Genomic DNA, 54,913 nt, shown 5'->3' on the forward strand with positions numbered 1-54,913 from the left:
CCGTGGTCTGGGTGCCCGTGGTCTGGGTGCCCGTGGTCTGGGTGCCCGTGGTCTGGGTGCCCGTGGTCTGGGTGCCCGTGGTCTGGGTGCCCGTGGTCTGGGTGCCCGTGGTGTCGGTGAGTCCGGTGCCGGAGGTGCTCTGGGTGGCCGGGTTCGTGGTGCCGGGCAGCGGCTGGCCGGTCCCCGTCTGCTGTCCCGTGCCCGGCTGCTCCCCTGTCCCCGGCTGATCCGTCCCGGGCTGTCCCGTGCCCGGCTGTCCCGTGCTCGGCTGGCCCGTGCCCGGCTGGCCCGTGCCCGGCTGGCCCGATGACGGCTGACCGGTCGCGGGCGGGGTGCCCAGCAGGCGGGTGGCCAGGGCCTCGGCCTCCTCCTTGGTGAAGCCCGCGATGCTCAGGCTGTCGCCGTCCATGCTCTGGGTGACGATGGGCGCGGCCACGACGGTCCTGGGCACCAGCACGACGGCGATCTGCCGCTGGTCGGGCACCATCTCGTCGATGAGCGCGACCACCTTCTCCTTGTACTTCGGGGCGATCGCCACGCGCACGGAGTACGTGCCGTCCTTCTCCCGCACCGGCTCGATCCGCTGCACGGCCTCGACCGTGACGCCGTCCTCCAGCAGGTAGCACGTGGTCTGCCGCTCGTCGAGCGCGGCCTCCGCGCCGGGGCACGGCGCGGGCTTCTGCTCGCGGATCGGGGCGAAGTGGATGGGCGTCGGCAGACGCTGGGGCGGCACGCCGCCGAGCAGCGGCGCGTCCGGGCTCCTCGTCATGAGGACGGCCACGGTGCCGAGCACGCCCGCGATCACCACCACGAGGACGAGCGAGACGATCAACACGATGGTGGTGAGCCTGCTGGCCTGCGGCTCCTCCGGGGCCGCTGGTGGCGGCTCCTCCGGCTTGTCCATCCTCGACGACCCCATCCTGACGTACGGGCTGCCGGTGAGCTTAGCGAGGAGGAGCGGCACCAAGGTAATCAACCGGATATTCCTCCACGCCGTCCTGAGAGAAGCGGAGAAATGGAGGAATAAGGAGGGGATGGCAGCGATTCAGCCCGGCTGACGAAACGAGGGTGGGGTCATGAAGGTCGGCGTTCCCCGCGAGGTCAAGGACAACGAGTACCGCGTGGCGCTCACCCCGGCGGGCGTCCACGAGCTGGTGCGCAACGGCCATCAGGTCTTCGTCGAGCGGGAGGCGGGCGTCGGCTCGTCCATCCCGGACATGTACTTCAAGGCGGCGGGGGCCGTGATCCTCGACACGGCGGACGAGGTGTGGGCCGAGGGCGACCTCGTGCTCAAGGTGAAGGAGCCGGTGGCCGAGGAGTACCACCGGATGCGCAAGGGGCAGGTGCTGTTCACGTACCTGCACCTGGCGGCCTCGAACGACTGCACCACGGCGATGCTCGACTCGGGCGTCACCGGGGTGGCGTACGAGACCGTGCAGACGACGGGCGGGGCGCTGCCGCTGCTGGCGCCCATGTCGGAGGTGGCGGGCCGGCTCGCGCCGCAGGTGGGCGCCTACCACCTGATGCGCAGCGGCGGCGGGCGGGGCGTGCTCATGGGTGGCGTGTCCGGCGTGCGCGCCGCGAACGTCGTCGTGATCGGCGCCGGGGTGTCCGGCATGAACGCGGCGGCCATCGCGCTCGGCATGCAGGCCGAGGTGGTGCTGCTCGACCGCAACATCGACAAGCTGCGCCAGGCGGACCTCATCTACCAGGGTCACTGCCAGACGATCGCCTCCAACACGCTGGAGGTCGAGCGCGCGGTCCTGGAGGCGGACCTCGTCATCGGCGCGGTGCTGGTGCCGGGGGCACGGGCGCCCAAGCTGGTGACCAACGACCTGGTCAGCCGTATGAAGCCGGGCTCGGTGCTGGTGGACGTCTCCATCGACCAGGGCGGCTGCTTCGAGGACTCCCGCCCCACCACGCACGCCGATCCGACCTACCGGGTCCACGAGTCGGTGTTCTACTGCGTGGCCAACATGCCCGGCGCCGTCCCGCACACCTCGACGTACGCGCTGACGAACGTGACGCTGCCGTACGCGCTGGCCATCGCCGACGTGGGCTGGCGGCAGGCCATGCGCCTGGACCCGGAGCTGGGGCGCGGGCTGAGCACCCACGAGGGTCACCTGACGAGCCGCCCGGTCGCCGAGGCCCACGGCCTGGCGTGGACGCCGCCGGAGGACGTCCTCGGCCCTCCCGCCTAACCCGCCCGGGGACTCAGATGTGCTCCATGAGGAAGACCGCGCTGGTGTCCGGGGCGAGGGCGTCGAAGATGTGGGGCACGTCGCCCGGGTAGGTCAGGTAGTCGCCCGGCCGCAGCTCCACCGGCTCCTCCGCCGGGCCGGCGAGGGCCCGGCCGGCGGCCAGGACCACGTGCTCGACCGTGCCGGGCGGGTGTGGCGTGGACAGGCGGGGCTCCCCCGGCCGGGCCACGACCCGGTACAGGTCACGGCGGGCGTTCGGGGGGCAGGAGGCGAGCAGGGTGGCCGTGTAGCCGGCGACCTCGGAGTGGGTGGCGGGCCCCTCCCCCGCCCGGACCACGCGGGTGGCGGGCCGGGGCGGGTCGACGAGCCGGCTGAACGGCACGCCGAGCGCGGTGGCCAGCGCCCAGAGCGTCTCGACGCCGGGGTTGCCCGCGCCGGACTCGATCTGCGACAGGGTGGACTTGGCGACGCCGGCCCGCTTGGCCAGCTCGCTCAGGGACAGGCCGGCGCGCTCGCGCTCGCGGCGGAGCGAGGCGGCGATCACCGCGATCAGGCCGGGCTCACCGGTGGTGCCGCTTCCCAAGGTCGTTCGCTCCTCCGGGACGAGTGTTCGGTTTGACGAACGCCAGACCGCTGGTCCACTCTGACGATACAACCGTTCGACACACCGAACACCGGAGGGATCAGCATGCCCCATGCCGGCATCCTCGCGCACAGCACGGAGGGCGCGGCGCTCTGCTTCCTGGAGTACTGCCAGGAGGGCTTCCGCCGCACCGGGCGCAACGAGCATCCGGACGTGACCCTCGACTACATCGCCATGGGTCGCAGCATGCCCGCCTGGGACGCCGGCGACCACGCGGCCGTCCGGGAGACCCTGGCCGTGAGCGTGGAGCGGCTCGCCAGGGCGGGCGCCGCCTTCTTCGCCTGCCCGGACAACACCGCCCATCTGGCGCTCGAACACCCGGGCCCGGACCTGGCGCTGCCCGGCCTGCACATCGCCGAGATCGTGGCGGACCGGGCCGCCGCGGAAGGGCGGCGACGCGTGGGCGTGCTCGGCACCAGGTACACCATGGACGGGGCCGTCTACCCGCGGGCGCTGGCCGCGCGCGGCGTCACCGCCGAGGTCCCCGGTCCCGCCGACCGCGAGACGGTGAACCGGATCATCTTCGAGGAGCTGGTCAACGGCATCTTCACGGACGCCTCCCGCCAGGAGTACGTCCGGGTCATCGAGCGGCTCGCGGCGAGAGGCTGTGACGCGGTCGCGCTGGTCTGCACGGAGATCCCGCTGCTCGTGACGCCTGAGGTCTCCCCGCTGCCGACGCTCGACTCCACCCGCCTGCTCGCGCGGGCCGCCTACGAGGTGGCCGTGGGCGAGCGGCCGCTGCCGTCGTGGCGCGGCGGCCCGCTCACGCCGTGAGCGGGCGCCGGGCCACTACTTGTTGCTCTGGGTCGGGCTGGCGGTCGGGGCGAGGGTCTCCATCGGCTGCTGCTGGTCGCCCTTCGGCTCCGGCGGCAGCGGCGCCTGGTCGGCCGTCGAGGTGATCGCGTCAGGACCGCCGCAGATGGCGCCCGGCTCCGGGGTGTCCTTGCCGTTCTGGAACTTCTTGATGAACGCGGGCAGCTTCGGGTCGTCGGGGTTGTCCAGCTTGAGCTGGTGGCCCCAGGAGGACGCCACGATCGGCGACGGCAGGTTGGGGTACGGGCTCACCAGCATGAAGTCCTTCTGGCCCGTGCTGGAGGCCACGCTGCGGAGCTTGTCCACCTGCTGCTTGGGCAGGTCCTGCCGATAGGTGATCCACACGGCGCCGTGCTCCATCGAGTGGACGGCGTGCTCGTTGTGGATGGGCTTGTCGTAGATGTCGCACGCCTGCCAGTAGTTGTTGTGCTGGCCACCGACGGGCGGGGTCTCCTTGTACGTCACCGGGGTCCACACGTGCTGGCCCGCCTCGTAGGAGTAGTTGGACACCGCGTCGAGCGAGGTCTCCTTGGCCTGCTTGACCAGGTAGAAGCCGACGACGCCCACGAGCAGCACGACCACGAGCCCGCCCGCGCCCCACATGAGGAACGCCGCGCGCCGCTCCTTGCGCTTCTGCTCGGCGCGCATCTTCTCCAGATGCTCGCGCCGGGCCTGCGCCTTCTCCTTCATCCGTCCTCCATCGGCGTGCCAACTCCGGGCCACCCTATGCCCTGGAATCGTATGAGGAGAATAAGGCGGGCTTAAGCCGCCTAACGCCCGGTTCACGGCGGCCGGAAGGCGGGGATCGGGCCGCCGGGATGGGTACGCTGGACACGCCATGGACAACCCCGAAACCCCAGCAAGGCCCGCCCGGTCCGCGCGGAGCACCCTGCTCGCCGGCTGCGCCGTCCTGATCGTCGCCGCCGCGGCGCTCTTCCTCCTGTTCGGCCGGGGCGGCGCTCCGGCCGACGCCTCCCCCGAGGCCGGGTTCGCCCGCGACATGGCCGCCCACCACGCGCAGGCCGTCGACATGGCCTTCACGATCAGGGACGAGAGCCGGTCGCGGGAGATCCGCAACCTGGCCTACGACATCATCACCACCCAGTCCAACCAGCGGGGGATGTTCCTCGGCTGGCTCCAGCAGTGGGGGCTCGACCAGGCCACCGACCTGCGGCCGATGGCGTGGATGAACGGCCACGGCCATGGCGGCGGCACGGCGGCCCAGCCCGGAGTGATGCCCGGGATGGCCACCCCCGAGGAGCTGACCCGGCTCAAGTCCCTCCAGGGCAAGGAGGCCGAGGTGCAGTTCCTCCAGCTCATGATCCGCCACCACGAGGGCGGCGTGCAGATGGCCCAGGGGCTGCTGCGGCTGTCCGACCGGGAGGAGGTCGCCGGTATGGCCGAGAAGATCGTCAAGGGTCAGACGGGCGAGATCAAGCTCATGACCGACCTGCTCAGGGCGCGCGGCGCCCAGCCTCTCCCCAGCATCCTCAAGTGATCCCCCCGTCGGCCGGCGCGGGTCCCGGATGCCGCGAAGTGAGCGGGCTCGGGTGAGCGGCCGGGCGGTCGTCGTCGGGTCGGGTCCCAACGGGCTCGTCGCGGCCGTCATGCTCGCCGCGGCCGGGCGCGAGGTGGTGCTGCTGGAGGCGGCCGAGCGGTTCGGCGGCGGTCTGCGCTCCGAGGAGCTGACGCTGCCGGGCCGCGTCCACGACGTGGGGGCGACGGTCATGGCGCTGGCCCTGGCCTCGCCCGCGTTCCGGGAGCTGGGCGTGGAGCGGATGGTGGAGTTCGCGCACCCGCCCGTGGCCGCCGCCCACCCTCTCGACGACCGGCCCGCGGTGCTGGTGCACCGCGACGCCCGCCGTACCTCCGAAGGGCTGGGCGTGGACGGCACGGCCTGGCGGGCGAGCGTGGGCGCGGCGGCGCGCGCCGGCCTGCCGCTCACGGACCTGCTGCTGAGGCCGCTCGGGCCGTGGCGCGGCGGCCCCCGGACGTTCGCGTCGGCGGCGGGGTTCGGGCTCGCTGGCCTGACGCCCGCCACGGCGTTCGCACGGCGGGTGTTCCGCACCACCGAGGGCCGGGCCGTGTTCGCCGGGATGGCCGCGCACTCGCTGCTGGACCTGCGCGCGCCGCTCAGCAGCGCGTACGGCCTGATGCTCGGCGCGCTGGCGCACCTGGTGGGCTGGCCGCTGGTCAGGGGCGGGTCGCAGGCGCTGGCCGACGCCCTGGTGGCCAGGCTGCGCGAGCTGGGCGGGGAGGCGGTCGCCGGGCACCGGGTACGCCACCTGCGCGAGCTCGCGGAGCTCGACGCCGAGACGGTCGTGCTCGACGTGACGCCCCGGCAGTTCCTGGAGATGGCGGAGCTGCCCCCGGCCTACCGGCGGCGGCTGCGGCGCTACCGCTACGGGCCGGGGGTGTTCAAGCTGGACTGGGCGCTCGACGGACCGGTGCCGTGGCGCGACCCGGCCGTCGCCTCGGCCGGCACCGTCCACCTGGGCGGCACGCTGGAGGAGATCGCGCTGAGCGAGGCCGAGACGGCGCGCGGACGCCACTCGCCGCGCCCGTACGTGCTGCTCGTCCAGCCGTACGCGGCCGACCCCACGCGCGGCGGCCACACGCTGTGGGGCTACTGCCACGTGCCCAACGGCTCGGCCGTGGACATGACGGCCGCGATCGAGGCGCAGATCGAGAGGTACGCCCCGGGGTTCCGGGACCGGGTGCTGGCCCGGCACGCCATGGGGCCGGCGGCGCTGGAGTCGTTCGACGCCAACCTGGTGGGCGGCGACATCGGCGGCGGGCTGGCGAGCCTCGGCCAGTTCGCCCGGCGGCCGGTCTGGTCGCCGGCGCCGTGGCGCACACCGCTGCCCGGGGTGTTCCTGTGCTCGGCGGCGACCCCGCCGGGGGCGGGCACGCACGGGATGGGCGGCTGGCAGGCCGCCCGCCTCGCACTCCGCGCGCGCTAACCCTTGCCGGGCTCCTCGCCGAGCTCCTCGGCGAGGGCCGCCGCGAAGGCGTCCACGTCGGCCTCGGTGGTGTCGAAGGCGCACATCCAGCGCACCTCGCCCGTCGCCTCGTTCCAGGTGTAGAAGCGGAAGCGCTTCTGCAGGCGCTCGGTGACGTCGCGGGGCAGGATCGCGAAGACGGCGTTGGCCTCGACGGGCCGGGGCACCTCCACGCCCGGCAGGCCACGGACCGCCTCGGCCAGCCGCCGGCCCATGGCGTTGGCCTGGCGGGCGTTGCGCAGCCACAGGTCGCCCGACAGCAGCGCCTCGAACTGGGCGGAGACGAACCGCATCTTCGACGACAGCTGCATGAGCGTCTTGCGCAGGTAGTCGACGCCCCGGGCCGCCTCGGGGTCGAGCACCACGACGGCCTCGCCGTACAGCATGCCGATCTTGGTGCCGCCGAAGGAGAGCACGTCGACGCCCGCGTCGGTGGTCAGCGCCCGCATGGACACGTCGAGCGCGGCAGCGGCGTTCGTCAGGCGCGAGCCGTCGAGGTGGACGAGCAGGCCACGCTCGTGGGCGTGGGCGCATATCGCGGCGATCTCCTGCGGCGTGTAGACGGTGCCCAGCTCCGTGGTGTTGGAGATGGACACCACGCGCGGCTGGGCGCGGTGGACGTCGCCGAAGCCCCACGCCTGCCGGTCGATCAGCTCGGGCGTGAGCTTGCCGTCGGGCGTGGGGACCGTGAGCAGCTTGATGCCGGCGACCACCTCGGGGGCGCCGCCCTCGTCGGTGTTGATGTGGGCGGTCTCGGCGCAGACGACCGCCTCCCAGGGGGCGAGCATGGAGCGCAGCGAGACGACGTTGGCGGCGGTGCCGTTGAACACGGGCCACGCGCGGGCCGTCTCGCCGAAGTGCCGGCGGAAGACCTGGCCCAGCGCCTCGGTGTAGACGTCGTCGCCGTAGGCGATCTGGTGACCGCCGTTGGCCTCGGCGATGGCCTGGAGGATCTCGGGGTGGACGCCGGCGTAGTTGTCGCTGGCGAAGCCCTTGAGCGAGGGGTCGTGCCGTGGTGTCACGTCGTGAGGTCCTGTCGGGTGCCGTTGATCTCCGTGGCGGGTCGGTCGTAGAGCCCGTCGACGGCCTGGGCGAGGTCGCGCACGTCGGTGAACCCGGCGAAGCGCGCCTCGGGCTTGGCCGCGCGCATGGCGTCGTTGACCAGCGCCTTGACGACGAGGATGACGGCCGCGGAGTGGGTGTCGCGCAGCGCGTCGGCCAGGGAGAGGGTCCACGCCTCGGCGGCGGCCTTGGCGGCGGCGTAGGCGGCGCCGCCCGCGGTGGGCCGCTGCGCCGCCTGGGCGGAGACGACCACGAACCGGCCGTTGGCGCTCCTGCGCAGCAGCGGCTCGAACGCCAGCGAGACGTGCTGGAGCGTGCGGATCAGCAGGTCGTGCAGGGCATCCCAGTCACCGAGATCGGTCTCGGCGAAGCTCTTGGAGCCGCGCCAGCCGCCGACGAGGTGGACGACGCCGTCGACGAGGCCGTGCTCCTTCTCCACACGCGCCGCGAAGGACTGGACGGCGTCACGGTCGAGCAGGTCGACCTCGTCGCGGTCCACGGCGATCACGGTGTGCCCGCCGGCGCGGAAGTGGCCGGCCACGGCCTGCCCGGTGGGGCCGCCGGCCCCGGTCACCACGACGATCATCCCCGGATCCCCTTCGTCGACTCGACCACGTCGGCCAGCCTACGGCGCAGCGCCTCGTAGAACATGCTCAGGGGGAACTCGTCGGGCAGCACCGCGTCCACCTTGGCCTTCTGCTCCTCGGGCAGGGCCTGGACACCCTTGGCCCAGGTCGAGGCGGGGTGCGGCTCGACGTAGGCGCTGACCAGCTCGTAGGCGGCCAGCCAGTGGGCCAGCTTGGAGCGGTCGATGCTGTCGCGGTAGAGCTTCTCCACCTCGCCGCGCAGGTCGGCGACGCCGTCGGCGACCCGGTCCCAGTCGATGGTGAGCCGGTTGTCGGTCCAGCGGACGATGTCGTTGCGGTGCAGGTAGGCGAACAGGAGCTGGCCGCCGAGCCCGTCGTAGTTGCGCACCCGCTCGCCGGTGATCGGGAAGCGGAAGAGCCGGTCGAACAGGATGGCGTGCTGGACGTAGCGGGCGTGCGGCACGCCTCGCGCCTCCAGCTTGACCGCCTCGCCGAACGCGGTCAGGTCGCAGCGCAGCTCCTCCAGCGAGTACAGCCAGTACGGCATGCGCTGCTTGATCATGAACGGGTCGAACGGCAGGTCGCCGTGGCTGTGGGTGCGGTCGTGGATGAGGTCCCACAGCACGAACGTGTCCTGGGCGAGCTGCTGCGAGCCGAGCAGCCGGGCGGCGTCCGGCGGCAGGTCGAGCCTGAGTGTGGTGGTCGCCGCGCCCGACACGCGCCGGAACCGGGCGGCCTCGCGGTCGGCGAAGATGCCGCCCCAGGTGAAGCGGGCCGGGGCCTGCCGCACGGCGACGGTCTCGGGGAAGAGCACGGCCGAGTGGGTGTCGTAGCCGGAGGTGAAGTCCTCGAAGGCGATGGGCACGAACATCGGGTTGTCGTAGCCGCCGGCCTCCAGCTCGGCCAGCCAGCCGGGCCAGATGGTGCGCAGCCAGACCGCTTCGAGGTTGCGGTTCGGGTTGCCGTTCTGGGTGTACATGGGGAACACCACGAGGTGCTCCAGCCCGTCGGTCCGCTGGGTGTCGGGGTGGAAGAGCTCCAGCGAGGCGAGGAAGTCGGGGACGCCGAGGTCCTGGCGGGACCAGGCGGCCAGGTCGTCCTGGACGGCCTGGAGGTAGGCGGCGTCGTGCGGGAAGTGCGGGGCGAGCTCGGCCACGCGGGCGGCGATGACGCCGACCAGCTCCTTGGCCCGTTCCTTGTGCTCCGGGACCGAGCCGTCCTTCACCTGGAGGGGCCGCAGCTCCTCGACGGCGGCCTTGAGCCGGGCGAACAGCCCTGCCTTGGCCTCGTCGCGGCCGGCGGCCGAGGGGGCGCCGTCAGGGACGCGGGCCGCCCAGGTGACGACGTTGCTCCAGAGCCGCCGGTGGTCGTGGTCGTCGAAGGAGTCGTCGCCGAACAGGTCGGAGTCGGCGAAGACGACCACGCGGCCCGCACCGTGGGTCAGGGCGACGGCGAGCGGGGCTCCGGCGGGGGCGGCGTCCGGCGAGGTGGCGAACAGGACGGTGGCGTCCTGCCCGGCGGTGAGGACACCGGAGCGGTAGAAGCAGGCGCTCTTCACGCCGGCGAGCAGACCGTCCCCGGTGGCCGGGGCGGCGACGACCCAGGTGGCCACGCCGCTGTGGGCGTTCCTCGGGTCGCGCACGGTGGCGTGGCCGACCCCGACGCCGAAGCGGGCGAGCAGGTCGGTGAGGTTGCTGCCGTACTTGTCCTGCTCCTCCTCGGCGAGCACGACGAGCCCGCCGCCGCCTGCGACGAAGTCACGCACGGCGTCGATCTCGGCCTCGGCGAACACGGGGGCGCCGAGGCCAGTGGTGCGCTCCCACCGCTCGTCCGCCGGATGGGCGATGACCAGCACGTCCTGGTCCTGGAGCGCTCCAGCCGTGAGCGGGCCGCCGGTGTGGGCCGTCACCGTGTGCCCGAGGTGCCGCAGCAGGTCGGCCGCGCGGGCGTAGCTGCTGTCGTCGGGATGGGCGGGGTTGATGGCCTCGGCCACGTCACGGCGGATGGTCCACGACTCGCTGTGGGCCTCGTCGAACAGCACCCTGGGGAAAGCCTGCATGAAAGATCTCCTGTAACTCCCGCTTTCAAACGGAAAATATACACACAGACCCCCGAAGCATCACAAAAGGCTTCCGGATGCTGAGACTCACACGGCTCCCGGACGCACCACCCCCGACTCGTACGCGAAGACGACCGCCTGCGCCCGGTCGCGCAGGTCCAGCTTCATGAGCACCCGCGCCACGTGCGTCTTGACCGTGGCCTCGCCGACGAACAACTCCCTGGCGATCTCGGCGTTGGTGATGCCGCGGGCCAGCAGCCGCAGCACCTCCAGCTCGCGCGGGGTCAGCTCGCCCAGCCGCGGCGAGGGCGTCGGCTCGCGGCGGCCGGCGAAGGAGGCGATCACCCGGCTCGTCACCGCGGGGTCGAGCAGCGCGTCGCCGGCGTGGACGACGCGGATGGCCTCCAGGAGCTGCTCGGGAGGGGAGACCTTCAGCAGGAAACCGCTGGTGCCGGCCTGCAGCGCGGCGTACAGGTTCTCGTCGCTGTCGAAGGTGGTCAGCGTGATGATCTTGGGGGGCGACGGTGTCTCGAGCAGCTCCCTGGCCGCCGACAGCCCGTCGAGGCGGGGCATGGAGATGTCCATCAGGACGATGTCGGGACGGGTGCGCCGGGCCACGGCGACGGCCTCCCGGCCGTCGGCGGCCTCGCCCACGACGTCCATGCCGGGCTCGGCCTCCAGGATCATGCGGAGGCCGGCCCTGATCATCGCCTGGTCGTCCGCGATGACGATGCGTATGCTCACACGCGGGACACTAGACGGCCACGGGCGGCTCGGACACCCAGGTCAAGCCGGGTGCAAGTGACTTCCAAGATCACAGGTTCGGCGCGGGGTCAGGAGAGGCGGACGCTCTGGCGGACGCGCGCCTGCACGGCGTCGTCACAGGTGTTGCGGGCGCAGAAGTACAGCAGGAGCATCGGCTTGGGCCTGCGGTCGACGACGTAGCCGACGAAGCCGAGCCGGGCGCCGCTGTCGCGGTCGGTCAGCGACCCCGTGTAGCGGGTGGCGGGGCTGGTGCCGGCCTGCTCGGTGACCGGCCCGCTCACCTCGATCTTCCCGGGCAGCAGCCCTTCGAGCATGGCCTTCATCTGCGCGTCGGTGGCCGTGGTGCTGAGGGTGTCGGAGACCTGGACGTACACGCCGGCGACGCTGTCGGGCTCCTCGGTGATGAGCGGGGTGACCGGCGCCCAGTCCGCCCCGGCTCCCGAGACGAACATCGACTCGAACTCCGTCGCGTGCGGCGAGACCACCGCGAACAGGTCCTCGTGGGTTCGGACCGTCCAGTCGGCCGGGTACTCGAAGCTCACCGGCGCGGCCGGGGTGGGCCGGTAGCGGGCCCACGACTCGCCCCGCTGGCTCACCACGACCAGCACGACGAGGACGAGCGCCGCGACGGCCGCCGTGAGCGTGGCCGCGATGATCGGCAGCCGGCCCGGCCTCCCGATCCGGCCCGTCCCGCCCCGGGCGGCCGGCTCTCTCCGCCGTACCGGGACGGGGCCGGCCGGTGACCGGTCGAGCGGCTGGGCGTCCAGGTGACCGCTCATCGCGTCGCGCAGCGCGGCCACGAACTCCCCGCACGACGGGTAGCGCTGCTCGGGCGACTTGGCCAGCGCCCGCGCCATCACGGCGTCGACCTCGGGCGGCAGTTCGGGCCGCACCTGGGCCAGCGGCGTGGGCTGCTCGGCCAGGTGCGCCCACAGCAGCGCGATGTCGTTGTCGCGCTGGAACGGCAGCCGTCCCGACAGCGCCTCGTACACGACGCAGGCCAGCGCGTACTGGTCGCACCTGCCGTCGATGTGCTCCTTGTTGATCTGCTCGGGCGACATGTACCGGGGGGTGCCGATGAACTGGTCGGTCTGCGTCAGCCCGGAGATCGACGTGCGGTGCTTGGTGATGCCGAAGTCGGTCAGGTAGACGTGGTCGCCGGCCAGCAGGATGTTGGCCGGCTTGACGTCGCGGTGGATGAGGTCGTGGGCGTGCGCGGCGTCGAGCGCGGCTGCCACCTGCGCGAAGATCTGGCTGGCCTGGGCGAGCGGCAGCGGTCCCCGGTCGTAGATGAGGCGGCGCAGGTCGAGCCCGTCGACGTAGCGCATCGAGATGTACAGCACGCCGTCGGCGTCGGCGTTGGCCTCGTAGATGGGGATGATGTTGGGGTGCTCGATGCTGGCGACCGTCCTGGACTCCAGGATGAACCGCTGGCGGAAGCGGTCGTCGACGCTCAGCACCGGGTTGAGGATCTTGAGCGCCACGCGCCGGCTCAGCCGGGGGTCCAGGGCCAGGTAGACCACGGCCATGCCGCCCTTGCCGACTATGTCCTCGATGTAGTACCCGGCCACCTCCTGGCCGATGAGTGATCTGTCGTTCACCTGCATCACGTCTCGATGGGGTGACCGCAGTAGCCGCAGAACCGGTGGGCGGCGCCCAGCCGCATCCCGCAGGCCGTGCAGTACTTGACGGACGGCTCCTGGGCGGTGAGCACCTGCTTCTGCTGCGGGATCACCGCGAACGGCTGCGAGCGCCGGACGACCACGGTCTGGCCGGCGCTGTCGTCCAGCGGCTGCGCGGGCGCGGTGACCAGCGGCGGCGGCTCGGGTTTCGGCTCGGGCGCGCGCCGGCGCCGCCACAGCAGGAACGCCCCGGTCGCCGCGGCCAGGAACAGCACCGCGGCGGCCAGGATGAACGGCCACAGCGGGGTGGAGGCGCGCGGCGGCACGGCGACCGGCCGGACGCCGCGGTCCTGCGGGCCGCCCCGTTTGGCCAGGGAGTCCTTGAGCAGCGCGGCGGCCACCACGTTGCCCGGGTAGAGCTCCAGCACGCGCTGGAAGCCGGGCGCGGCCTCCGTGTAGTACTTGGTGTGGTAGCGGGTCAGCGCCGCCTCGAACGTCGAGTCGATCGCACCCCGGCGCGGGGCGACCCCCGCCTTGGCCAGGGCCGCCGTGACCTCCCTGACGCCGATCATCCGGGCCGCGTTGCCGCCGCCGATGAGCAGGCCGACGACGTGGCCGTCCTTGTCGCCGATGACGGGCGCGCCGCGCAGCCCGCGGTCGGCCAGGCCGGCCAGCTTCACCGGCTCGTCCACCTTCTTCTCCGGGTCGGCGAACGGCCTGCCGTTCTCGCCCGCGCCGCCGCCCTTGGCCAGGTGGGCGATCTCGACGGTGTTCTGCACGGTGGGGCCGGGGCGACCGAGGAAGCCGGCCACGCTGGTGGGCGAGCCCGCCGACTCGGGCACCCGGTCGGCGAGCGGCGCGGTGGGCAGGCCGACGCTGCCCACCACCCGGCTGGACGTCTGGAGCACGGCCGGGGTGTCGGGGCCGGAGCCCGCCCTGACCAGGTCCGCCTTGAGCCCCTTGGGGTCGGCCGGGGAGACGTTAGGGAAGACCGTGATGTCGGTCCTGATGGCGAAGATGCAGGTGGCCCTGGAGGTCAGCGGCGGGTAGCACTGCTGGAGGTGGTGGTCGAGCACGTCGTCCTTGAGCTTGTGGCGCTCGAAGTCGGCCGGGATCTTCACCTTGTGGTGCTCGGCGAAGATCTTGTTGGCCGCGTAGACCGCGAGGTCCTGCTCGCTCGTGACCACGCGGGTGAGCGTGACGATGGCCCCCTCGGGGTTGACCACGGTTCCGGTGCCCACGCCGATGGGGACCTTGTAGGACCGTTCCACGTGGACCAGGTCCCGTAGGTGGTCGAGGAGCGTTATGTCGATGTGCGCGGTGGCCTCGACGCGGACCACGGCGGGCGTGACGAGGTCGGTGATGCCGCTGGGGTGCTCGTGCGCCGCGGCCGGGAGGGAGAGAGGAGAAAGCGGGAGGAACAGCACCGTCAGCGCCACAGCGGCGCCGCCGGCCAGAGCTGTGAGACGAGCCATCGCCGCTCCGTTTCGCAGGATTGTAAACAGCGTCCCAATCACCTGCCGTAAGTCAAGAGAGCCGCCTGTAGACAAGCGCTTGCTTGTTGTCTACCGTACCGGGATGGGCTTCGCGATCGGCGTGGACGTCGGTGGCACCTTCACCGACGTGGTGCTGCGCCGTCCTTCGGGCACGGTCACGGTGGCCAAGTGTTTGAGCACCCACGACGACCCCATCGCGGGGATCGTCACCGGCGTTACGCGCGTGCTCTCCGGCTTCGACCCGGCGCTCGTGACGCGGGTGGTCCACGCCACCACCCTGGCCACCAACGCGGTGCTGGAGCGCAAGGGTGTGCGGGTCGCCTTCGTCACCACCCGGGGGTTCCGCTCGGTCGTGCCGCTCGGCCGCTACGCCCGGGTCGAGGAGGACCGGTACGACCTGCGGTTCACGCCCCCTCCGCCGCCCGTCGAGCCCGGCGACTGCTTCGAGGTGACCGAGCGGATCTCCGCGCGGGGTGAGGTGCTGACCCCGCTCGACGAGGAGTCCGCGCGGCTGGCCGCCGCGGAGATCGCCCGCCGGGGCATCACCTCGGCCGCCGTGTGCCTGCTGCACTCCTACGCCGAGCCCGCCCACGAGCGGCGCGTGGCGGCGATCCTGCGCGAGCTGGTGCCGAACGTGGTGGCCTCCTCGGAGGTGTGGCCGGAGATCCGCGAGTACGAGAGGGCCACGACGACCATCATGTCGGCCTATGTCGGGCCGCTGATGGCGTCGTACCTGTCCCGGCTGGAGGACGCCCTGGCCGCCCTGGGCGTGCGCGCGCCCGTCCACGTCATGGAGTCGGGCGGCGGCGTCATGTCGGCCCGCCTGGCCGCCCGGCGGGCCGTGGCCACCATCGAGTCCGGCCCCGCGGCCGGGGTGCTCGCCGCCGCCGCCACGGGCATGTCCACCGGCATCGCCGACGTGATCTCGTTCGACATGGGCGGCACCACCGCCAAGGCGTGCGTCGTGCGCGGCGGCCGGCCGGAGATCACCCACGAGTTCCACGTCGGCGGCAAGGGCAGCTTCGGCGGGCGGCGCGCCGGGACCGGCGTGCCGGTCAGGACGCCCGCCATCGACCTGGCCGAGGTCGGGGCGGGCGGCGGCAGCGTCGCCTGGATCGACACCGCCGGAGCGCTGCGCGTCGGCCCCCACTCGGCGGGCTCCTCCCCCGGCCCCGCCTGCTACGGCCTCGGCGGCGGCGAGCCGACCGTCACCGACGCGAACCTCGTCCTCGGCTACCTGGCCTCCGCCTCCATCCCGCTGTCGCCGCCGCTCGCCGGCAAGGCCCTCGACCGGCTCGCCGAGCCCCTCGGGGTGTCGCGGGCCGAGGCCGCCGACGCCGTGCACGCGATCGTCAGCGCCGCCATGGCCGCGGCCGTGCACGTGGTGACCGTGCAGAGGGGGATCGACCCGCGCGGGTTCGTCCTGGTGGCCTTCGGCGGGGCCGGGCCGATGCACGCGGCGCGGGTGGCCGGGCGGTTCGGGATCGGGCGGGTCGTGGTGCCCGAGCACTGCGGGGTCGCCTCGGCCGCGGGACTGCTGCGGGGCGAGCTGTCGACCGACCGGGTGCTGACGCGGCTCGGCGCCGGGGACCCGGAGGCGGTCCTCGCCGCGCTGGCGTCCGCGGCGGCGGCCGACCTCGGCGTGTCGCCGGGCGAGCCGGGCGTGCGGGTCGAGCGGTCGGTGGACGCGCGCTTCGTCGGGCAGTCGCACGACCTGACGGTCGCGTGGGAGCCGTCGCGGGAGGCGGTGGAGGCCCGGTTCTTCTCCCGGTACGCCCAGGTGTACGGGATCGAGCAGCGCGGGGAGGTCGAGCTGGTCGGCTACCGGGTCCGCGTCACGCTCGCGGCCCCGCCGGAGCCTCCCACGGAGCCGCCGGCCGAGCCCCCGCCCGGGGGATCGCCGGGCAGCAGGCTCGCGTACTTCGCCGAGCTGGGCGGCTACGCCGGCACGCCCGTGCACACGCGCGCCACCCTCGGCCTCCTCCCCCGCCTGCCCGGCCCGGCGATCGTCGAGGACGCCTCGTCCACCATCGTCGTGCCGCCCGGCTGGACCGCCCTGCTCGGCCCCGGCCGGGCCGTCCACCTCCTCGCCGCGGCCCCGTCACCCGCTCCGGAGGAGGCGCCGGATGCCTGACACGCTCACCGCGGACGTCCTGCGCAACGCCCTCGTGGTGGCCGCCGAGGAGGCGAGCATCGTCGTGGTCCGCTCGGCCTACTCGACGTTCATCGTCGAGGGGTCCGACGCCTCCGCCGCCCTCCTCGACGCCGGCGGGCGGCTGATCGCCCAGTCCATGGCCACGACCCTCATGAACAGCATGGCGCTCAAGGTCGCCCTGCCCGAGCTGGTCGCGGACGTCCCGCTCGCCGCGATGCGGCCCGGCGACGTGTACGTGCTCAACGACGCCTACCGGGGCGGCGTCCACACCAACGACCTGCTGGTCTACCGGCCCGTCTTCGTCGGCGGCCGGCCCGCGTACTTCACCGCCACCATGATCCACGTCTCGGACCTGGGCGGGCTGTCGGCGGGCGGCATGGCGCCGCTGGCCACCGACATCTTCCTCGAAGGGCTCCAGCTCCCGCCCGTCCGCCTGGCGACCGCCGCCGGCATCGAGCCCACGGTGGAGGCCGTCCTGCGCGCCAACAGCCGTACCCCGGACAAGGTCATGGGCGACGTGCGGGCGCTGATCGCCGGCACGGCGGTGGCCGCCGCCCGGCTCGGCGCGCTCGTCGAGGAGTACGGCGAGACGGGCCTGGCCGAGGGCGTCGACGCCTACCTCGACCATACCGAGGCCCGCACCCGCGCGGCGCTGGCCGAGCTGCCGGCGGGCCGGTTCGCGGCCTCGTACCCGATCGACGACGACGGCATCGACACCCTCACCCCGCACCACATCCGGGTCGCGCTCATCCTCCACCCGTCAGCGGGGGCCGGGGCGGGCGCGGTGGTGGACTTCGCGGGGACGGACCCGCAGGTGCCGGCCGCGATCAACGCCTCCGCCTCGCAGTCGCTCGCCGCCGCCGTCTTCGCGGTGCGCTGCTTCCTCGACCCGGCCATCCCCATGAACGACGGCTGCCTGCGCGCCGTCGACGTGCGGCTGCCGCCCAGCTCGCTGCTCAACGCCGGCGCCCCGTACCCGTGCGGCGGCCGGTACGTGCCGATCTACGCCGCCATGGAGGCCGTCTTCCAGGCGCTGTCCGACGCGGTGCCGGAGCGGGCGATCGCGGCGAGCGGCATCCTGCAGCCGTTCTCGATCGCGGCCGTGGGGGCGCCGTACTGGATCCATCTGGCCTACGACTTCGGCGGGGTCGGCGCGCGGCGGGGGCTCGACGGGCCGGACGCGACGGGCGTGCACTTCGGGATCGGCCGCAACTCGGTGCCGCAGGTGGAGCCGGTGGAGAGCCGCTGCCCGCTGGTGGTGGAGTCGATCGAGACCATCCCCGACTCGGGCGGGCCCGGCCGGTTCAGGGGCGGGCTGGGGTCGCGCACGGTGTACCGGTTCCTGGCGGACTGCCACGTGACGACCCGGGGTGACCGGCTCCGCCTCGCCCCGCCGGGCCGGGACGGCGGGCTGCCGGGGCGCGTCGGGGGCTTCTACAAGCGCCACCTGGACGGGACGCTGGAGCGGCTGGCGTCGAAGGTGAACAACGTCCGGTTCGGGGCCGGGGAGGCGTTCGTGGTGGAGACGACGGGGGGCGGCGGGATCGGCTCACCCGGGGAGCGGGAGCTCGCCGCCGTGGAGGAGGACCTGAGGGCGGGCCGCGTCACCTCGCGCGGCGCGGCCGAGGACTACGGCGTGCGGGTCTGCGCGGACGGCACGCTCAGCCGCTACTCCTCGAACAGCTCGGCGGGGTCGAAGCTGATGGGGTAAGGACTCTGCAGCGTGACCATGGTCCCAGCCTTGTAGACGGCAGGCGGCCCGTAGGTCTCGCCGTCCAACTCGTGGACGTAGACGGCAGGTTCTCCCCCGACCTCGACTCTCCAGTACATCGGGATCCCCGCCGCCGCATAGGCCGCGGTCTTCCAGATCCGGTCGCGATCCTTGGTGCTCGGACTCACCACCTCCACGGCGAGCTTGACGTCGCGAGGCGCGAGCATCAGCTCGCCCGACCGCACCGAGCGGATATCCGCGACGGCAAGGTCCGGAATGTAATAGTCGGAGTCGCTCACCCTTAGGTTCACGGTTGTCAGCGGGACCAGACCCGCGATCTTCGTCTTCCGCAATATCCAGATGATCTGCGTGATGACGAGCTGGTGCAGCGGGAGGGGGGCAGGACTCACCAGAAGGCTCCCATTGGAGAGCTCATAGCGGTTCCCGTCGTCCGGGAACTTGAGCAGGTCGTCGACAGTGAACGGTGGCACGCCTGGAAGGACCGTGCGCCCGGTGGTCGGTTCGGTCGTCGCCATCGCGGTCACCCACTCATTGTCGCGGATCTCGCCCTCGGTCACATGCTACTTCCCCGATTTCCATCACTCTTTGTCATTAGGTCGCCACGCCTCGGCACCAGCGCGGACCGCCTGGTGGACGGCGCGGGCGAGGCGGGCGCCCCAGGTGGAGCGGGGGCCGCCGAAGGGCTCCGCCGGGCCCTCCTCCCGTACGGCGACGCACACCGCGTCCGAGGCCGTGCCCGTGCCCGCGAAGCCCGCCTCCACGAGGGCCTGCGTCTTCGCCTCCGTGACCGTCATGACGGCGTTGACCAGGGCCCCGTCCGTCATGGCCACCGGTAACGCGGCCACGATGTTGATCGTCCCGACCGGCGGCCGCGTGAGCATGGGGGCCAGCTCGGGGTCCGCGGCGCCCTCCGGGGCGGCGGCCCAGGTGGGGACGCGCAGCCCGACCGTGGCCACCGCCAGGACGCCGCCGTCCGAGGCCGTGACGCGGCGGTCCACCGAGGCGGCCGTCATCATGCCCACCCCCGGCCCCGGCGGCGCGAGGGAGGCCAGGTGGCCGGCGGGGTCCATGCCGGAGTAGCCCGCCACCACCTGGGCGTTCAGCACCCAGGCGCACGGGCCGATGCCCCCGCCGAGCACCGCCGAGGAGATCATCCGCCAGCCCTGCCCGAACTCCCACAGCAGCGTCCCCAGCCGCGCCCCGTCCTCGTCACGGTAGGTGAGGTTCACGTCGTCTCCCGGTCTCCTCGGACGAGGTGGACGACGGGCCGCCCGCCGGGGCCCGGCCGGATCTGCACGGTCGCGCCGAAGTGCCGGCCGACGAGGTCCTCGGTGAGCACCTCGGCCGGCCCGCCGGCCGCCGCGACCCGGCCGCCGGCGAGCAGGAGCAGGGTGTCGGCGTACTGCCCGGCGAGGGTCAGGTCGTGCAGCGTGGTGACGACGGTGAGGCCGTCGGCGAGCCGGAGCCGGTCCACCAGCTCCAGCACCTGCTGCTGGTGGCCGAGGTCGAGCGCGGTGGTGGGCTCGTCGAGCAGGAGGACGGGCGCCTGTTGGGCGAGCGCGCGGGCCAGCACGACGCGCTGCCGCTCGCCGCCCGACAGCTCGCCGGCGCGGCGGCCGGCGAAGTCCGCCAGGTCCAGCCGGTCGAGCACCGACGCGGTGACCTCCCTGTCGTGGCGGCTCTCGCGGCCCAGGTACGGGATGTACGGGGTGCGGCCCAGCAGGGCGTAGTCGAACACGGTCATGTCGGAGGGCAGGGCCGGGGTCTGGGGGGCGTAGGCCACCAGACGGGCCCGGTCCCGGGGGCGGAGCGCGCGCGACGGCCTGCCGCCGAGCGTGATGTCGCCCTCGTGCGGCAGCAGGCCCATGACGGCCTTGAGCAGGGTGGACTTGCCGGCCCCGTTCGGGCCGACGACGGCCAGCCACTCGCCCGGCCGTACGGACAGGTCCACGTGGTCAAGGACCGGCCGGCCGCCGAGCCGCACCGAAACCCCGGCCGTGCCGATCACCGGGCCCGTCGCCGGACCTGTCGCCGGGCCGGCCGCCGGGATGAGCGCCGGGCCGGTGGCCGGGGTGGGCTCCATGCGGGTCATGTGGTGGTCCGCCGGGTCAGGCGCAGCACGCCGACGAAGAACGGCGCGCCCACGAACATCGTGACCACCCCGATGGGCAGCTCGGCCGGGGCGATGACGGTGCGCGCGACCACGTCGGCGAGCACGAGGAACGCGGCGCCGCCCAGCAGCGACAGGGGCAGCACGATCCGGTAGGAGCCGCCCGCGAGCCGCCGGGCCACGTGCGGGATGACGATCCCGACGAACCCGATCAGCCCGCTGACCGCGACGGCCGCCGCCGTGGCCAGGGAGGCGGCCAGCAGCACCGCGAGCCGTACCCGTCCGGCCCGCACCCCGAGGCTGGTCGCCTCCTCGTCGCCGACGGACAGCACGTCGAGCATCCGCCCGTGCAGGAGCAGCAGGACGGAGGAGACGGCGGCGTACGGCAGGACGAGGCGGACCTGCTCCCATCCGCCGCCCACGTCGCCCATGATCCAGGAGTAGATCCGCTGGAGCTCCTCGACCTTGAACTGCTGGACGAACGTCTGGATCGCGGTCAGGAACGACGTGACCGCCACCCCGGCCAGCACGAGCGTCGCCGTGCCGCCGGAGCGCCCGGCGGTGTTGCCCAGCGCGTACGCCAGGACCACGCCGCCGACGGCTCCGGCGAAGGCCGCCACCGGCACGGCGCCGGCGCCGGTGGGGAAGAGCACGATCACGACCGTCGCCGTCAGCCCGGCGCCGGCGGCGGCGCCGAGCAGGTACGGGTCGGCCAGGGGGTTGCGGAAGACGCCCTGGTAGCCGGCGCCGGCCACGGCCAGCAGCGCGCCCACGACGCCCGCCAGCAGGACGCGGGGCAGCCGGATCTCGTACAGCAGGCCCTGCTCGACGGGGGCGAGGCCGGAGTCCACGTGGACCAGCGGCAGCCAGTCGAGCGCCTGGAGCGCCACCTGTCCGGGCGAGATGTCGGCGGCCCCGCCTAGCAGCCCGGCGATCATGGACGCGGCCAGCACCGCCGCCGCCCCGGCCAGCCACAGCGGTCTGGCGCGGGACGGGGCGGCCGGGCCGGGTGGCCGCGGCCGGTCGGCGGGCGGGCGGGGCGGCGCTGGCCGGGACACTACGAGCCGGCCGCCTTGGACACCGCGGCGCCGATCGTCTCGGCGAGGTCCACGATGCGCGGTCCCCACCGGGAGGCCACGTCGTCGTCGAGCGGGACGACCTGGTCGTTCTTGATGGCCGACAGGTTCTTCCAGCCGGGCCTCTTGGCCAGGGCGTCCTTGCTCTGCCCGCAGCACTTCACGTCCGCCAGGAAGATCAGGTCCGGGTCGGCCTGGGCGACGAACTCCTTCGACAGCTTGGGGTAGCCGCCGGCCGCGCCGGGTGCCTTGTCGGCGATGTTGACCAGGCCGAACAGGCTGTAGATCTGGCCGATGAACGTGCTGGACGTCGCCGCGTAGGGGGTCTGGTCGAGCTCGTGGTAGTAGGTGAGCTTGCGGTCCTTGGGGGCGTTCGCGGCGAGCTTGTCCAGCGACGCCTTGATCCCGGTGACCACCTCGCCGGCCTTGTCCTGGTTGCCGGTGGCGGCGCCGAGGTCGGCGATCTCGTCGTACGCCTCGTCCAGCTTGGTGGCGGCGGGCTCCAGCAGGACGGGGACGTTCAGCTTGCCCAGCTCGGAGACGACCTTGTCGATGTCGTTGGAGACGATGACGAGGTCGGGCTTCTGCGCGGCGATCGCCTCGACGTTCGGCTTGAACCCGGACAGGTCGGTGCGGGGCGCCTGCTCCGGGAAGGTGGACTGGTCGTCGACCGCGACCACCTGCGGGCCCGCGCCGATGGCGTACAGGGTCTCGGTGTGCGCGGCGGAGAGGGAGACGATGCGCTCGGGCCTCTTGGCGAGGGTGACCTTGCCGTTGGCCGCTTCCACGGTGACCGGGAAGGAGGCGGCCGCGGTGGTGGCTGTGGTGCTCCCGGTGGTTGGGGGCGCAGCGGTGGGAGGCGTGGACGAGGGGGCGTTGGGGGCGGTCTGGCCGCAGGCGGCCAGGACGAGCGTTCCCAGCAGCGCGCCCGCGAAGGCCGTGCGTACGGGCCTCACGAGTAGTCCTTTCACACTGTCGGAACCGAGAGACCCGTGATGTGCGACGGATCACCCTTTTCCACGAGGGTTGATGACGTCAGCGCAGAGGCAGGCGACCTGGCTATGACAGTTGCGGGACAGCGCCGGACTCGCACCGGACTTCGCTGCAACACTGCGCGTCGGACAAACGCTATCAATGCTCCGGATGAAGCCGAAGTCAAGGGTCTGACTCAGGGCGCGGCCAGTTGCGCCTCCGCCTCGGCGATGATCCGCTGGAGCCGCAGGCCGCGGGCGGCGTCGAGCGGGTGGCCGCCGCCCTGCCGCACGGTACGGGCGAACTCCTCGGCGACCACGGCCAGGGCGTCGCCGCCGTCCGGCGCCAGGACGGCGCTGCCCCGGCGGCCGTAGACGGCGACGGAGGAGGGCGGGGTGTCGCCGGGGGCGGCCATGCACAGCGACGCCTCGCTGACGGCGCCGCCCTCGTGCTCCAGCAGCAGGCCGGTCCAGCGGAGCGGGTCCCCGTGGGCGCGCACGCCGGCGACGGGGCCGAGCGCGGCGTCGAGCAGGTCCACCATGTGCGGGCCCACGTCGAGCAGCGCCCCGCGCTCCAGCCGCCAGGGGGTCGCGAACGGGTGGTCGCCGAGCAGGACGCCGGAGATGTTCGCGGCGTGCCCGCCGAACGGCTCGATCTCGGCGCAGCGGGCCAGGAACTCCCGGGTACGGGCGGCGTAGCGCAGGGTCAGCACCATCTGGGAGGCCACGCCGGTCTCGGCGACGGCCGCGGCCAGCCGCTCGGCGGCGTCGAGGGAGTCGGCGAGCGGCTTCTCCAGCAGCAGCGCCTTGCCCGCCCTGGCGGCCCTGATCCCCAGCTCGGCCTGTACGGCGGGCGGCACGCAGAACGCCACGGCCTCGCAGGCGTCGAACAGCTCCTCGACCCCCTCGAACACGGGCGCGCCGAGCCGGGCGGCGGCCTCCGGGCGGCGGGCCCAGACGCCCGCCAGCCGGGTGTGCGGGCCGCGGGCCAGCATGGGGGCGTGCGCCCGCTCCGCCCAGGGCCCGGCCCCGATGAGTCCCACCGCCACCGGCTCCATCAATCCTCCCAAGGTCACCTATTTCACGACCTTATGGGATTTTTCAGTACTTCACGGGGCGCCCAGTCGCCACTGGTGGACGGCGTGCTCCGGCCGGTGGGCCAGGGTCCCGCAGTCGATCACGACCGTCTGGCCCGTGACGCACCGCGCCTCGTCCGAGGCGAGGAACGCCACCAGGTCGGCCACGTCCCCCGGCGTGCAGGCCCACGGCAGCAGCCGCTCCGCCGCCTTGTCGGCCATCCGGTCCGGGCCGAGGGCGAGCCGGGCGGCGTCCGTGAGCACCAGCGCCGGGGCGACCGCGTTGCAGCGGATGCCGCGCGGCCCGTACGTCGTGGCCACGTAGCGGACGAACCCGTTGAGCGCCGCCTTCGACGTCCCGTACGCGGCGTGGTCCAGGTCGCCCGTCAGCCCCGACACCGACGAGGTGAGGACGAAGGCGCCCCCGTCGGCCATGCGCGGCGCGGCGTGCTTGACCAGCAGCATCGGACCGCGCAGGTTCACCGCCATGGTCCGGTCCCACACGTCCGCGTCGAGGGTCTCCAGGTGCTGGTCGCGCCCGTACACGTCGCGGCCGAGCGCCGCCGCGTTGGAGTGGACGACGTCCAGCCGCCCGTACGAGGCGAGCAGCTCGGCCAGGGCGGCGGCGACCTGCTTCTCCTCCGACACGTCGCAGGTCAGAGCCGTGGCCGTGCCGCCACCGCCGCGGATGGCGGCGGCCGTGGCCCTGGCCCCGGCGGCCCGTACGTCGAGGACGCCGACGCACGCCCCCTCGGCGGCCAGGCGCGCGGCGCACGCCGCGCCGATGCCGGAGCCCGCGCCGGTCACCAGCGCCACCCGCCCGTCGAAGCGCCCGCGCGGCCCGCCGAGGGGCCGGCCCGCCGTCACCACTCCACCAGCAGCGACGGCAGTCCCCGCCCGACGATGGAGCGGCGGTAGGCGATCTCCTGGCCCGCGGCGAGCCGGAGCCCCGGCAGACGCCGCCCGAGCACCTCCAGCGCCGTGCGGAGCTGGAGCCGGCCGAGCGCCGCCCCGACGCAGAAGTGGATCCCGTACCCGAACACCATGTGGGCGTCCGCGTTGGGCCGGTCGATCACGAAGCGCTCCGGGTCGGCGAAGACGGTCTCGTCGTGGGCCGCCGAGTCGGTCGACAGCAGCACCAGCGACCCGGCCGGGATCGTCTCCCCGTGCAGGGAGACGTCGGCGGTGGCGTACCGGAACGAGCCGAGGGAGGCGCCGTCGATCCGCATGCACTCCTCGGCCGCGTTCGGGATCAGGGCGGGCTCGACCGGCCACGCCTTCTCGCGCAGCAGCCGCAGGACGGAGTTGCCGAGCTGGTTGGGGACGGTGTCGTTGCCACCGAGCAGGATCGTGGAGATCAGCTCCACCACCTCGCGGTGGGTCAGCTCGGTGCCGATGAGCGAGGTCATCAGCGAGGTGAAGTCGTCGCGCGGCCGCTCGGCGCGGGCGGCGACCAGCCGGTCCACGTAGCGGAGGTAGGTGAGGAAGCTGTCGGCCAGTTCGAGCTGCCGCTCCGGCGGCTGCGGCGACAGGAAGAGCTGGAACCAGTCCTTCACGTGCGCCTGCACGAACGCCTCGTCCTCCTCGGGCACGCCGATGAAGCGGGCGGTCAGCTTGATCGACGGCTCGTGCCCGAGGTCGGTCACGAAGTCGGCGCGGCCCCGGGGCTCGATCCGGTCGACCAGCTCCTCGTTCAGCCGCCGGAACGTCTCCTCCATCGCCGACACGGCGCGCGGCGTGAACGCGCGCGACACCGATCGGCGCAGCCGGGTGTGGTCGGGCGGGTCGACGTTGGCCACGAAGCTCGACAGGAACGAGCCGTGCTCGCCCAGCTTCTCGCGCGTCTCCCGGGTGAGGCTGCGGGAGATCGTGAGCGAGCCCTTGGAGGAGAAGCGCCGCGGGTCGCCGTACGCGGCGCGCACGTCGGCGTGGCGGGTGAGCACGTACGCGCCGAGATGCTCGCTGTGGAACACCGGCCGCTCCCGGCGCAGCCTGGCCAGGAACGCGTACGGTGAGGCGACGTGCCAGTCGGAGGCGACGTCGAAGTCCTCGATCATCCGAAGATCCTCCGCGGGTTGTCGACGAGCATCTGGTGGATCTGCTCCTCGGTGACGCCGCGCCTGCGCAGCTCGGGCAGGACGTCACGGGAGACGTGCAGCAGGTGGTAGTCGGGGTGGCGCCGGCGTACCACCTCGGCGTCGAATCGGTCGTTGAAGCAGTACGAGTCGTGGCCGAGCACCATGCGGCCCGCGTGCCCCCGCTCGCACAGGGCGGCCACGACCGCGACGCGGTCCTCGAACGGGCTGATGGTGCCGATGCCGAAGCGGTCCATGCCGATGAAGGAGCCGTTCGCGACCAGCTCCTCCAGGTAGGCCACGTCGGTGGAGTCGCCCGCGTGGCCGATGACGACCCGGCCGAGGTCCACGCCGAGCGAGGCCAGCAGCCACTGCTGCTCCAGGCCGCCCCGGCTCGGGCTGTGGGAGTGCGTGGTGATGGGCGCGCCCGTCTCCAGGTGCGCCTCGGCCACCGCGCGGAAGACCCGCTCGCAGCCCTTGGTCATGCCCGGCTGGTCGGTGGCGCACTTGAGGATCGCGGCCTTCACCCCGGTACGCCCGATGCCTTCGGTGAGGTCGCGGACGAAGAACTCCGCCAGCCGGTCGGGCCCGCCGAACAACGTTCCGGGACCTCGGTTGCCGAAGTACGGCGGCAGCGCGTCGTAGGTGTAGAGGCCGGTGGCGGCCACGATGTTCACCCGGGTCAGCTCGGCGACCCGCTGGACGGCCGGGACGTGCCGGCCGAGCCCGACCACGGTGAGGTCCACGATCGTGTCGATGCCCTCGGCCCCGGCGGCGTCCAGCTTGGCCGCGGCCTCACGGGCGCGCGTCTCCAGGTCCCAGCCCTCGGGGATGTCCGGCCAGTTCCAGAGGATCTCGGGGCTGAGCCCGAAGACGTGCTCGTGCATGAGCGTCGCCCCGAGGTCGGCGACGGGTCCTCTCACGGTCTCGGGCACGGGAACCTCGGGTGGTCGAACGGCCGGTTGACCTCCAGGCCGAGCCCGTCCGTCTGCTTGTACGGCGTGCCGGTGTAGAGGGCGTCGGCGTCGAAGTAGGTGACCGTGAACGACAGCCGGGCCGTGTCGCGCCGGTTGGCGGGCGCCCCGTGCACGGTCAGGGCGTGGTGGACGGTGGCGTCCCCCGCCCGGAGGTCGAGCGGGGGCGACAGCTCCAGGTCCTTCAGCCACGGGTGCTGGGTGAGCTGGTCGTCGCCGGTCCGGGTGAAGCTGCGGCCGAGCACGCCGTGCCGGTGGGAGCCGTCGTAGAAGCGCAGCGACCCCATGTCGGCGGGCACGTCGGCCAGGGCGAGCCAGACGGTGAGCATGGCCGAGCGGTCCATCGGCATCCACGGGAAGTCCTGGTGGAACTCGGTCGCGCCGTGCTCCCCCGGCTCCTTGACGAGCAGGTTGGTCACCTGGACGCGGACGTCGCGCACACCGTGGAGCAGGCGGGTGGCGTTGCGGCCCATCACCGGGGCGAGGGCGAGCGCGCGGAACGCCTCGTCGCTCTCGGCGATGTCGCGTGACTGGCCGAACGCCTGGTCGACCAGCGTGGCGTGCTCCTTCCGACGGGCCTCCAGGTAGCCGGCCGCCCGCTCGCGCAGGGCCGTCACGGTGTCCGGGGGCACCAGCCGGGGGAGCCGGACCCAGCCGTGCCGGTGGAAGAACCTCACCTCGTCGTCCGTCGCTTGGCGCACCGGGATGTCCATGCGGCCAGTGTCGCACCTGAAGCAAGCGCTTGGTAAGTGGCCGGAGGCGATTCCCGGGGCGCGGGCGTACACTCTCGAACCAAGCGCTTGGTAGAGACAAGGAGGCCGACGGTGCGACGGTTCAGGTTCGGGGCCGTGATACGGCAGGCGGGGTCCGGCAAGGAGTGGGCCGAGAAGGCCAGGCGCCTGGAGGCCTCGGGGTTCGACGTGCTCCTGGTGCCCGACCACCTGCTCGGCCCCCGCTTCGCCCCCGTGGCCGCCCTGACCGCGGCGGCATGCGCGACGAGCCGGCTGCGCGTGGGGACGCTGGTCTTCGCCAACGACTTCCGGCACCCGGCCGTGCTGGCCAAGGAGACGGCGACGCTGGACCTGCTGTCGGACGGCCGGCTGGAGGTGGGGCTCGGCACCGGCTGGATGGCCGGCGACTACGCCTCGGCCGGGATGACGCTGGAGCCGCCCGGGGTCCGGGTGGAGCGGCTGGCCGAGGCGCTGGCCGTGCTGAAGGGCCTGTGGGGGGAGGGTCCGTTCTCCTTCGACGGCGCCCACTACCGCGTCCGGGATCTCGACCAGCGGCCCAAGCCGGTCAGCCGCCCGCACCCGCCGCTGCTGCTCGGCGCGGGCGGGCAGCGGATGCTGCGGCTCGCGGCCCGCGAGGCGGACGTCGTCCACCTGACGACGCGGGTGCGCGGCGACGGCAGCGGGCCCGACGAGCGCGACGGGGGCCCGGAGGCGTACCTCGCCAAGCTGCGGACCGTGCGGGAGGCGGCGGGCGAGCGCTACGACCGGCTGGAGCTGGGGACCAGCGTGCTCCAGGCCGGCGAGCGCAGGGCGGAGGAGGCGTGGAGCGCCGCCGACAGCTCGCGGCTGGAGGGGACGCCGCAGGTGCTGCTGGGCACGCGGCGCGACATCGCCGACCGGCTCCGCCACTGGCGCGACGAGCACGACCTGTCGTACTTCGTCGTCCACCATGAGCGCGACCTCGGCGTCCTCACCCCCGTCGTGGAGGAGCTCGCCGGGACGTGAACGCCTAGGACCACCTCGGGCCGCCCGCGTCACACCGTGAGGACGACCTTGCCCATCGTGCGCCGCTCCTCCAGGGCGCGGTGGGCGGCGGCCGCCTCCCGCAGCGGGAACTCCTGGACAGCCGGCTCCAGCCGCCCCGCGGCCGCCTCCGCGAGCGCCGACTCCACGAGGTCGCCGAGGCCGCCGGGCCGCGACAGCAGGTGGCCGATCCCGTCGTGGGAGGTGACGTCGCGGGCCGCCAGCTCCTCCTCCGCCGGCCGGAACCACTCCCCCGCCGCCTGCCCATACACCACGTGCCGCCCGCCCTTCGCGAGCAGGCCGAACGCCTCCTCGCCCAGCCGCCCGCCCACGCCGTCGAACACGACCGTCACCTCGCCGGCCCGCTCCCGTACGACGTCGGTCCAGCCGAGCTCGCGGTAGTCCACCGCGAGCGCGGCGCCCAGCGCGGCGACCCGCTCCGCCTTGGCCGCTCCGCCCGCCGCTCCCACGACCGCCGCCCCGGCCTGACGGGCGTGCTGCACGAGCAGCGTCCCCACGCCGCCCGCCGCCGCCATGACGAGCACCACGTCCGCCTCCGTCACCGGCGCCAGCTCCAGCAGGCCCATCGTGGTCGTGCCGGTCGTGACCATGGCCACCGCGGCCCCGTACGACACGTGCTCGGGGAGCGGCAGGAGCGAGGCCGCCTCCACCACCGCCAGCGACGCGTAGCCGCCGGACTCCAGGTCGCCGGTCACCACGCGGGCGCCCAGCAGGGCCGGGTCGACGCCCTCCCCCACCGCGTCGACCACGCCCGCCACCTCACCGCCGAGAAGCGCCGGCAGCGCGGGCGCGGGGTGCGGGCCGACCGGCACACCACGCCGCAGCAGCGTCTCGATGAAGTGCACGCCCGCGGCGCGGACCGCGACGCGGGCCTGGCCGGGGCCGGGCTCGGGGTCGGGCAGGGTGACGAGGCGAAGGTTCGCGGGGGGACCGTAGGCGTCAAGGGTGATCGCGTCCATGACCCCAGACTGGTCCCTCAAGCGAGGTTGAGGTCAAGCGTGCCGGATGATGGGAGGCATGGATGAGATGTTGCTGCTCAGGCATGGCGAGACCGAGTGGAGCCGGACCGGCAGGCATACCGGTCGCACCGACGTGCCGCTGACGCCGAACGGGGAGGAGCAGGCGCGGGCGCTCGCCCCGCTGGTCAAGGAGTGCGTGTTCGACCTGGTGCTCACCTCGCCGGCGGGACGCGCCCGCCGCACCGCCGAGCTGGCCGGGCTCGGTTCGTACGAGGTGGACCCGGATCTGTGGGAGTGGGACTACGGCGGCTATGAGGGCGTGACCACGCCGACCATCCGCGAGACCCGGCCCGGCTGGTACCTGTGGCGTGACGGTGTGACCCCCGGCGACGCGGAGCATCCCGGCGAGAGCGTGGCCGAGGTGGGCGCGCGGGCCGACCGGGTGATCGCCCGGGCCCGGGCCGCGGAGGGACGGGTGGCGCTGGTGGCCCACGGTCACATGCTGAGGGTGATCGCGGCCCGGTGGCTGCGGCTGCCGCCGGAGGACGGGCGGCTGTTCAAGCTGGAGACCGGCACCTACTCGCGGCTCGGGTTCGAGCACGGCGAGCCGGTCGTCGTCACCTGGAACGCTCCGGTCATCCCGGCCTGAGCCTTCACGAAGGAGCCAGGCGGCTGCCGGGGAACGGGGCGAGGAGGGTCTCGCGCCACGGCCCGTCCAGATGGTCGCGGGCCCTCTTGGTCCAGGTCAGCAGCCGGTCGTCGGGCTCCGCCTCGTCGTCGAGGCCGAGCGCGGCGTCGCGGGCGCGCTGCGTGCGCAGGTGGTCGTCCAGGGAGACACCCCAGATCGTGACCGCCTCGGTGTCGCAGAACAGCACCTCGTACAGGCCGACCAGCTCGTGCCCGTGCTCGGCCATCAGGGGCGCCCGCTCGGTGCGCACCGCCTCCAGGTAGTCGAGCGCGGCGCCGGGCCGTACGCGGGCGCTCTCGAACAGGTAGAACTCGGCGCGCCCCACCTCGGCGAGCGACGGCGTGCCCGGCACGGCGCCGAGCGGGCGGGAGAAGGCGGAGAAGCGCAGGTCGTCGATGTCCGACAGGAAGAGGCGGTCGTCCACGCCGCGGTAGATGTCCATCATCTGCCGCCAGCCGCCGTCCCAGCCGCCGTGGCACTCCCACAGCGTGACGGCCTTGAACTGCGGATGGCCGGTGATGCCGACCGCGTAGAAGGCGCCCGCGAGGTCGATGTCGCGGGACCTGATGGACGTCCCGGAGGTCAGAATGGGGCGTTCGAGGGTCTCGTCCTCGCGTTTGTAGCGGGTGAGCCAGGTGAGGTACTCCAGCGGCCGCCGGGAGTTCATGGGGCGGAAGTCGACCTCTTCGATCAGGTAGATGGCCCGGCGCACCACGCCTCCTCGACCTCATGTGACCAAGCGATTGCTCGGCTCAGGCGTGAGCGTAACACGGCCGGAGGAGAGGCGGGCAGGGTCAGGAAAGCGACTGGGCGGGCTGCGGCCCTCTGCCCGTCAGCCATTCCAGCACCCGGCGGTGGCCGGACGCCGCGTCCTCGAAGTGGCCCCAGTGCCAGTAACGGGGCTGGTCCCGGATGCCGGTCACCCACGTGCGGTAGGAGACGCTTCCGGACTCCGCCGGCGCCACGCCGTACGTGCGGATCACGACCTTGCCGCCCGGCGCGAAGAGCACGTCGTCGGCGATCGGATAGAGGGTCATCTGGTCGATCATGGACCGCATCCTGTCCGGTCCGCGGGGCGGAACCGTTACGCCCCCGGCGCGCCGCCGTTAAGCGGGCGCGCCGGAGGTTAACACGCTGTTACGCCACCCCCATCAGAACGAACCGGCCCCATCAGAACGAACCGGCCCGTCGGAACGGACCGGCCCCCTCAGACCGGTCCCTCAGATCGGCCCCCTCAGACCAGGAGCCCGTCGAACTCCCCGTCCTTGACCCCGAGCACGAGGGCGCGGATCTCGTCACGGGTGTAGATCAGGGCCGGGCCGTCGGGGAAGCGTGAGTTGCGCACCGCGACCCCGCCGTCAGGGAGCTGGGCGAGCTCCACGCAGTTGCCCTGCGAGTTGCTGTAGCGGCTCTTGCGCCAGGCGACCTGCTTCAGGTCGGTCGCGGGCATGCCGTTGTAGGTCTGCTTCATCTACATCTTTCTGAGAAGACCGCCGATGAGCTCGACGGTGCCCCCGGGCGTGGTGCTCTCCACGCATAACTGCTCCATGGCCGTGAGGTACGGGTCGATGTCCTCACGTTTGTCCAGGTATAGGGCACCCCAGAGCTGCTCGACATAGACAACGTCCGACAAATCGGACTCGGGAAACCGCAAGATGCTGAACGCGCCCCCTTCAGCAGCGTGCATACCGTATCTGAAGGGCATCACCTGAAGGGTGATGTTGGGCAGTGCGGCGACTTCCAGCAGGTGCTGGAGCTGCTCGGCCATGACGTCCCGCCCGCCGATGGTCCGCTTGAGCGTCGCCTCGTCGATGACGGCCCACAGGCGCGGCCCGTCCTTCTGGGTGAAGCGCTCCTGCCGCTGCATGCGCAGATGCACGCGGCGTTCTATCTCCGCGGGGCCGGCATCGGGGTTGCCGAGCTGGAAGACCGCGCGCGCGTAAGCGGCCGTCTGCAGCAGGCCGGGCACGAACTGCACCTCATAGGTGCGGATCACGCTCGCGGCCTCCTCCAGCCCGACGTAGGTGGTGAACCATGAGGGCAGCACGGCCGAGTACTTGTGCCACCACCCGGGGGTGTTGGCCTCGCGGACCATCTCCAGCAGAGCACGGCGTTCGGCGTCGTCGACGACGCCGTACAGGGTGAGCAGGTCCTCGACATCACGTGTCTTGAATCCGACGCGACCGAGCTCCATCCGGCTGATCTTGGACTCGGACGCCCGGATGTGGAATCCGGCCTGGTCGCGGGTGAGCTCGCTGGCCTCGCGAAGGCGCCTGAGACTCGCCCCGAGCATGATGCGCCTGACGGTCGAACCAGAACCCGGCGGATCAATGGACACGCGCTGCTCCTTGGTCGTTTCCTTGACACCTAGTCTGTCACTTCACGGTCGAAAGATCATCAACCGCGGCCAAGATCCCCTTTCCCGCCGGTTTGACCATTTGAGGGAAACCGTAGCGCCTGCACGCACCCTCTGCACGTGCATTCGCCCTTGCACCTGCACGAGAGTTTGCCGCAGAATGATCTATGTGCAACCCACCCTGGCTTCCGGCCAATGGACCACGTTCGACTGGTGGCCCCCCGTCGGTTGGTGGCCCGAGGCTGCGCGCGACCTGCTGGCCCCCGGGCCGTCCGCGAGCGCCACGTTCGTCCTTCCCCCCACCCCTTCCTCCGTGCACGCGGCGCGCGCCTTCGCCATGGGCGCGCTGAGCGGCTGGAAGCTGGAGGAGCTCACCGAGAACATGGAGCTGGTCGTCTCCGAGCTGGCGACCAACGCGCTGCGCCACGGCCTGCACGTCTCCGATCCCGGCTCCCGCCCGCCCGTGCACATGTCACTGGTACGCCGGGGGTCACTGGTCACCAGCGCGTTCACCGACCCGGCCTCCGAGGTGCCGGTGCTGCGCTATCCCGGCCCCCTCGACGCCGGCGGGCTGGGGCTGCACATCGTCGAATCCCTGAGCCTCCGCTGGGGCTGGTCGGCGCTCGCACCACAAGGGAAGATCGTCTGGGCAGTCCTCACCTGACCGGGGGTGATCTGCACTACCGTGGATGCTCATGGCTCACGGTGAGTCCCGCGCGCGACCCCTGAGAGTGCTGACCGATGGATGATCACCTGCTCGGCTGGCTGCGGACACTCGACGAAGACCGGCTCGGCCGCATTCTCTCGAACCGGCCCGACGCCATCGCCGCGCCCTGGCCGCGGCGGCTCGACACGCTCGCCCAGCGGCTGTCCAACGGCTTCGCTGTCATGGAGGCGCTGCGCGGCCTGCCCCTGCCCTGCCTGGAGCTCGCCCAGGCGTCCCTCGTGGTCCGCCATGCCACGCCGGAGCGGGTGGCGGACTTCCTCGGCGTGCCGCTCGGGGAGCTCACCCCCTGGCTCGAACGGCTGCAGGACCACGCGCTGGCCTGGCCCGACCCCGAAGGCGCGATCCACCTGGCCGAGGCGGTCGCGCGCTGGTGGCCCACCCCGCTCGGCCTCGGTGAGCCCCTCGACCACTACCTCAACTCCTGGACGATCAGCCTCGACACCCTGCGCGCCCTGGCCCGCCGCCTCGGCCTGCCCTCGGGCGGTCACAAGCGCCGCGCGATCGCCCGGGTCAGCGAGGTGCTCGCCGACCCGGCGCACCTGGCGGCGCTGCTGCGCCACGCCCCCGAGGGCACGCGCGAGCTGCTGGACGAGTTCGCCTGGAGCGGCCCCGTCCGCGACGTCGACGGCGGCAGGTTCGTCACGCCGGGCACCCCCGAGAAGTGGAGCGCCGACCACGGGCTGCTCTACCGGCCGAGCTGGCACGTCGCCGAGATGCCGCGCGAGGTGGCGCTGTGCCTGCGCGGCCCCGGCCATCGTCCGCCGTTCACCCCCGAGCCGCCCGAGGTGGCCACGATCCCCATCGACCCCGAAGAGGTCGACCACCTGATGACGCTGGCCGCGCCGCACGTGGTGGAGCGGTGCGCGGCCCTGCTCGACAACATCTCCAAGACGCCGCTGCCGCTGCTCAAGACCGGCGGCGTGGGCGTGCGCGAGGTGCGGCGCGTGGCCAAGGAGACCGGCTGCGACGAGGACGAGACCCGGCTGCTGCTGGAGATCTGCGCGGTGGCCCGGCTGCTGGCCTGGGACGAGCAGGCGGGCGGCATGGTCCCGACCGAGCGGTTCGACCGGTGGCGGCTCGACGAGGGCGCGGCGCGGCTGCGGGTGCTGCTGTCGGCGTGGTGGCGGATGGAGCGCTCCTCGCTGCGCCGCCTCGACGGCAGGTACGGCACCCTGCTCGGCGACGACCGGTCCGGCCCGGCCGTGGCCCGCATCCGCCGGGCGGTGCTGCCCGTGCTGGCGCACCTGCCGTCGGGCACCGCGTTCGCCGACCGCGCCGGCCTGATCGCCAACGTGCACTGGCACGCTCCGCTGCTCGACCGGGAGATGCTCGGCGAGTGCGCCTCGGCGGCGCTGGAGGAGGCGCGGCTGCTCGGCCTGATCGCCAACGACTCGCTCACCGACCTCGGCCGGGCCCTGGCCGGGCTGGCCTCGCGCGCGGGCGACGAGAACGACGAGGTCGTCCCCCTCGTCGAGCACGACCCGATGCTGGTGGAGGCGTCCACCCGGGCGCTGGCCAGCGTGCGCAGGAGTGCCTTGTTCGGCCCCGACCTGACCGCGGTGGTCACCGGGCCGCCCGCGGCGGAGCTGGCCGCGCTGCTCGACCGGGTGGCCGAGCGGGAGTCGCGGGGGTCGGCCTCGGTGTGGCGGTTCACGCCCGAGAGCGTGCGCGGCGCGCTCGACCACGGCCACGACGCCGACGAGCTGCTGGACGCGCTGGCCGCCGTCGGCACCGTGCCCCAGCCGCTCGACTACCTCGTGCGCGACGTGGCCCGCCGCCACGGCGAGGTCACCGTGACCACGGTCGGCTGCGTGGTGCAGGCGTCCGACCCGGCGCTGCTCGCCGAGATCGCCGCCAACCGGCGGCTGGTCCGCCTCGGGCTGCGCCTGCTCGCCCCCACGGTGCTGGTCGGCTCGGCCGACGCCGAACGCACGCTCGCCGTGCTGCGCGACAACGGCTACGCCCCGGTGCCCGTCGCCGACACCGGCGAGATCACCATCCGGCGGGTCCGGCCAGAGGAGCCGGCGCCGGGCGGCAAGCTGGTCCTGCTGCCCGGCGGCCAGGTGGCCGAGCTGCCGGAGCGGCCCGTCCCGACCGGCGCCGGCGCGCTGGCCGGGCCCGACGGCCTCGCGCACATCGTCGCCGACCCCACGCCCGACCCGTACGAGCACGCGCGCCGGCTGGTCGCGGCCGGCCAGAGCGCGCAGCCGGCGGGCCGCACCTGGGCCGTCATCGGGCGGATGGCGACCCGGCTGCCCACCGCGCAGCAGTCGCTGCTCGGGTTCGTGGTGGACCGCGGGGTGCGGGCCGGCATCACGCTGACCGGCGGCCTGACCGCCACCATCAGCCACGGCGAGCTCAAGGGCGCCGCGCTCGACGCCTGGTGCGAGGAGGCCGGCGACTACCTCGAGTTCCCGCTGGCGGAGATCGTCGAGGTCAGGGCAGCTTACTAGCCTTCTTGAGGTCGGCCACGAGCCCCTCGACGAAGGCGGCGTAGCCCTGGTAACTGAACGGCGTCTCGGCGCGCCACGGGTAGAGCTGCCCGGCCTTGACCGCGGGGAGCTTGGCGAAGGTCGGCTTCTTCATCATCTCGGCGGGCTGGAGCGCCTGGCTGCGGGTGTCGTACAGGATGACGTCGGCGTCGTAGGTGTCGGCGTTCTCCCAGCTCAGCGTCTGGAAGAAGCCGCCCTCGTCCACCTTCGACGGGGTGACGACGTTCAGGCCGTTGCGGGTCAGGTGGACGATGTCGGGGTACTCCGGCGGGTTGACGATCCACAGCGCGTCGGCGCCGCCCGACAGCATGAGGATCTTCAGGTCCTTGAACGCGGCCAGCTCCTTCGTGGCGGCCTCCAGCCGGGCCTTGGCCTCGGGGACGCCCTGCATGCCGGCGCCGAGGGAGGCGGCCAGCTCCTCGTAGCGGCCGATCACGTCGGTGGCGCTGCTTCCGGTGAGCATGATGCCGGCCGTGGGGGCGACCTGCTCGATGGTGTCCTTGGACTTCTCCGGGACGTACCAGAGGGTGTCCTTCTCGTACATGTTGCTGACCAGCAGGTCGGGCTGGAGCGAGATGTACTTCTCGACGTTGAACTCGTCCCACACGTTGCCCAGGCCCTCGACCTTGGTGATGTCGACGTTGCCGACCTGCGGGTCCCTGCTGCCGTCCTTGAGCTTGTGCGGGCCGAACACCGCCACCGGCCGCACCCCGAAGTCCCACAGCGCGGCGGCCGAGCCGACCTGGGCCACGATGCGCGCCGGGCGCTGCGGTCGCTCCAGCTTGCGGCCGCGGTCGTCGGTGAACGTCCAGGGCCCTCCGGCGGACGCGCTCGGGCCGGCGGAGCCGCTCGGCGCCGCGGTCCCCGTTCCGGTGCCGGACCCGCACGCCGCCAGGGTCAGCGTCGCCGCCAGGCCCGCGGCCGCCGCGAGAAAGCCCCTGCGGGTCAGTACCGGTTCGGACATTTCCAACTCCTAAGGTTAGGCTTGCCTTCATCGTGCGTGATGAGATTAGCCTTACCTTAGTTTGACCGCTAGGAGAGGGGGGCGGGTGCGCCCGGCCCATCAGACCGAACCGCCGCCCGTGACGCCCGAACGGCCGGTGGACAGCCCTTCCACGGGAGGGCGGGGGCGGACGGCCGTCCTGGCCGCCGGCCTGGTGGCGGCCTTCGGCGTGCTGGTGCTCGTCGCGCTGGCGAGCGTGGCGCTGGGCGCCCGCTCCGTGCCGCTGTCCACGGTGATCGACGCCTTCCTCGCGCCCGGCGCCTCCAGCGACCACACCGTGATCCGCGAGCTGCGGGTCCCGCGCACGCTGCTCGGCATCGGCGTGGGCGCGGCGCTCGGCCTGGCCGGCGCGATCATGCAGAGCCTCACCCGCAACCCGCTGGCCGACCCCGGCCTGCTCGGCGTCAACCAGGGCGCCGCCCTGGGCGTCACCGTGGCGCTCGCGCTGCTCGGGCTGTCGGACCCGGCCGTGTACGTGTGGTTCGCGTTCGGGGGCGCGGCGGTGGCCTCCTTCCTCGTCTACGCGCTGGGCTCGGCGGGCCGCTCCGGCTCCCCCCCGGTACGGCTCGCGCTGGCGGGCGTCGCCGTGGGCATGGCGCTCACCGCCGCGTCCTCGGCGCTCCTGCGGATCGACACCAAGACGTTCGACCGGATGCGCTTCTGGCTGACCGGGTCGCTGGCCGGGCAGGACGCGGCCACGCTGGTGCGCCTGGCGCCGTTCATGGTCGCGGGCATCGTCATCGGGCTGCTGCTGGCCCGGCCGCTCAACCTGCTGTCGCTCGGCGACGACACCGGCCGGGCCCTCGGCGTGGCGGTGGGCCGGACCCGCCTGCTCGCGGGCGTGGCCGTGACGCTGCTGTGCGGGTCGGCGACCGCGGCGGCCGGGCCCCTGTGGTTCGTGGGCCTCGCGGTGCCGCACGCGGTGCGCGCCGTGGTGGGCGGGGACCAGCGGTGGGTGCTGCCGTACACGGTGCTCACCGCTCCGGCGCTGCTGCTGGCGGCCGACGTGGCCGGACGGCTCATCGCGCGCCCCGGAGAGGTGCAGGTCGGCATCATGTGCGCGCTGCTGGGCGCCCCGGTCTTCATCCTGATGGCCCGGCGCCGGCGGCTCGCCGCCCTGTGACGCCCTCATGACTCGTGTTGGAGCTCCTTCGTGACCCTCTCCCCCTCCCGCGCCCGCCCCCGGCGGGTGGCGCGTCTCGGGCCCTGGTCGGTACGGCCGGCGCCCCGGGCGCTGTCGGCCTGCCTCGGGCTCGTCGCCGCCGGGTTCGTCGTGGCCGTGCTGGCGATCTCCACCGGCGAGTTCACCGTGCCCGTGCCCGACGTGCTGAAGGCGGTGTTCGGGCAGGGCACGCCCGTCGCCGAGCTCATCGTGTCCAGGCTGCGCGCCCCCAGGGTCGTCACCGGCCTGCTGGTGGGAGCGGCCTTCGGGATGAGCGGCGCGATCTTCCAGAGCCTCACCCGCAACCCGCTCGGCAGCCCCGACTTCATCGGCTTCACCGCCGGCGCCTCCACGGGCGGCATCCTCGCCGTCGTCTCCGGCGGCACCGCCCTGCACATCGCGGGCGGCTCGCTGGCGGGCTGCGTGGTGACGGCCGCCCTGGTGTACGGGCTGGCGTTCCGGCGCGGGGTGCAGGGCTACCGGCTCGTGCTCGTCGGCATCGGCGCCAACGCGCTGCTCGTCTCCGTCAACTCGTACCTGCTGACCCGCGCCAACATCAACGACGCCGCCACCGCCGGCGCCTGGCTCACCGGCAGCCTCGGCGGGCGCGGCTGGGAGCACGCGATCCCGGTCGGCGCGGCGGTTGCCGTCCTGTTGCCGGTCTGCGCGTACGTGTCCCGGCCGATGCGGATGATGGAGATGGGCGACGACGCGGCCCGCTCGATGGGGATCAAGGTGGAGACCGTGCGGGCGGCGGCCGTCGTCGCCGGAGTGCTGCTGTGCGGTGTGGCCACGGCCGCCGCCGGGCCGGTCGTCTTCGTGGCCCTCGCCGCGCCGCAGCTCGCCCGGCGGCTGACCCGCTCCTCCGGCGTCACCATGACCGCCTCGGCGCTGACCGGCGCCGTGCTCCTGACCGCCGCCGACCTGGCGGCGCAGCGGGTCATCGCCCCCGCCCAGCTGCCCGTGGGCGTCCTCACCGCCGCGATCGGCGGCGTCTACCTCGCCTTCCTCCTGCGAAAGGACCGCCACTGATGCTCCCGTCCGCGCCCGTCACCCCGCCCGCCGCCCGGCTCCGGGGGTCCGGCCTGACGCTCGCCTACGACCAGCGGGTGGTCGCCGAGGGACTGGACGTGACGATCCCCGACGAGTCGTTCACCGTGATCATCGGCCCCAACGCCTGCGGCAAGTCCACGCTCCTGCGCGCCCTCGCCCGCATGCTCAAGCCGAAGAAGGGCGCCGTCCACCTCGACGGCGGCGTGATCACCTCGCTGCCGTCCAAGGAGGTGGCCCGCCGGCTCGGCCTGCTGCCGCAGAGCTCGATCGTGCCCGACGGCATCACGGTGGCCGACCTGGTGGCCCGGGGGCGGTACCCGCACCAGCGGCTCATGCGGCAGTGGTCGCGCGCGGACGAGGCCGCCGTGGCCGAGGCCATGCGCGCCACCGACGTGACGGAGCTGGCCGACCGCATCGTGGACGAGCTGTCCGGCGGGCAGCGGCAGCGGGTGTGGCTGGCGATGGCGCTGGCCCAGGAGACGCCGATCCTGCTGCTGGACGAGCCGACGACGTTCCTCGACATCTCGCACCAGATCGAGGTGCTGGACCTGTGCGCCGACCTGCACGAGGCGGGCCGCACGATGGTGGCGGTGCTGCACGACCTGAACCAGGCGTGCCGCTACGCCACGCACCTCGTCGTCATGCGCGACGGCCGGATCGTCGCCGAGGGGAACCCGTCGGCGATCGTGACGCCGGAGCTGGTGGCGCGGGTGTTCGACCTGCGCTGTGAGATCATCACCGACCCGCAGTCGGGGACGCCGCTCATCATCCCGGAGTCCCGCAGGCGCGGCCCTGAGCCGTCGGAGCGGGCGTCCGTACCCGGGGCGTCGGAGCGGGCGTCCGTGTCGCCGGAGCGGGTGTCCGTGCCTGAGGGGTCGCGGCGCCGGTCCTAGCGGACGCCGCAGACGCGGACGGCGAGGAGGGCGAGGGCGCGGGTCACCTCGCGCAGCTCCGACAGCTCCACCTGCTCCCTCGGGGCGTGCGCGAACCGTACGTCACCCGGGCCGTAGTGCAGCGACGGGATGCCGCCCGCCGCGTACAGCCGCAGGTCGCTCCCGTACGGCGCGGCGGCCTCGCGCGGCCAGGCGCCCGAGACGTCGGCGACCGCCCGGTTCACCTCCCCCAGCAGCGGATGTCCTTCGGGCAGCCGCCCGCTGGCGAACTGGCCGCCCGGCCACGTCACCACCGGCGGGTTGTCACGCAGCCACGGGCTCGCCGCGCCCAGCACCGCCTCCTCCAGCGCGGCGCGCGCGTCGGCCGGGTCCTCGTCGAGCCGCACGCCGAGCCGCCCCTCGGCGACCAGCAGGTCCGGCACCGTGCTCGCCCAGTCGCCGGCCCGCACGGTGCCGATCTCGATCGGGTACGGCAGCGCGTTGTCCCCGTACAGGGGCGGCACGTCGCGGTTGCGCTCGGCCTCCACCCGCCGGATCGCCTCGAACACCGGCCAGAACACCTCGATCGCGCTGACGCCCTCCGTCCGGGCGCCGCCGTGCGCGGCCCGGCCGGAGACCTCCACCCGGAACGTCAACGCCCCGGCGTTGGCCGTGATGACCGTGCCGCTCGTGGGCTCGGTGAGGACGGCCGCCTCGGCGGTGTGGCCCCGGGCCAGCGTCGCGAACGCCCCCAGCCCGCCGTCCTCCTCGCTCACCACGCAGTGCACGGCGAGCGGCCGGGCCAGCCGCACCCCGGCCGCGCGCAGGGCGCGGACGACGGCGAGGTTGGCCACCAGGCCGGCCTTCATGTCGCAGGCGCCCCTGCCGTGCAGGGTGTCGCCGACGATCCGCGCGGCGAACGGGTCGTTGCCCTCCCACTTGGCCAGGTCGCCGGTCGGCACGACGTCGACGTGGCCCTGGAGCGCCAGCGCGGGCACGCCCTCGCCGCCGGTCACCCCGACCACGCCGTACGCCTCGGAGCGGGGCGCCTCGGTCCCGGGGAAGCCGTCGCGGGCCCGCAGCCCCTCGATGTCGACCTTCCACACGTCCACGTCGAGGGCCGCCTCGGTAAGGAGACGGGCGAAGCGGTGCTGGAGCTCCGACTCGGCGTCGGTCCCCGTGATACTGGGGACCCTGACCGTCTCGGCCAGCAGGCTCACCGTGCCGGGGTCGTCGACGGCATCCAGGACCCGTGCTTCCACCTCGCGCATGAGGCAACCCTAGTCATGCCGCGGGCCCGTCATGAACCCAGGAGACGGCAGCCGGAGATACCAGGGTGGAGGTGCGGATTGCGTCGATGGTGGAGGGTCGCGGCCGGGGTCGTGACCGGGGTCCCGGCGGGCGTCCTGGCGGGGTGGGCGGTGGTGCGGTGGAGCGGGTTCGAGCCGGGCTGGCCGTGGGTGCCGGTGGTGGCGTTCACGCCGTACGCGGGAGGCGCGGCGGTGGTGTTGCTGCTGGTGACGGGGCTGCTGCGGCTGCGGTGGCCGGCGGTGGCGGCGCTGGTGGCGGTCGCGGGCCTGGGACTCGCCGTGCTGCCCCGGGCGCTTCCCGACGCGGCGACGTCCTCTGCGCCCCCCGCCTCGGCCGTGTCGTCTGCGGTACCCGCCGCGGAGGCGTCGCCGGCCGGGCGGGCCGCCGGGGAGGCGCGGCGCCTGCGGGTGCTGAGCGCCAACCTGCTCGTGGGCTCCGCCGACCCGGCCGCCCTGGTGGCGCTGGTGGACCGGCTGCGGCCCGACGTGCTGGCGCTCCAGGAGTTGACCCCGTCGGCCGCTGAGCGGCTGGAGCGGGCCGGGCTGCGGCGCGCCCTGCCGTACGCCGTCGCACGCCCGGAGCAGGGAGCGGCCGGTTCGGCCCTGTACGCGCGTCACCCGCTGACCCCGGCCGCCGGTCCGCCGCCGGGCACGTTCGGGCAGGCGGCCGGGGTGCTGGAGCGTCCCGGCGGGGTGCGCGTGGAGGTGGTGTCCGTGCACCCGTGCGCCCTCGCCCTCTCCGAGGCACGGCCGTGCTGGCGGCGCGAGCTGGACGCGCTCCCGCGCGCCGGCGGGAGCGCGCGAGTGCTGGCCGGGGACTTCAACGCCACCCTCGACCACCTCCCGCTGCGCCGCCTCCTGGCCTCCGGCTACCGGGACGCGGCCGACGCAACCGGTCAGGGGCTCTCCCCCACCTGGCCGGCGCGCGGGTGGGGCGGGCTGCCCGGCGTGGCCATCGACCACGTGCTGGCGCCGGCCCGGATGCCGGTGCGGGAGTACGGCGTGCACGCGCTGGCGGGCAGCGACCACCGCGCCGTCCTGGCCGAACTGGCCCTGCCCTGATCCCCGTGCCGCGAACGCCCGTAAACTTGGCCCGTGGCAGAGCCCAAGTTCGAGATTCAGATGCTGCACGACCGGGTGATGATCCGGCTGGAGCAGAACGCCGAGGAACGGCGGAGCGGCTCGGGGATCGTCATCCCGGCCACCGTCAAGCTGGCCAACCGGCTCGCCTGGGGAGAGGTCTGCGGTGTCGGGTCCAACGTGCGCTCGGTCAAGGTGGGCGACAAGGTCCTGCTCAACCCCGAGGAGCAGTTCGAGGTGGAGTTGCACGCGCAGGTCTACCTGGTGATGCGGGAGCGCGACCTGCACGCGGTGGCGACGCAGGAGACCGACCACGGCACGGGGCTCTACCTCTGAGCAAGCGGCCCGGCCGGCCGCGCACGCGACGGGCCGGGCCGGCTCACACGCTGCCGGGAAGCGCGCCGGTGGCGGCGGTCCCGCCGGTCGTCGCGCGGTTGAAGGTCAGCCACAGCTTGGCGGTCCACGTGCGGGCCGGGATGGCGGCCAGCGCCCGGAAGGCCCTGCCGTCCAGGCCCACGACGGTCAGCCGGTAGGCGCCGCCCTGCGGCATGACCGCGATGACGTGGTCCTCGTCCCACCAGCCGAACAGGGCGGTCGGCCGCACCGCGACCCGCTTGATGATCTGCCCGGTGGCGGGGTCGGCGACGCAGAGGCGCTCGGCCGAGCGCGGCGGGCACCACAGCGCCAGGCGGCGGCCGGAGGGCGAGTACGGGTCCTCGGGGCCGGTCGGGCGGCCGAGCGCGGTGTGCGTGCTGAGCACGGCGCCGTCGGCGGCCCGGTAGGCGCGCAGCCCGTCGCCGTGCCTCGTGATCAGGTCGCCCGCGGGCGTCCACGCGAAGGCGGCCCGCGCGTCCACGCCGGCTACCGCGACCGTGCGGGCGGTGCCGGCCGCCACGTCCACGACGGTGAAGCCGGCGGTGCGCCAGGAGCCGCCGGTCTTCCGCTCGACGGTCAGGGCCACCCGCCTGCCGTCCCGGGACCACGAGATCGACGAGGCGGTCAGCGGCTTGGCGACGGTGGGGACGCGGCGCAGCGCGCCGGTGGCCCGGTCGGTGAGGAGGAGGGCGTCCTTGCCGCCCCGGTAGGCCGTGGGCACGGCCGCGAGGAGGCGCCCGTCGGGCGAGACCACGGCCTCGGACACGGCCGCCCGCACGGTGAACGCGTCGCCGGTGCGCGCGCGCACGTACGTGGCCTTCGTGCCGAGGCCGTACGCGCTGAGGCGTGCGGGATCGCCGGTCTGCTGCTGGTAGGTCACGTTCACGCCGGGGAGCGGCAGCGCGGCGGCGGCCCGCCGGGCGGGCGCGGTCGGCGCAGGCGACGCGGTGGGCGCAGGCGACGCGATGGGCGCGCTGGGCACGGTCGGAGCTCTGGGCGCTGTCGCAGCGGTGGGCACTGCCACAGCGATTGGTGCTGCCGGAGCTGTGGGCACCGGCGGGGCGGCGGGCGCGGTGAGGAGCGTCAGGGTGAGCACGGCGGCGGCGGAGGCGGACACGCCCCGCACACTAGACACCGTTCGCCGCGATATCCCGCGCGATAGCGGCCCGGTATGGATGGGGCCGGTCCCATCGCCGGCGCCGGCTCAGAAGCAGCGCCGCCTCAGAAGAAGCGCCGGCTCAGCATGAGCAGGTCGATGCCGACGGCCTTCATCCCGAAGTACACGATCGTGGCCGCGACGGCCACGGTGACGAGCAGCACGACGATGCGGAGGGGCCAGCCCTGCCGCTTGTACCACTCGGTCCAGGCGTGCAGGGTGCGCTTGCCGAACTCCAGCACCCGCCGCGCCCAGTGGAACTCGGTGGCGAGCACGGCCAGCCCCGCGAACACCACGAGCCAGCCCGGCCCGGGGAACGGCACCATGATCAAGCCACCGACGACCATGACGGCGCCGATCACACCGATGACGATCTTGAGGGTGAGGGCGCCGGTGCGGGTGGAGCGGACGCCGTCCAGCCAGCCGTTCAGGCCGCCGCGGCGCGCGGGCATGTCGGAGGCGCGTGCGGCCTCGTCCTTCACCGCGTCGGCGCTCCCCGTCTCTGAGTCGTGGATCGGCACAGCTCCCCCGGACAGTCGGTCGTGCTCCAAGGATACGGCCGACGCCTGGGGCATATGCGACCGCAAGCATAATGATCTATAAACCGTACCTAATGTAAAATATCCCGTCGAAGCGGCGCTACTTGGCAAACATCGGTTAATGTCTGCTATGCCCGAGGTCATGCTTCGCACCGCCACCGGCCCCATCCGCGCCGCCTCGGTGGACGGCGCCGTACTCCCGCACGAGCACCTGCGCACCGACATGCGATGGGCGGTCGGCATCGAGTCGGACCCGTACCGGTGGCTCGACGAGGAGCACGCCGTCGCCGACGAGCTCCGGGACCTGCGCCTGTCCGACGGGCTGAACCTCGTCGTCGACCTCACCTGCCTCGGCATGGGCCGCGACGCCGCCGCCCTGGCCCGCGTCGCCGCCGCCTCCCGGGTGCCGGTGATCGCCTCGACCGGAGTGTTCAGCGAGCCGTTCTCCCCGGCGCGCGACGCGGACGTGCACACGCTCACCCGGCTCCTCATGGACGAGATCTCGAACGGCCTCGACGGGACGGGGGTGTTCCCGGGCGTGATCGGCGAGGTCGGCTGCTGGGGCGCCGAGCCCACGCCCGCCGAGGAACGCGCCCTCATCGCCGCCGCCCACGCCTCCGTCGCCACCCGCCTGCCGGTCGCCACGCACGGCCGCGACTCCCTCGGCGTGCTGGAGATCCTGCTCGCCCAGGGGCTGCCCGCGGCTCGCGTCGGCGTCGGGTACACGGGCCCGGACCTGCCCGTCGCCCGCAAGATCGCCGAGTCGGGCGCGTACGTGAGCGTGACGGCGCTGGGCAACGGCGCGGACGCCGCGGTACGGGTCGCGCTCGGCCTCATCGAGGAGGGACACGCGGAGCGGCTGCTGGTCAGCACCGGGACGAGCCGGGTGGCGCAGACCGGCAGGTACGGCGGGCCGGGGTACGCCCACGTGTTCCGGGCGGTGCTGCCGCGCCTGCGCGAGGCGGGGGTGGACGAGGACACGATCCGCCTGGTCACCCACGACAACCCCCTCCGCTGGCTCACGGCCGGCGCCGCCTGACCGTCCGCGCCCTCCCCGGCCGCGCTCGCCGGGGCGCCGGGAGTGCGCGAACTGGCTAGGATCGGTGCGATACGAGCCTGGCCGGGTGGGGGATGGTGAGCGAGGACACGCACAGCGGCGATCGGTCGCGCGGGCGGTTCGCGCGGCTGTCACGCCTGGCGCGGCTGGGCGACGTGCCGGTCGTGGCGATGCTGGTGTGGGCCGGCTGGCTCGCGGTCCCGTGGTCGTTCAGCGGCCTCGCCCAGGCCCGCGCGGCCGCCGCCGAAGCCGCTCTCCCGCCCCCTCCGGCCGCCGCCGAGACATCGCCCCCGCCAACCCCGCACGTAGGACGTGGCGCGGGCATGCCGGCCGCGCCGGCCAAGGCATGGGGTCTGCCCGCGGCGGCCCGGCCCGCCGCCACCGTCCTGCCCGCCCACGAGACCGGCGAGACCCGACGGGACGCGTTCGCGGCGCAGCGGGCGTGGATCGCGGGTGAGGTGCACGACGCGGCCGGTCACGGGCTGGCGGCCATCGCCATGCAGGCCGGGGTCGCCCTGGTCACGCTGGACGACGATCCCGAGCAGACGCGGGCCTCCTTACGGGCCATCCGCGAGACGAGCCTGACCGCCCTGGCGCAGCTCCGTACCGCCCTCGACCGCCTGGACCCCCGCCCCTCGGACGGCACATCCGGCACGCGGCCCACGGACGGCGGGTTGCGGGCGCTCGTCGACGGGGTGCGCGCCACGGGCCTGCGCGTGAAGGTCGAGCCGGACGATCCGGCCGTGCCCGCTCCCCTCCAGGACGCCGTCTACCGCGTCGTCCGCGAGTCCCTCACCAACGTCCTGCGCCACGCCGGCCCCTCCGCCGGCACCCGGGTCCGGCTGGCCGCCGAGCCGGACGCGTACATCGTGGAGATCGTCAACCACCCGAGCGGCGCCCCGGGACGGGCCGGCGAGTCCAGCGCGGGCGGGCGCGGGCTGGACGGGTTGCGCGCCCGGGTGGCGGCCCTCGGCGGCCACCTCACCGCCGGCCCGCGACCGGACGGCGGCTTCCGCGTCCTCGCCCGCTTCCCGGCCACAGGCCCTCTCGGGGAGGACGCGTGATCCGGGTGGTCGTCGCCGACGACCAGGCCGTCGTGCGCATGGGCCTGCGGGCGCTGCTGGAGCGCGAGCCCGACATGGAGTGCGCCGGTGAGGCGGCCGACGGCGCCGCCGCGCTCGACCTGCTGCGTCGCACCAGCCCCGACGTGCTGCTGCTCGACATCCGGATGCCCGGCATGGACGGCCTGGCCACGCTGCGCGCCATCGCCGGCGATCCCGGCCTGGCGGGCACCCGGATCGTGGTGGTGACGACGTTCGCCGTGGACGAGTACGTGTTCGCCGCCCTCCAGGCCGGCGCCAGCGGTTTCCTGCTCAAGGACAGCGCCCCGGACGAGCTGGTGAACGCGGTCCGGGTGGTGGCGGCGGGCGAGGCCCTGCTGTCCCCGTCGATCACGAGGAGGGTCATCTCCCTGTTCGGCGGGACCGGCGCCGAGCCCGTGCGGGGGCTGGACACGCTGACCCCGCGCGAGCGGGAGATGGTGGCGTGGGTGGCGACCGGCCGGTCCAACGAGGAGATCGCCGGAGAGCTGGTGATCAGCCCCGACACCGTGCGGACGCACGTGAGCCGGGCCATGGTCAAGCTGGGGGCGCGTGACCGGGCCCAGCTCGTCGTGTTCGCGATGCGCGCGGGCCTGGCCGTCCCCGGACAGACCCGCGGCTAGCGGAGAAAGCCCTCGTAGTTGCGCTGCTGGAGCTGTGCCTCGATCTGCTTGACGGTCTCCAGCCCCACTCCCACCATGATGAGCACGCTGGTGCCGCCGAACGGGAAGTTCTGCTGCGTCCCCGGATCTCTGAGGATCATGAACGCGAGCATCGGCAGCAGCGCCAGCACCCCGAGGTAGGCCGCCCCGGCGGCGGTCAGGCGCGACAGCACGTACGAGAGGTAGCCGGCCGTGGGACCGCCCGGCCTGATCCCGGGCACGAAGCCCCCGTATCTCCGCATGTTGTCCGCCACCTCCATCGGGTTGAACGTGATCGACACGTAGAAGTACGCGAACCCGACGATCAACAGGACGTACGTGGCCAGGTAGAGCGGGTGCGTCCCCGAGGCGAGCACGCGCGCCAGCCACCCGCCGGCCCCGTCGCCCAGCAGCGGCGCGGCCAGCGTGGGCAGGTAGAGCAGCGACGAGGTGAAGATGACCGGCACGATGCCCGCCTGGTTGACCTTGAGCGGGATGTAGGTGCTGGTCCCGCCGTACATGCGGCGCCCGACCATGCGCTTGGCGTACTGCACGGGCAGGCGGCGCTGCGCCTGCTCGACGTACACGACGCCGGCGACGAGGAACACCCCCGTCACCAGCATCACCGCGAACGAGAACGGGCTCACCAGGAAGATGGTCGACAGGTACGACGGGAAGACGGCCACGACCTGCGTGAACATCAGCAGCGACATCCCGTTGCCGATCCCCCGGTCGGTGATCAGCTCGCCGAGCCACATGACGAGGCAGGCCCCGGCGACCATGGTCACCACGAGGACGGCGACGGCCGGCAGGCTCTGGCCGTACAGCAGCGGCCTCGTGCAGCCCGGCAGCAGGTTCCCGGAGCGGGCCAGTGCCGTGACGGTGGTGGCGTTGAGCACGGCCAGGCCGACGGTGAGGTAGCGGGTGTACTGGGTGATCCGGGCCTGCCCGTTCTGGCCCTGCTTGCGCAGCGCCTCCAGCCTCGGCACCAGCACCACGAACAGCTGCATGACGATGCCCGCGGTGATGTACGGCATGACCCCCAGCGCGAACACCGACAGCTTGAGCATCGCGCCCCCGCTGAGCAGTTGCACCATGTCGACGAGCCCGCCCCGGGCCGTGCCGAGGCACCGCCGGACCGCGACCACGTCCACCCCGGGCGCGGGCAGGAGCTGCCCGAGCCGGAACAGCGCCAGCAGACCCAGCGTGAACAGCAGTTTCTTGCGGAGCTCCGGCACCCGGAACGCCCTGACCAGCACAGTGAGCATGGCTCCCGAGTCTGGCCGCGCGCCGTCCTGCGGTCGTCCGCTCAGCCGCTGCACCTCTGTACGCGAATCCGCGTACAGAGGGCCGATCAGCGCGGCGGGTAGACGGCCGCGAGGACGGCCGGCAGCCGGGGCACCAGGCGGGTGAAGCGGCCGTCCTCGTAGCCCGCGTCCGGCTGGTTGGCGAGCTGCTGCGACACCAGGCCGGCGATCAGGCTGGCCGCCAGCGCGAGCCCGTCGTCGCCGGCCGCGTCCGGGTGCAGCTCGCCGCGCTCCACCGCGGCCCGGATCAGGCCGGCGAAGTGGTCCTGGATGGCCAGAGCGGGCGCGTACGCCTCCGGGGACGGCGTGAAGCCGGGCACCGGCCGCCAGAACAGGAGCTGCGCGAGCACCTGGTTGGCCATGATCCACCGGGCGCCCGCCTCGTAGGAGGCGCCGATGGCGTCGAGTCCCGGCGATCGTGAGCCGGCCGGCCCGCGGACCGCGTCGAGGTACTCCCGCTGGCCGCGCTCGAACAGCGCGTCGTACACCGCGCTCCGCGACGGGAAGTACCGGTACAGCGACGGCGGCCGGACGCCGAGCCGCCGGGCGACGGTCGCGAGGCTCAGCCCGGCGACGCCCTCCTCGGCCATCACGTCGAGCGCCAGCCCGAGTATCTCCTCCTGGGTCTCCGCCCTGCGGCGCGCCCGGCGATCCGGAATGTCAGTCACGGCATGTAGCTTATACTAATGGTGTTAGCTAAAGCTATGGAGGATCGCATGTCACGCGACATCGTGCTCACCGGCCTGCGGCAGAACAACCTCAAGGACGTCTCGCTCCGGCTGCCGAAGGAGCGGCTGACGGTGTTCACGGGGGTGTCGGGCTCGGGCAAGTCCTCGATCGCGTTCGGGACGATCGCGGCCGAGTCGCAGCGCCAGCTCAACGCCACCTTCAGCGCCTTCATCCGCAACCGGCTGCCCACCCACGAGCGCCCGCGCGCCGAGCGGCTGTCCGGGCTCACCACCGCCGTCGTGGTGGACCAGCGGCCGGTCGGCGGCAACGCGCGCTCCACGGTCGGCACGATGACCGACATCCATCCGATGCTGCGGGTGCTGTTCTCGCGCCGGGGCGAGCCGTCGGCGGGCCTGGCGATGGCCTACTCGTTCAACGACCCCCAGGGCATGTGCCCCGAGTGCCACGGCATGGGCCGCAAGACGGAGGTGGACCTCGACCTCCTGCTGGACCGGGACCTGTCGCTGGAGGAGGGCGCCGTCCGGCTCCACCCCGTCGGCTCGTATGCCTGGCAGCTCTACGCGCGCACCGGCCTGTTCGACCCGGCCAAGCCCCTGCGCGACTTCACCGGCGAGGAGCTCGACCTGCTGCTTCACGGCGGCGGCTTCAAGGTGGGCCGGGGCCGCTACGAGAACACCTACGAGGGCGTGATCACCCGCTTCAACCGGCTGCACCTCAACCGCGCGGTCGACGCCCTCGACGAGGCGGCGCGGAGCGTCGTCCGCGAGGGTCCCTGCCCGGCGTGCGGCGGCGCCCGGCTCAACGCGGCCGCGCTGGCCTCCCGCATCGGCGGACGCAACCTCGCCGACCTGTGCGCCCTGGAGGTCGCCGACCTCGTCGACGCGCTGGACGAGCTGGACGACCCCGTCGCGGAGGAGGCGGTGGAGTCGCTGCGCCGCATCGACGCGATCGGCCTCGGCTACCTGAGCCTCGACCGCGAGACGCCCACCCTGTCGGGCGGGGAGGCGCAGCGGCTGAAGACCGTGCGCCACCTCGGCAGCAGCCTCACCGGCCTGACGTACGTCTTCGACGAGCCCAGCGTCGGCCTGCACCCGCGTGACGTGCACCGCCTCGGCGACCTGCTGCTGGAGCTGCGCGACAAGGGCAACACCGTGCTGGTGGTCGAGCACGACCGCGACCTGATCGAGCTGGCCGACCACGTGGTGGACCTCGGGCCGGGCGCGGGCGCCGACGGCGGGCGGGTCGTGTACGAGGGGACGGTCGCGGGGCTGCGCGCGAGCGGCACGCCGACCGGCCGCGCGCTCGGCCGGACCACGGGGCTCAAGGAGACCCTGCGTCAGCCGACCGGCTGGCTGACCGTGCGCGACGCCCGCACGCACAACCTCAGGAACGTGACGGTCCGCGTTCCGCTGGGCGTGCTGACGGCGGTCACCGGCGTGGCCGGGTCGGGCAAGAGCACGCTGGCCACCGTGGACCTGCCCGCCCAGCATCCCGGCGCGATCCTCATCGACCAGTCGGCCATCGTCGCCTCGCCGCGCTCCACCGTCGCGACGTACCTGAACGCGATGGACCCGCTGCGCCGGATGTTCGCGCGGGCGAGCGGCGCGCGGCCGGCGCTGTTCAGCGCCAACTCGGCGGGCGCCTGCCCGGCGTGCGGGGGACGCGGCGAGATCACCACGGACCTGGCGTTCATGGACCCGGTGACCCGCGGCTGCGACGCCTGCGGCGGCACCCGCTTCAACCCCGAGGCGCTCTCCCACCGGGTCGGCGGCCGGACGATCGCCGAGGTGCTGGCGCTGACGGCCGACGAGGCGGCCCGCGCGTACGACCTGCCGGGCCCCGCGAGGCTCGGCGAGCTGGGGCTCGGCCACCTCACTCTCGGACGGGCGCTGAACACCCTGTCGGGCGGCGAGCGGCAGCGGCTGAAGCTGGCGCACCGGCTGCGCGGGAGCGGTCACGTGTACGTCTTCGACGAGCCCACGACCGGCCTGCACATGGCCGACGTCGGCACGCTGCTGGCGCTGCTCGACCGGCTCGTGGACGCGGGCGGCACGGTCGTCGTCGTAGAGCACGACCTGGACGTGGTCAAGCACGCCGACTGGGTGATCGACCTGGGCCCGGAGGCCGGCCGGCACGGCGGTGAGGTGGTGTTCGAGGGCACCCCCGCCGACCTCGGCCAGGCGTCCACCCATACGGCCAAGTACCTCGCTAGGTCACTCGATAGTCCTCGTCCCGCACGTCCATGATCGCCATGTGACCCGGCAGATGGCCGATCGCGAACTCCACCCCGCTCGCCATGACCGCCGCCTGCGGCGTCACCCCGCACGCCCAGAACACCGGCACCTCGCCCGACCGTACCTCCACCGGGTCGCCGAAGTCGGGCCGGGCGAGGTCGGCGATGCCGAGCGCGGCCGGGTCGCCCACGTGGACCGGCGCGCCGTGCACCATCGGGTACCTGCCGCTCACCTCGGCCGCGGTCTCCACCAGCTCCTCGGGCACCGGCCGCATCGACACCACGAGCGGCCCGGACAGCGTCGCCGTCGGCTCGCACGCCACGCTCGTGCGGTACATCGGCACGTTCGTCCCCAGCTCCAGATGCCGCACCGGCACACCGGCCGCGAGCAGCGCCCCCTCGAAGGTGAAGCTGCACCCGATGAGGAACGGCACCAGGTCCTCCCGCCACTCCGCCACCACGTCACCGGCGTCGGCGACTGGCCGGCCGTCCCGGTAGAGGCGGTAGCCCGGCAGGTCGGTGCGCAGGTCGCCGCGGAACAGAGCGGTGGAGTACGACCCCGGCTCCCCCACGTCCAGGACCGGGCACGCCCGCGCGTTGCGGTGGGCGAACAGCAGCAGCTCGTAGGCCAGCGGCCGGGGCACCGCGATCAGGTTGGCCTGCGTCCAACCCCTGCACCAGCCCGCGGTCGGCGCCCGCTCACCCGCGCGGAACCGCTCCCGCGCCTGCGCGGGCGTCAGGTCTGCGACATCCACGCTTCGACACTACGCCGCGGCGGACGGCTCCTTTACTGATCGACTGACTCACCGATCGGCTTGGTTTTGCTGATCGGCTTGGTTTGCTGATCGGCTGCCTTACCGATCGGCTTGGTTTTCCTGATCGACTGCCTTACCGATCGGCCGCCCTCTTACTGATCGACTCCGAACGTGTGCGGCCCGAGGCCCACTACGTCGTCCCCCTGGGGCACCACGTACCCCTGGGCGACCAGGGCCGCCAGACTCCGCCGTACACCCTCCTCCTCCAGGCCCGTGGCGCGGCACAGCGCGGCGACTTCCACGCGTCCCCCACCCTGGGCCTGCGCGGCGACCGCCTCGTAGACATGGACGTCCACGTCCGAAAGCGCCTGCACATCGTGGTCGCGAGCCATCATCGCTCCCTCGCTCCCTCCCGTAGCCGCTCCGGGTCCACGTCCCGCTCGGGGTAGCGGCGCAGATACTCGCTCTCCAGCTCGTTCGTCCGCGAGGTGTGGCGGGCGAGCGCGTCGTCGGAGGCGTGCAAGAAGGCGTCCGTCCGCGTGGCGTGCAGTTGCCGCAGCTCACGCAGCAGATCATCGTCGCTGAGCTGTCTCGGATCTATACCCATGGTCGTCATGGGGTGCCCCCTACCCGGAATGACCTCGACAATATCTGTCATATTTCCTGACACCTGGGCATTGCCGAGCGTGGAAGTGGGCCTTACCTTCCCGTTATGGACCTTGAGCTCCGGCACCTCAGGATCGTCCGAGCGGTCGCCGACGCGGGTAGCGTGAGCAAGGCCGCGTCACTGCTGGGGCTGGCGCAGCCGGCCCTGTCCGCCCAGCTCAAGCGCATCGAGCGAGCGCTGGGCGGCACCCTGTTCGAACGCGACAGGCTCGGAGCCAGGCCCACCCGCCTCGGCGAGCTGGTGCTCGCCCGCGCCCGCGTCCTCCTCCCGGCGGCCCAGGAACTGCAGGACGAGGCGTCCCGGTTCGTCACCAGGCCCTCCCCCGGGTTCCGCATAGGCGCCACCAACGGGCCCGTACTCGGCGGCCTGGTGGACCGGCTGGCGGAGGAGCACACCGTCAGCACGTACACGAGCTGGTCGGGGTGCGAGCTCGCCTCGATGGTGGAGGTGGGCCGCCTCGACTACGCGCTCGTCGGCGCCTGCGGCGACAGCGGCGCCCCCGCCGGCGCGCTGCTGTGGGACTCGATCAGCCTGGACCCGATCTTCGTCCTCGTCGGCGAGCGGCATCCGGCCGCCGGCGAGAAGGAGGTGGAGCTCGCCGACCTGGCGGGCGAGCAGTGGGCCGTCCTGCCGGGCGACGCCTGCTTCGCCGACTGCTTCGCGACGGCCTGCGCCCGCGCCGGGTTCACCCCCGGCACGATCTACGAGACCGACGTCACCACCTGCGCCCACCTCGCGCGAGTGGGCCGCGCGGTGGCGCTCTGCCAGGCCACCCACCCGCCGCAGCCGGGACTGGCGATGGTCCCGCTCGCGGGGGCGCCGCTGCGCTGGCGCCAGCTCCTCGGCCGCCGCCCCGCCGCGCCGGACGCCACCTGGGTCCTGGCCCACGCCAAACAGGCCCACCTGGACTCGGTACGCGGCAGCCCCATCTACAGCGACTGGCTGGTCCGCAACCCGTCCTTCGGCACCGCCCCCTGACCGTGTCAGACCGGCCACGTGGCGACCGTGAACTCCCACCCCGGCCGCCACCTGAACGGCGCGTCCACCAGCTCCTCCAGCGGCACGCCCTCCAGCAGGTTCAGCAGGGCCCACCGGTTGGCGGAGTGCGCGATGACGAGCACCGTGCGCCCCTGCCACTCCCTCATGCACTCCTCCAGGAAGGAGGCCGTGGCGGCCACCACGTCCCGGTAGCTCTGCCCGCCCGGCCACGGCGCGTCGATGTACCGGCTGCGCAGCGCCGCCACCTCGCTGACGGGCCGCCCGTTGTAGATCCCGTAGTCGCACTCCCGCAGCCGCGCGTCGAGCCTGATCTCCTTACCGCCATCGGGAAAGGCGATCTCCGCGGTCTCCACGGCACGCCGCAGGTCGGAGCAGTAGACGACGTCCACGTCCCGCCGCCGCACCCCCAGCTCGACGGCCAGCTCCCGCCCCATCCGCGACAACTCGCCCGGAAGCCGGCCGGTGGCGATGCCGATCTCGTTGTCCACGGTGACGGCGTGCGTCTCGTAGACCAGTCTCACGCCCATCCTCAGACGCTACCGGCCCACCCCGGGAACATGACCGGCTCGATCAACACGCGCGGCCGTGGAATGATGTGCTGGCGGCGAACCATCCACCCGGCGAGGCGGTCCATGCTCTACCCTTAGCCTGCGCCCGCGGGGTAGAAGGGCGCCGGACAACTGAATCCAGGGGCGGTAGCTCAGCCGGTCAGAGCATCGGACTCATAATCCGTTGGTCGTGGGTTCAAGTCCCACCCGCCCTACCAGGGCATTCCTTGATCTTCCAGCATGGTCCGACAGCGCTGTGAGGGGCGAATCGGACCAATGCTGGACCATCCGTCAAAGGATCATGCTTTCGCGAGGATCTGGTCGATCATCTGCGAGCTTCTTGCTGGACGTGCCGCCTCCGGACAGACGTACTGTCGCCTACCGGCACACCCATCGCCTGCCCAGCCGACGCCAGATCGCCGCCATCGGGCCGGGGCCGACACCGCTTCACGAGGTGGTCGGGGATCGAGCATCCTCGGGTTTCGCTTCGCAGCGACATCAGTCGGTGAGCGCCCGGGAGACCGCGTCGCGGAGGAGATCCCCCGGAGCGGTCACCTGGCCTGCCACCTGCGCGTACTGCGCGTACTGCAAAGGGTCGTCCTGCCAGGCGCGCAGGGCGGTGATGGTCGGTTCGCTGGCGTGCCAGCACGCACGGTAGAGCGTTTCAGCGAGGTCGCCAGGCAGGCGAACAGCGATCCGCTCGGGCCAGGAAATGGGGCGGGTTCCCGGCCACGGGCCCGACCGGGGCGCGGTCGAGGGCGGCGCCGGCCACGCATGGTCCCATTCTCGTCGGGCGAGTTCGGCGCGCACGGCGTGCGTCACAAGGACATCGACGGTGTCACGGAGTGCTCCCGCCTCGCGCAACTCACCCAGGTGGGCGTGGGCCTGAGCGCGAACGGCGGCCCGCACCTCGGCCGACGCTCCTCTGGGGACCTTCCAACGAGGATCGG

General features: G+C 73.3%; 55 protein-coding genes, 1 tRNA gene and 1 pseudogene (1 of these 57 running past the window's edge). 22 read left to right on the top strand and 35 right to left on the bottom strand.

The genetic code is table 11. From position 1 onward, the window contains the following. Window positions 1-904: pseudogene (locus AB0H64_RS18740) on the bottom strand (hypothetical protein); the annotation flags it as partial. On the opposite strand from AB0H64_RS18740, the gene AB0H64_RS18745 reads away from it, so the two are divergent. Further along, entirely contained in the window at window positions 897-1,058 is a 162-nt protein-coding gene (locus tag AB0H64_RS18745; protein ID WP_357625751.1) for a hypothetical protein, read from the top strand. The pseudogene AB0H64_RS18740 and the gene AB0H64_RS18745 sit on opposite strands and share 8 nt — an antisense overlap. A gap of 18 nt (window positions 1,059-1,076) precedes the next feature. Beyond that, a complete protein-coding gene (gene ald, locus AB0H64_RS18750; protein WP_357625753.1) occupies window positions 1,077-2,201 on the top strand; it encodes an alanine dehydrogenase in 1,125 nt (374 codons plus the stop codon). 13 nt (window positions 2,202-2,214) lie between these two features. Here ald and AB0H64_RS18755 read toward each other — a convergent pair whose 3' ends face one another. Then, complete coding sequence (locus AB0H64_RS18755) at window positions 2,215-2,784, bottom strand: XRE family transcriptional regulator (RefSeq protein ID WP_357625755.1); 570 nt, start codon at window positions 2,782-2,784, stop codon at window positions 2,215-2,217. A gap of 105 nt (window positions 2,785-2,889) precedes the next feature. On the opposite strand from AB0H64_RS18755, the gene AB0H64_RS18760 reads away from it, so the two are divergent. After that, window positions 2,890-3,618, top strand: coding sequence for an amino acid racemase (locus AB0H64_RS18760; RefSeq protein WP_357625758.1), 729 nt, complete (start codon window positions 2,890-2,892; stop codon window positions 3,616-3,618). A gap of 15 nt (window positions 3,619-3,633) precedes the next feature. Here AB0H64_RS18760 and AB0H64_RS18765 read toward each other — a convergent pair whose 3' ends face one another. Beyond that, complete coding sequence (locus AB0H64_RS18765; RefSeq protein ID WP_357625760.1) at window positions 3,634-4,347, bottom strand: DUF3105 domain-containing protein; 714 nt, start codon at window positions 4,345-4,347, stop codon at window positions 3,634-3,636. A gap of 148 nt (window positions 4,348-4,495) precedes the next feature. Between AB0H64_RS18765 and AB0H64_RS18770 the strand changes: the two genes are divergently transcribed. Beyond that, a complete protein-coding gene (locus tag AB0H64_RS18770) occupies window positions 4,496-5,155 on the top strand; it encodes a DUF305 domain-containing protein (protein WP_357625763.1) in 660 nt (219 codons plus the stop codon). Between the two features lie 52 nt (window positions 5,156-5,207). Further along, the gene (locus AB0H64_RS18775) at window positions 5,208-6,620 is read left to right on the top strand and encodes an NAD(P)/FAD-dependent oxidoreductase (protein WP_357625765.1); all 1,413 of its coding nucleotides are present in this window, start codon (window positions 5,208-5,210) and stop codon (window positions 6,618-6,620) included. On the opposite strand, the gene AB0H64_RS18780 is transcribed toward AB0H64_RS18775, so the two are convergent. The 6 genes from AB0H64_RS18780 to AB0H64_RS18805 form a co-directional block, all read right to left on the bottom strand. Beyond that, window positions 6,617-7,681 (bottom strand): low specificity L-threonine aldolase, encoded by a 1,065-nt coding sequence (locus AB0H64_RS18780; protein ID WP_357625768.1) that lies wholly within the window; start codon window positions 7,679-7,681, stop codon window positions 6,617-6,619. The two genes, AB0H64_RS18775 and AB0H64_RS18780, sit on opposite strands and share 4 nt — an antisense overlap. After that, window positions 7,678-8,307: an SDR family NAD(P)-dependent oxidoreductase gene (locus AB0H64_RS18785; RefSeq protein WP_357625770.1), complete on the bottom strand. Its 630-nt coding sequence runs from the start codon at window positions 8,305-8,307 to the stop codon at window positions 7,678-7,680. The genes AB0H64_RS18780 and AB0H64_RS18785 overlap by 4 nt, the downstream gene beginning before the upstream one ends. Beyond that, entirely contained in the window at window positions 8,304-10,367 is a 2,064-nt protein-coding gene (locus AB0H64_RS18790) for a DUF6421 family protein (protein WP_357625773.1), read from the bottom strand. The genes AB0H64_RS18785 and AB0H64_RS18790 overlap by 4 nt, the downstream gene beginning before the upstream one ends. Before the next feature lie 87 nt (window positions 10,368-10,454). Then, complete coding sequence (locus AB0H64_RS18795; protein WP_357625776.1) at window positions 10,455-11,111, bottom strand: response regulator transcription factor; 657 nt, start codon at window positions 11,109-11,111, stop codon at window positions 10,455-10,457. 89 nt (window positions 11,112-11,200) lie between these two features. Next, window positions 11,201-12,739, bottom strand: coding sequence for a serine/threonine-protein kinase (locus tag AB0H64_RS18800; RefSeq protein ID WP_357625779.1), 1,539 nt, complete (start codon window positions 12,737-12,739; stop codon window positions 11,201-11,203). Then, window positions 12,739-14,229 carry a hypothetical protein gene (locus tag AB0H64_RS18805; protein WP_357625782.1) on the bottom strand — a complete coding sequence of 497 codons (1,491 nt, stop codon included), beginning with the start codon at window positions 14,227-14,229 and terminating at the stop codon, window positions 12,739-12,741. The genes AB0H64_RS18800 and AB0H64_RS18805 overlap by 1 nt, the downstream gene beginning before the upstream one ends. 103 nt (window positions 14,230-14,332) lie before the next feature. On the opposite strand from AB0H64_RS18805, the gene AB0H64_RS18810 reads away from it, so the two are divergent. Both AB0H64_RS18810 and AB0H64_RS18815 read left to right on the top strand, forming a co-directional pair. Next, window positions 14,333-16,384, top strand: coding sequence for a hydantoinase/oxoprolinase family protein (locus tag AB0H64_RS18810; protein WP_357625784.1), 2,052 nt, complete (start codon window positions 14,333-14,335; stop codon window positions 16,382-16,384). Further along, window positions 16,377-18,116, top strand: coding sequence for a hydantoinase B/oxoprolinase family protein (locus AB0H64_RS18815; protein WP_357625787.1), 1,740 nt, complete (start codon window positions 16,377-16,379; stop codon window positions 18,114-18,116). Before AB0H64_RS18810 ends, AB0H64_RS18815 begins: the two co-directional genes overlap by 8 nt. Here AB0H64_RS18815 and AB0H64_RS18820 read toward each other — a convergent pair. The 10 genes from AB0H64_RS18820 to AB0H64_RS18865 form a co-directional block, all read right to left on the bottom strand. Next, window positions 18,074-18,694: a Uma2 family endonuclease gene (locus AB0H64_RS18820; RefSeq protein WP_357625790.1), complete on the bottom strand. Its 621-nt coding sequence runs from the start codon at window positions 18,692-18,694 to the stop codon at window positions 18,074-18,076. The two genes, AB0H64_RS18815 and AB0H64_RS18820, sit on opposite strands and share 43 nt — an antisense overlap. Before the next feature lie 21 nt (window positions 18,695-18,715). After that, window positions 18,716-19,366 carry an adenosylcobinamide amidohydrolase gene (locus AB0H64_RS18825; protein ID WP_357625793.1) on the bottom strand — a complete coding sequence of 217 codons (651 nt, stop codon included), beginning with the start codon at window positions 19,364-19,366 and terminating at the stop codon, window positions 18,716-18,718. After that, window positions 19,363-20,229 carry an ABC transporter ATP-binding protein gene (locus tag AB0H64_RS18830; RefSeq protein ID WP_357625795.1) on the bottom strand — a complete coding sequence of 289 codons (867 nt, stop codon included), beginning with the start codon at window positions 20,227-20,229 and terminating at the stop codon, window positions 19,363-19,365. Before AB0H64_RS18830 ends, AB0H64_RS18825 begins: the two co-directional genes overlap by 4 nt. Then, on the bottom strand, window positions 20,226-21,224 hold the full coding sequence (locus AB0H64_RS18835; protein WP_357626209.1) for an iron ABC transporter permease: 999 nt from the start codon (window positions 21,222-21,224) through the stop codon (window positions 20,226-20,228). The genes AB0H64_RS18830 and AB0H64_RS18835 overlap by 4 nt, the downstream gene beginning before the upstream one ends. Before the next feature lie 80 nt (window positions 21,225-21,304). Continuing rightward, on the bottom strand, window positions 21,305-22,279 hold the full coding sequence (locus AB0H64_RS18840; protein ID WP_357625798.1) for an ABC transporter substrate-binding protein: 975 nt from the start codon (window positions 22,277-22,279) through the stop codon (window positions 21,305-21,307). Between the two features lie 212 nt (window positions 22,280-22,491). Further along, window positions 22,492-23,352 (bottom strand): Gfo/Idh/MocA family oxidoreductase, encoded by an 861-nt coding sequence (locus AB0H64_RS18845; RefSeq protein WP_357625801.1) that lies wholly within the window; start codon window positions 23,350-23,352, stop codon window positions 22,492-22,494. A 51-nt stretch (window positions 23,353-23,403) separates the two neighbouring features. Continuing rightward, on the bottom strand, window positions 23,404-24,237 hold the full coding sequence (locus AB0H64_RS18850; RefSeq protein ID WP_357625804.1) for an SDR family oxidoreductase: 834 nt from the start codon (window positions 24,235-24,237) through the stop codon (window positions 23,404-23,406). Then, window positions 24,234-25,427 carry a cytochrome P450 gene (locus tag AB0H64_RS18855; RefSeq protein WP_357625807.1) on the bottom strand — a complete coding sequence of 398 codons (1,194 nt, stop codon included), beginning with the start codon at window positions 25,425-25,427 and terminating at the stop codon, window positions 24,234-24,236. The genes AB0H64_RS18850 and AB0H64_RS18855 overlap by 4 nt, the downstream gene beginning before the upstream one ends. Continuing rightward, the gene (locus AB0H64_RS18860) at window positions 25,424-26,380 is read right to left on the bottom strand and encodes a phosphotriesterase-related protein (protein ID WP_357625809.1); all 957 of its coding nucleotides are present in this window, start codon (window positions 26,378-26,380) and stop codon (window positions 25,424-25,426) included. The genes AB0H64_RS18855 and AB0H64_RS18860 overlap by 4 nt, the downstream gene beginning before the upstream one ends. Beyond that, window positions 26,365-27,132 (bottom strand): phytanoyl-CoA dioxygenase family protein, encoded by a 768-nt coding sequence (locus AB0H64_RS18865; protein ID WP_357625811.1) that lies wholly within the window; start codon window positions 27,130-27,132, stop codon window positions 26,365-26,367. The genes AB0H64_RS18860 and AB0H64_RS18865 overlap by 16 nt, the downstream gene beginning before the upstream one ends. A gap of 111 nt (window positions 27,133-27,243) precedes the next feature. Between AB0H64_RS18865 and AB0H64_RS18870 the strand changes: the two genes are divergently transcribed. Next, entirely contained in the window at window positions 27,244-28,155 is a 912-nt protein-coding gene (locus tag AB0H64_RS18870; protein ID WP_357625813.1) for a TIGR03621 family F420-dependent LLM class oxidoreductase, read from the top strand. Between the two features lie 29 nt (window positions 28,156-28,184). Here AB0H64_RS18870 and AB0H64_RS18875 read toward each other — a convergent pair whose 3' ends face one another. Further along, entirely contained in the window at window positions 28,185-29,153 is a 969-nt protein-coding gene (locus AB0H64_RS18875) for a zinc-binding dehydrogenase (protein WP_357625814.1), read from the bottom strand. A gap of 58 nt (window positions 29,154-29,211) precedes the next feature. Between AB0H64_RS18875 and AB0H64_RS18880 the strand changes: the two genes are divergently transcribed. After that, window positions 29,212-29,802: a histidine phosphatase family protein gene (locus AB0H64_RS18880; RefSeq protein ID WP_357625816.1), complete on the top strand. Its 591-nt coding sequence runs from the start codon at window positions 29,212-29,214 to the stop codon at window positions 29,800-29,802. A gap of 4 nt (window positions 29,803-29,806) precedes the next feature. On the opposite strand, the gene AB0H64_RS18885 is transcribed toward AB0H64_RS18880, so the two are convergent. The 4 genes from AB0H64_RS18885 to AB0H64_RS18900 all read right to left on the bottom strand — a co-directional run bounded on the left by AB0H64_RS18885 (window position 29,807) and on the right by AB0H64_RS18900 (window position 32,134). Further along, window positions 29,807-30,553: a hypothetical protein gene (locus AB0H64_RS18885; RefSeq protein WP_357625819.1), complete on the bottom strand. Its 747-nt coding sequence runs from the start codon at window positions 30,551-30,553 to the stop codon at window positions 29,807-29,809. 82 nt (window positions 30,554-30,635) lie between these two features. Continuing rightward, the gene (locus AB0H64_RS18890; protein WP_357625822.1) at window positions 30,636-30,890 is read right to left on the bottom strand and encodes a hypothetical protein; all 255 of its coding nucleotides are present in this window, start codon (window positions 30,888-30,890) and stop codon (window positions 30,636-30,638) included. Window positions 30,891-31,075: 185 nt separating this feature from the next. Next, entirely contained in the window at window positions 31,076-31,312 is a 237-nt protein-coding gene (locus tag AB0H64_RS18895; RefSeq protein WP_113703532.1) for a DUF397 domain-containing protein, read from the bottom strand. Further along, on the bottom strand, window positions 31,313-32,134 hold the full coding sequence (locus AB0H64_RS18900) for a helix-turn-helix transcriptional regulator (RefSeq protein ID WP_355451775.1): 822 nt from the start codon (window positions 32,132-32,134) through the stop codon (window positions 31,313-31,315). It abuts the gene before it with no gap. 223 nt (window positions 32,135-32,357) lie between these two features. Here AB0H64_RS18900 and AB0H64_RS18905 point away from each other — a divergent pair, with 223 nt between their 5' ends. Further along, the gene (locus AB0H64_RS18905; protein ID WP_357625825.1) at window positions 32,358-32,861 is read left to right on the top strand and encodes an ATP-binding protein; all 504 of its coding nucleotides are present in this window, start codon (window positions 32,358-32,360) and stop codon (window positions 32,859-32,861) included. A 77-nt stretch (window positions 32,862-32,938) separates the two neighbouring features. Continuing rightward, a complete protein-coding gene (locus AB0H64_RS18910) occupies window positions 32,939-35,377 on the top strand; it encodes a helicase-associated domain-containing protein (RefSeq protein WP_357625827.1) in 2,439 nt (812 codons plus the stop codon). Here the strand turns inward: AB0H64_RS18910 and AB0H64_RS18915 are convergent. After that, window positions 35,361-36,380: an ABC transporter substrate-binding protein gene (locus AB0H64_RS18915; RefSeq protein WP_357625828.1), complete on the bottom strand. Its 1,020-nt coding sequence runs from the start codon at window positions 36,378-36,380 to the stop codon at window positions 35,361-35,363. The two genes, AB0H64_RS18910 and AB0H64_RS18915, sit on opposite strands and share 17 nt — an antisense overlap. Window positions 36,381-36,465: 85 nt before the next feature. Between AB0H64_RS18915 and AB0H64_RS18920 the strand changes: the two genes are divergently transcribed. Genes AB0H64_RS18920 through AB0H64_RS18930 form a run of 3 tightly spaced genes read left to right on the top strand, consistent with a single transcriptional unit; the run spans window position 36,466 to window position 39,527 of the window. Beyond that, window positions 36,466-37,542, top strand: a complete 1,077-nt coding sequence (locus tag AB0H64_RS18920) for an iron chelate uptake ABC transporter family permease subunit (RefSeq protein WP_357625830.1) — start codon at window positions 36,466-36,468, stop codon at window positions 37,540-37,542. A 30-nt stretch (window positions 37,543-37,572) separates the two neighbouring features. After that, window positions 37,573-38,613 (top strand): iron chelate uptake ABC transporter family permease subunit, encoded by a 1,041-nt coding sequence (locus tag AB0H64_RS18925; RefSeq protein WP_357625832.1) that lies wholly within the window; start codon window positions 37,573-37,575, stop codon window positions 38,611-38,613. Next, the gene (locus AB0H64_RS18930) at window positions 38,613-39,527 is read left to right on the top strand and encodes an ABC transporter ATP-binding protein (RefSeq protein ID WP_357625835.1); all 915 of its coding nucleotides are present in this window, start codon (window positions 38,613-38,615) and stop codon (window positions 39,525-39,527) included. The genes AB0H64_RS18925 and AB0H64_RS18930 overlap by 1 nt, the downstream gene beginning before the upstream one ends. On the opposite strand, the gene AB0H64_RS18935 is transcribed toward AB0H64_RS18930, so the two are convergent. Continuing rightward, window positions 39,524-40,777, bottom strand: coding sequence for an ArgE/DapE family deacylase (locus tag AB0H64_RS18935; protein WP_357625838.1), 1,254 nt, complete (start codon window positions 40,775-40,777; stop codon window positions 39,524-39,526). The genes AB0H64_RS18930 and AB0H64_RS18935 overlap by 4 nt on opposite strands. A gap of 78 nt (window positions 40,778-40,855) precedes the next feature. Here AB0H64_RS18935 and AB0H64_RS18940 point away from each other — a divergent pair, with 78 nt between their 5' ends. Beyond that, window positions 40,856-41,878, top strand: coding sequence for an endonuclease/exonuclease/phosphatase family protein (locus AB0H64_RS18940; RefSeq protein ID WP_357625840.1), 1,023 nt, complete (start codon window positions 40,856-40,858; stop codon window positions 41,876-41,878). 33 nt (window positions 41,879-41,911) lie between these two features. Further along, window positions 41,912-42,232, top strand: a complete 321-nt coding sequence (locus tag AB0H64_RS18945) for a co-chaperone GroES (protein WP_310715865.1) — start codon at window positions 41,912-41,914, stop codon at window positions 42,230-42,232. Window positions 42,233-42,275: 43 nt separating this feature from the next. Here AB0H64_RS18945 and AB0H64_RS18950 read toward each other — a convergent pair whose 3' ends face one another. Both AB0H64_RS18950 and AB0H64_RS18955 read right to left on the bottom strand, forming a co-directional pair. Further along, window positions 42,276-43,253: a hypothetical protein gene (locus AB0H64_RS18950; protein WP_357625843.1), complete on the bottom strand. Its 978-nt coding sequence runs from the start codon at window positions 43,251-43,253 to the stop codon at window positions 42,276-42,278. A 239-nt stretch (window positions 43,254-43,492) separates the two neighbouring features. After that, window positions 43,493-43,948, bottom strand: coding sequence for a TIGR02611 family protein (locus AB0H64_RS18955; protein WP_357625846.1), 456 nt, complete (start codon window positions 43,946-43,948; stop codon window positions 43,493-43,495). A 160-nt stretch (window positions 43,949-44,108) separates the two neighbouring features. On the opposite strand from AB0H64_RS18955, the gene AB0H64_RS18960 reads away from it, so the two are divergent. The 3 genes from AB0H64_RS18960 to AB0H64_RS18970 all read left to right on the top strand — a co-directional run bounded on the left by AB0H64_RS18960 (window position 44,109) and on the right by AB0H64_RS18970 (window position 46,746). After that, window positions 44,109-45,005 carry an aryldialkylphosphatase gene (locus tag AB0H64_RS18960; RefSeq protein WP_357625848.1) on the top strand — a complete coding sequence of 299 codons (897 nt, stop codon included), beginning with the start codon at window positions 44,109-44,111 and terminating at the stop codon, window positions 45,003-45,005. A gap of 92 nt (window positions 45,006-45,097) precedes the next feature. Further along, window positions 45,098-46,087 (top strand): histidine kinase, encoded by a 990-nt coding sequence (locus AB0H64_RS18965; protein ID WP_357625851.1) that lies wholly within the window; start codon window positions 45,098-45,100, stop codon window positions 46,085-46,087. Beyond that, complete coding sequence (locus AB0H64_RS18970) at window positions 46,084-46,746, top strand: response regulator transcription factor (RefSeq protein ID WP_357625853.1); 663 nt, start codon at window positions 46,084-46,086, stop codon at window positions 46,744-46,746. The genes AB0H64_RS18965 and AB0H64_RS18970 overlap by 4 nt, the downstream gene beginning before the upstream one ends. On the opposite strand, the gene secY is transcribed toward AB0H64_RS18970, so the two are convergent. Then, complete coding sequence (gene secY / locus AB0H64_RS18975; RefSeq protein ID WP_357625856.1) at window positions 46,743-48,032, bottom strand: preprotein translocase subunit SecY; 1,290 nt, start codon at window positions 48,030-48,032, stop codon at window positions 46,743-46,745. The two genes, AB0H64_RS18970 and secY, sit on opposite strands and share 4 nt — an antisense overlap. An 86-nt stretch (window positions 48,033-48,118) precedes the next feature. Then, window positions 48,119-48,739, bottom strand: coding sequence for a TetR/AcrR family transcriptional regulator (locus AB0H64_RS18980; RefSeq protein ID WP_357625858.1), 621 nt, complete (start codon window positions 48,737-48,739; stop codon window positions 48,119-48,121). A 48-nt stretch (window positions 48,740-48,787) separates the two neighbouring features. Between AB0H64_RS18980 and AB0H64_RS18985 the strand changes: the two genes are divergently transcribed. Further along, window positions 48,788-51,007 (top strand): excinuclease ABC subunit UvrA, encoded by a 2,220-nt coding sequence (locus AB0H64_RS18985; protein ID WP_357625860.1) that lies wholly within the window; start codon window positions 48,788-48,790, stop codon window positions 51,005-51,007. On the opposite strand, the gene AB0H64_RS18990 is transcribed toward AB0H64_RS18985, so the two are convergent. The 3 genes from AB0H64_RS18990 to AB0H64_RS19000 all read right to left on the bottom strand — a co-directional run bounded on the left by AB0H64_RS18990 (window position 50,970) and on the right by AB0H64_RS19000 (window position 52,365). Then, the gene (locus tag AB0H64_RS18990; RefSeq protein WP_357625863.1) at window positions 50,970-51,749 is read right to left on the bottom strand and encodes a putative hydro-lyase; all 780 of its coding nucleotides are present in this window, start codon (window positions 51,747-51,749) and stop codon (window positions 50,970-50,972) included. The genes AB0H64_RS18985 and AB0H64_RS18990 overlap by 38 nt on opposite strands. A 152-nt stretch (window positions 51,750-51,901) precedes the next feature. Then, on the bottom strand, window positions 51,902-52,144 hold the full coding sequence (locus AB0H64_RS18995; RefSeq protein WP_357625865.1) for a hypothetical protein: 243 nt from the start codon (window positions 52,142-52,144) through the stop codon (window positions 51,902-51,904). After that, window positions 52,141-52,365, bottom strand: coding sequence for a DUF6158 family protein (locus AB0H64_RS19000; RefSeq protein ID WP_357625867.1), 225 nt, complete (start codon window positions 52,363-52,365; stop codon window positions 52,141-52,143). Before AB0H64_RS19000 ends, AB0H64_RS18995 begins: the two co-directional genes overlap by 4 nt. A gap of 96 nt (window positions 52,366-52,461) precedes the next feature. Between AB0H64_RS19000 and AB0H64_RS19005 the strand changes: the two genes are divergently transcribed. Continuing rightward, window positions 52,462-53,394, top strand: coding sequence for a LysR family transcriptional regulator (locus tag AB0H64_RS19005; RefSeq protein WP_357625869.1), 933 nt, complete (start codon window positions 52,462-52,464; stop codon window positions 53,392-53,394). A gap of 5 nt (window positions 53,395-53,399) precedes the next feature. On the opposite strand, the gene AB0H64_RS19010 is transcribed toward AB0H64_RS19005, so the two are convergent. Beyond that, window positions 53,400-53,942 (bottom strand): histidine phosphatase family protein, encoded by a 543-nt coding sequence (locus tag AB0H64_RS19010; RefSeq protein ID WP_357625870.1) that lies wholly within the window; start codon window positions 53,940-53,942, stop codon window positions 53,400-53,402. Between the two features lie 162 nt (window positions 53,943-54,104). Between AB0H64_RS19010 and AB0H64_RS19015 the strand changes: the two genes are divergently transcribed. After that, window positions 54,105-54,181, top strand: a tRNA-Ile gene (locus AB0H64_RS19015). A gap of 280 nt (window positions 54,182-54,461) precedes the next feature. Here the strand turns inward: AB0H64_RS19015 and AB0H64_RS19020 are convergent. Continuing rightward, window positions 54,462-54,913, bottom strand: the 3' portion of a protein-coding gene (locus AB0H64_RS19020; RefSeq protein ID WP_357625872.1) for a hypothetical protein. It continues 103 nt past the right edge of the window; only the last 452 of its 555 coding nucleotides appear in the window; the start codon falls outside the window, past its right edge; the stop codon is at window positions 54,462-54,464.

The organism is Nonomuraea sp. NPDC050733, from assembly GCF_040654215.1.
GTDB lineage: Bacteria > Actinomycetota > Actinomycetes > Streptosporangiales > Streptosporangiaceae > Nonomuraea.

Excerpts from the sequence above, each read along its gene's own strand:
- AB0H64_RS18910 (WP_357625827.1), top strand. The coding sequence starts at position 32,939 with ATGGATGATCACCTGCTCGGCTGGCTGCGGACACTCGACGAAGACCGG.
- secY (WP_357625856.1), bottom strand. The coding sequence starts at position 48,032 with ATGCTCACTGTGCTGGTCAGGGCGTTCCGGGTGCCGGAGCTCCGCAAG.
- AB0H64_RS18895 (WP_113703532.1), bottom strand. The coding sequence starts at position 31,312 with ATGAAGCAGACCTACAACGGCATGCCCGCGACCGACCTGAAGCAGGTC.
- AB0H64_RS18805 (WP_357625782.1), bottom strand. The coding sequence starts at position 14,229 with ATGGCTCGTCTCACAGCTCTGGCCGGCGGCGCCGCTGTGGCGCTGACG.
- AB0H64_RS18865 (WP_357625811.1), bottom strand. The coding sequence starts at position 27,132 with ATGGACATCCCGGTGCGCCAAGCGACGGACGACGAGGTGAGGTTCTTC.
- AB0H64_RS18845 (WP_357625801.1), bottom strand. The coding sequence starts at position 23,352 with ATGGAGCCGGTGGCGGTGGGACTCATCGGGGCCGGGCCCTGGGCGGAG.
- AB0H64_RS18985 (WP_357625860.1), top strand. The coding sequence starts at position 48,788 with ATGTCACGCGACATCGTGCTCACCGGCCTGCGGCAGAACAACCTCAAG.
- AB0H64_RS18900 (WP_355451775.1), bottom strand. The coding sequence starts at position 32,134 with ATGCTCGGGGCGAGTCTCAGGCGCCTTCGCGAGGCCAGCGAGCTCACC.
- AB0H64_RS18765 (WP_357625760.1), bottom strand. The coding sequence starts at position 4,347 with ATGAAGGAGAAGGCGCAGGCCCGGCGCGAGCATCTGGAGAAGATGCGC.
- AB0H64_RS18785 (WP_357625770.1), bottom strand. The coding sequence starts at position 8,307 with ATGATCGTCGTGGTGACCGGGGCCGGCGGCCCCACCGGGCAGGCCGTG.
- AB0H64_RS18935 (WP_357625838.1), bottom strand. The coding sequence starts at position 40,777 with ATGCGCGAGGTGGAAGCACGGGTCCTGGATGCCGTCGACGACCCCGGC.
- AB0H64_RS18790 (WP_357625773.1), bottom strand. The coding sequence starts at position 10,367 with ATGCAGGCTTTCCCCAGGGTGCTGTTCGACGAGGCCCACAGCGAGTCG.
- AB0H64_RS18905 (WP_357625825.1), top strand. The coding sequence starts at position 32,358 with ATGATCTATGTGCAACCCACCCTGGCTTCCGGCCAATGGACCACGTTC.
- AB0H64_RS18960 (WP_357625848.1), top strand. The coding sequence starts at position 44,109 with ATGCTTCGCACCGCCACCGGCCCCATCCGCGCCGCCTCGGTGGACGGC.
- AB0H64_RS19000 (WP_357625867.1), bottom strand. The coding sequence starts at position 52,365 with ATGACGACCATGGGTATAGATCCGAGACAGCTCAGCGACGATGATCTG.
- AB0H64_RS18930 (WP_357625835.1), top strand. The coding sequence starts at position 38,613 with ATGCTCCCGTCCGCGCCCGTCACCCCGCCCGCCGCCCGGCTCCGGGGG.
- AB0H64_RS18810 (WP_357625784.1), top strand. The coding sequence starts at position 14,333 with ATGGGCTTCGCGATCGGCGTGGACGTCGGTGGCACCTTCACCGACGTG.
- AB0H64_RS18965 (WP_357625851.1), top strand. The coding sequence starts at position 45,098 with ATGGTGAGCGAGGACACGCACAGCGGCGATCGGTCGCGCGGGCGGTTC.
- AB0H64_RS18995 (WP_357625865.1), bottom strand. The coding sequence starts at position 52,144 with ATGATGGCTCGCGACCACGATGTGCAGGCGCTTTCGGACGTGGACGTC.
- AB0H64_RS18760 (WP_357625758.1), top strand. The coding sequence starts at position 2,890 with ATGCCCCATGCCGGCATCCTCGCGCACAGCACGGAGGGCGCGGCGCTC.
- AB0H64_RS18800 (WP_357625779.1), bottom strand. The coding sequence starts at position 12,739 with ATGCAGGTGAACGACAGATCACTCATCGGCCAGGAGGTGGCCGGGTAC.
- AB0H64_RS18880 (WP_357625816.1), top strand. The coding sequence starts at position 29,212 with ATGGATGAGATGTTGCTGCTCAGGCATGGCGAGACCGAGTGGAGCCGG.
- AB0H64_RS18855 (WP_357625807.1), bottom strand. The coding sequence starts at position 25,427 with ATGATCGAGGACTTCGACGTCGCCTCCGACTGGCACGTCGCCTCACCG.
- AB0H64_RS18815 (WP_357625787.1), top strand. The coding sequence starts at position 16,377 with ATGCCTGACACGCTCACCGCGGACGTCCTGCGCAACGCCCTCGTGGTG.
- AB0H64_RS18915 (WP_357625828.1), bottom strand. The coding sequence starts at position 36,380 with ATGTCCGAACCGGTACTGACCCGCAGGGGCTTTCTCGCGGCGGCCGCG.
- AB0H64_RS18830 (WP_357625795.1), bottom strand. The coding sequence starts at position 20,229 with ATGACCCGCATGGAGCCCACCCCGGCCACCGGCCCGGCGCTCATCCCG.
- AB0H64_RS19005 (WP_357625869.1), top strand. The coding sequence starts at position 52,462 with ATGGACCTTGAGCTCCGGCACCTCAGGATCGTCCGAGCGGTCGCCGAC.
- AB0H64_RS18770 (WP_357625763.1), top strand. The coding sequence starts at position 4,496 with ATGGACAACCCCGAAACCCCAGCAAGGCCCGCCCGGTCCGCGCGGAGC.
- AB0H64_RS18890 (WP_357625822.1), bottom strand. The coding sequence starts at position 30,890 with ATGATCGACCAGATGACCCTCTATCCGATCGCCGACGACGTGCTCTTC.
- AB0H64_RS18875 (WP_357625814.1), bottom strand. The coding sequence starts at position 29,153 with ATGGACGCGATCACCCTTGACGCCTACGGTCCCCCCGCGAACCTTCGC.
- ald (WP_357625753.1), top strand. The coding sequence starts at position 1,077 with ATGAAGGTCGGCGTTCCCCGCGAGGTCAAGGACAACGAGTACCGCGTG.
- AB0H64_RS19010 (WP_357625870.1), bottom strand. The coding sequence starts at position 53,942 with ATGGGCGTGAGACTGGTCTACGAGACGCACGCCGTCACCGTGGACAAC.